The organism is Alteromonas sp. BMJM2 (genome assembly GCF_027257845.1).
Classification (GTDB): Bacteria; Pseudomonadota; Gammaproteobacteria; order Enterobacterales; family Alteromonadaceae; genus Alteromonas.
The window spans coordinates 1-57,671 of record NZ_JAPVOT010000012.1; the positions used below are offsets into that span (position 1 = coordinate 1).

The following is a 57,671-nucleotide window of genomic DNA, read 5'->3' on the forward strand; positions in this document are numbered from 1 at the left end:
GAGGTGCGCATTATACGCTGGAAGTTTTCGCTGTCAACACTTTTTGAAAATTTATTTTCTAAAGCGTTTCTTCTTAACTCCCGTCTTTACTGGCCTATAAAGGTAGTAGAGACTTACTTCAGGAGGGATGCTGTTTTGCTTTTCCCCCGAAGCGGATGCGCATTGTACTTATCTGTAACCTGTCGTCAACACCCTTAGTAAAATAAAAAGCAAAAAAGCGACCAAGTGGTCGCTTTTTAATCTTTTTGACTATTTATTGTCAATAACGGTAACCGTTCATATGTGTTTAACTCAAACCGTGTCATTTAACGGCTGTTAATGAGCCTAACACATCGCCCGTCTATGTAACCTTATCGTCATCGTTAGACTGAGTATTCGTATTGCTAGATTCATTTTTAAAGTCCGCATCCTCTTCATGGTCGCCAACAACATCATCTAGAGTAACTTTATCTACTGTTCTAAATGTATTAATTGGACCAGCGAGTGCATAAAGTGCAAACACGATAAAAAGAACCAAAGCTGGCTCTGTTGCTACCACGACAAATATAAGCAGCACTAACAATAAAGCAACGAAAGGCACCTTGCCGTGCCAATTTACTTCTTTGAACGAGTTATATTTGAAATTACTCACCATTAGTAGCCCAGCTAAACCGGTAACGGCAGCGACGACAAAACCATAGTCTGTACCCACTACATCGTATTCAACGCCAACCCATACTAAGCCCGATACTACCGCAGCCGCTGCTGGACTAGCTAAACCTTGGAAAAAACGCTTGTCTGCAATACCCACCTGCGTATTGAACCGCGCTAGCCTTAATGCAGCACCAGCTACATAGACAAATGCAGCAAGCCAACCTAGTTTTCCTAATTCAGTTAACCCCCAATTGTAAGCAACTAATGCAGGCGCCATACCGAATGACACCATATCGGCCATAGAGTCGTATTCAGCACCAAAATCGCTTTGCGTGTTTGTCATCCTTGCTACCCGACCATCTAAGCCGTCAAATATCATGGCGATAAAGATAGCCACCGCTGCTGCTTCGAATCGACCATTCATAGATGATACAACTGCAAAGAAGCCCGAAAACAGACCCGCAGTAGTAAGTAAATTGGGAAGTAAATATATTCCTTTACGCTTTTGTTCAGACATATGTCCTCATAGCTCTACATACATAATGTATCAATTATTTCATAGATATTGGTTTACGCATAGTAAAGTAGAGAATGTTGCTATCTACAAAAATGCTTATTAAGCGCGATGATGTTCTGCAAACTAAGTATTTATTGTGCTGCTTTTGTTCTTTTCACCGACATTTCGATTTTATGAGATGTGTCTTTCTGTTAGATGGTGAAGCACACTTCAATAACTAAGTATCAACGTTCATACTAAACTCTCGCGGTCGTTTATATATTATGAAAGCCTAAGGGATTGTTTCTCAACTGACCGTCAGTTGCTTTGAAGCTTTCATCCCCATTCAAATTATTTAAATTGGGTTTAAGGAGAATATAGATGTATAGACATAGCCGCCTTCTATCGTGTCGAGTGCTGTTGGCTATACCGGTGTTATTTGCACTTGTTGTATCGGTTTCTCCAGCCCACGCTAAGAATGACAAAAATTCCTATAAAAATTGCAAATCAAAAAATGCTAAACACGCTTGCAACTCTTCGTTAGGTGAAAGTGTTTATGACACCAGCCTCAACAATACATATAACCTAGTAGACGATGGCGTTTCCCATGGAACTAATGCCCTGAACTCTAGCGTAGTAGTCAATGGGGTGAACATTTCAATAGCGGCTTTTGCAGATACCAAAAATGTTTACAACGAAGCGGTTGTTGGCGCTAATTTAGAAAAAATATCTGACCAGTGGGCATATGGCGTTACGAACAACGATGAAGCCAATTACTACGGATGGTCAGATCATGCAATAGACAACTTGAATCACTACAGCCCAGGCAGCGATAATGCTTATTATAGTGGTATGACGAATGTTGAGCGCGATTATGATTTTGTTTTGTTATCTTTCGATAACGCAGTCACACTTACGGGCGCTGGATTTTCATGGATTGCAGATACAACCGATACACAAGTTTCCGTTGCGGCTCTGAGTGGAGTTTCAACACTCACTTCTGGCGTAAGTTCGTGGAGTGATATCGTGGCCGATGCATTAACTACGGCTTCGTTTGACATAGAGAGCTCTGAAAATTCAGGTTATGACGCCGATTTTACTTTTAAAGAAGCCGCTAATTATTGGCTGGTTGGTGCTTATAATACTGTTTTCGGCAATATTGGTGGATATGTTGGGAATGATGCGTTTAAATTATCAGCTATTGATTTTTCGACTTCTCAAGGTTCAGAACTGAACGCAAACATTGAAGTTTCAGCTCCAAAAACTCTAGGTACCATGTTGGCGTGTTGTATACTTTTTATAATTCGTAGGAAAAATCAGGCTTTTCAACTATAGTCGTATGCCCAACTTTCAAGGTGTCAATTAAATTTACAATTAGATATATGAGCTACAAAAAAAGCATAACAATCAATCGATTAAAAAATGGCCCACAATTTGCTAACTAGGCTCAGTAGCAGTCTTTTTCGCAGTGGACAATTTATGAAATATTTTAAAAGTGTTGCGTTTTGCGCCGTATCACTATTTAGCAGCACCGCATTTGCAACCGATAGTAGTCTTAATGAGCAAACGTATTCGCTGGGTTCTAGTACTTACATCGATGAGTCACTAAACCCCATCTCTAATAACGTGATTAATATCAATGGGAAAGATATTTACGTTGGTATCACAGGTTGGGCTGATACTGGCGGTGGATCAGATGATTTAAAATTAGAACAGGGCGACATTAAGGGTTGGAAAAATAGTCATGGAGTTTGGGGGTATGGGCTTTTTAACAACGATTTTCGACATAACAGTGAGCACGACACCTTCGACACACATGCTCTAGATAACTACACTAATGAAGGAACCAACGATTTTGATATGTTTCTTGTTTCGTTTAGTGAAGCGGTTACGTTGACCGGTGCTGCTTTTAGTTACAAGAACGGTGGTGACGGAGAGAGAGAGATTACAGTAGCGGGCCTTCACAATATTAATGCCTTTCAAGAAAATACACATTCTACATGGAGCAGTGTTTACAGCACTGTTAAAGAAAATACCTTAGGCCATTTTAGCCTTGGAAATAAATCCGAAGGGGTTTTCGAGTCAGATTTCACTGACACTATTGCAGGAACTGCTCAATATTGGTTAGTAGGCGCGTATAATACGGTATTTGACGACAATAACAGCACCCACCATGGAGTTGGCCTGAAGTTATCTTCACTAGATATCGCAATTCAAAATACACAACAAAACACAGACGTCAGCGAACCAGGTGCTCTTGCATTAATGAGCCTAGGTCTTGGTTTAGTGCTTTACAGACGCAAACGTCGCGCTTAATTGTTTTAAAACGGTTAAAAAACACGTATCTTTAAAAGGTGGCTTAGGCCACCTTTTTTTATGCTATTTTTATGCTTGAATAAGGCAAACGCAAAGGTAACTATGAACTTGTTTAATAATAAAAAGCGCTTTGTAAAACGCGCTCTCTTCTCTGTCATCGCCACCTCTTTTTTCACAATGAACGGTTTTGCCACAACATCAGAAGATTATGAAAAGGCGTTAACTGCGTTTAATCAAAGTGAATACGACGAAGCCTATATACACCTTAAAAATAGCCTGCAAAAAGACCCTGAAAATTTAGCTGCTAAAATTCTGATGGGAGAAATTCTCCTCATAAATGGTTACCTTACTGCAGCAGAAATAGAGTTTGTAGAAGCGCTAGAAATGGGTGCTGATATCAATTTAGTCGCCGAGCCTTTAGGGAATACTTGGCTATTTTTAAACAAATACCAAGATATCGTCGATTTTAGCGAACTTGATAAGCTATCTGGTGACTCCGAGCAGGAATGGCTGCTTATTCGCGCCACTGCATGCATTCGTTTGGAAGATGAAGCCTGTGCATTTAAAGATTACAACTTACTGTTATCTCGCGCCCCCAACTTTGTACCTGCAATTAACGGCTTAGCCTCTATTGCCCTTCAAAACGAGGACTTAACAAAGGCGTCGACTCTCATCAACAGGGCCATGGATGCGGAGCCAGAAAACGCAATAACGTGGAGATTGAAAGGCCAACTTGCTTATCGTCAGGGCGATAAAGATGCAGCAACTAAACACTTACAAAAAGCGTTATCCTTTAACCGTGATGATCCAATTGCTCTGCGTAATCTCGTAGATCTTTATTTAGAAGCTAAAGATTACGACACCGCTAAACTATTTGTTGACGAGATTATCGAAGATACCCCAAATGATCCGCTTGCCATTCTACTGAATAGCTGGTTACAAAGTAGAGACAACGAACAGGCAATTGATAATGAAAAACTAAAAGAACTCAATGAGTTTATGGCGCAGTTAGACCCAGACCTTATTACCTCACAGCCAATGCTGTTGTATATCAGTGGGCTGACAAATTTTTTCAATAACAATATGGAAACCGCAGCTAAGGATTTCACCACTTATCTGCAAAAAGAGCCTGAAGACCTCCAAGCAGTGTTGATGCTGAGTCAAGTTTATATGGCCACGCAGCAGGATAAGCAAGCGCTATTGCTTCTTGAACGCCATCAAGAAGCGCTTATGGAAGACCCCGATTCAGCGCTTATGCTTGGCAATCTATTTATTAGCCAAAACAAAGCGTTTAAAGCTGAACGTTTACTGCAAAACTTAGAATATAAATACCCTAACGAAGGCAAGTTACAGCTTTTCAAAATCAAACTGATGGCCGCAAGGGGGAAGCGAGAAGAAGCGCTTTCTATATTAGAAGACAATCTACCCGCGTACCGTGAAAACGCGGGCTTCTTATTTACCTACTCACTAATGAACTTACAAGCCGAAAAATTCGAGAAAGCTCTTAGTGGCGCAGAACTCCTTGGTACTCTATTTCCGGATGAAGCGGAAGTGTATAACTTGAAGGCCGGCATTTTAATACGTCAGGGGCTTTTGGAAGAAGCAAAGACTAATATTGAAAAAGCGCTGGAACAAAACCCTACGTTATTCCCAGCGAAATTCAATCTAGCCGCCACTCAAAGTAGATTGGGCAACGTTGAAAAGTCTAACGAGCTTATCGAAGAGCTATTAACACTATCCCCTCAACACAACGAAACATTGATGCTAAAGGCATTTAACCTGTCAAAAGAAGGTGAACTAGGTAGCGCTAAACAAATTTATCTCGATATTCTTACGCTATCACCATCGAACATGTCGGCAAGAGAGCGAGTTTCATCTTTATACCAACAGCAAGGCGACACCAAAAGTGCGTTGTATCATTTAGATCTTCTGCTAAAAGACGACTTTGATAATGCAGACTACCTTCTTCGCAAGTCAGCCTTACAAATACAAACCAACGAACGAGCTAACGCAGAGAAAACACTGAGTATTGTCCGCAACTTTATCAACGACGATGCTGGTAAGTTAATCACTTATATGGAGCAGGCTCGCGCTATTGGTAACAACGAGGCAGCAGAGGCTGCTATGGCAAGAGCCTACGAAATTGCCAACAGCAATACATTTGTGACCTTACGCTACGCTAGCTTATTGTTAGATTTGCAAAACAATGAAAAAGCGAAAGCGTTGCTTAAGAATATCTCAAAAGAACAGCAACAGAGTCCGGTCTATCATTTCTTAACGGGTAGGCTTAATGCTAACCTGGGCAAAAGCGAGTCCGCAGTTAACGCCTATAAGCGCGCATTAGCAATTGATCCAAGTTTTGCCCAAGCGTTTATCGCTATTTATAACTATGCTCTCAACGAACAATTTGTCGATGTTTTTCTAAACACGGCTCGTAAGATGGTCGAAGAAAATGCTAAAAATCTACTGGCCAAAAATTTATTAGCTCAGTATCTATTTTTCATTCGTGATTTTGAAGAATCAACGGCTCTCTATGAAGAACTCGTCAAAGAGCCTAATCTTTTAAATCCGGCTGAAGCTTACAATCGATTAGCAATAATGAGTATAGAAGCGTCGCTGGTGACCGCGAGAAACTATGCGCAAAAAGCCTATGAACTACAACCAAACTCAGCAAGTATTTTAAATACCTACGGCCATATAAAAGCACTGCGCGGTGAGTATGAGCAAAGCTTGCAAATGTTGCGTGACGCTTTTGCTAGAGACGCAAAAGATCCAAACATTCGCTATCACCTTGGGTATACCCTTGCCAAATTAGGTCGTATCGATGAAGCGAAAAAAGAGTTGGAATACGCCGTAAGTGTAGAGCGGCCATTTTTCAAGCGCCCTAATGCAAAGGCGCTGTTAGAGAGCTTATAAATTTGTATAGCAAACGCTACCCGCAACATGCGCAGTTACGGGCGTGTTTGACCATTTTGCCAATCCCTGGGTTAAACGTATTGGTGGGGTCTAATTCTTGATAAAAGCGTTGTAATGTAGCCTCTGCATCATATAGATGCCCCACATTATGCTCAGCTGGGTACTTTGCTCCGCGATTATCGAGCAGCGCTAGCATGTCAGCCTTAACCTGCTTAGCATCGGCCCCCTTTTTCAGTACATAGTCTTGGTGGAAGACGTGGCAAAAAAAGTGGCCGTAGTATAAGGCTTTATCGATATGCCGACTTATATGCTCAGGTAAGCTTTCTAGCCAGCTTTCATCGTTGCGCCTAAGTGCAATATCAAGGGCTAATACTTCTCCTACGTTATCTTCATTAAGAGTTTGATAACGCATGGCTGCGCCTGCAGCAGCAAATCGCAACAAGAAAGCTTTCGACGCTTCCTCTTTATTGCAAATAATAAATGCGCCTTCTCTCTTCTCTGTAGCAAAAAGATTACCTAAGTACCGCTTCGCTTCCTCTATTCCTTGATTACTCATTTTAAGAATAAGATGGTGTTCGTACTGGTTTCGAAATTGGGTCAAAGAGTTAGGTAAAAACCGAGGAAAAAGACCACCCGCCAGCTGCATCGCTTTGTCGGTTAAATGGTTAGGAAACACTGTTGAACGACGAAGAAACGCATCTATACGGCCTTTAGCGGCAAATAATTTGGGAAGTGCTGCTGTACCTAAGTGATGAATACACAGGCAGGTGTCTTTTCCATACTTTTCTGCAATGTTGAACATGTCTCTATGCAAATACTCCCCTACTTCGGGAAGTTGCGACAATTGAGACAGCATATCTCGTCTGATTTGCGTTAACACCGCAGGATCATTGGTACCAATATAGAAGGTTTGCTCTTCTTGAGGTACTTCAAAAGTATCAACAACAACAGCGAAAATGGCTATTTTACCAGCGCAGCCGCTAGCTTCAAATAAACGAGACGGGTCTGCGTTAAAGCGGCTGGGCGTATCGGCGCTAGTATTTCGTACAATTTCTTCGTAATCACTGGCCGATGCTTTTTTGTCCGTCTGTATTTTATCTTTCGCAAAATTGCCCGATGAAAGGTTTGCAATTATGTCTTCTGGGGTATCACCTAATTCAATGCCTAAATGATTGACCAGCGCTAATTTACCACTGTTATCCACACGAGCGTAAAGCGATAGTTCAGTATACGCAGGGCCCCGTTTTACCAGTGCTCCGCCTGAATTATTCGCAATACCTCCAACTATTGAGGCGCCTAAACATGAAGAGCCGATTACAGAATGTGGTGCCCTTCCCACTGGCTCCAATTTCTTTTCAAGATTATGCAGAGTTGCACCGGGGAAACTGATAGCTTGTTTGCCATTATTGATGAGAACAATATCATTCATCGCTAATGTGTTGATGACGACCACCGGCCTGTCGTAGTCACTGCCATTCGGAGTAGAGCCTTCGGTGAGCCCAGTATTTGCCGCTTGCATGATAATAATGCATTTTTCGGCAACACAAATTGAAAGGGCTTCCCAATATTCCATAAGCGTTTTAGGGAAAAGAACAGCGATAGCATCACCACCACCCGAGCGCCACCCCGTTCGATAGTGCTCTGTACTTTTGATGTTGATAGAAACGCCACCATCACCTAACACATCTTGAAACTGTTCAATAATACTGTTTGTTTTCACTGCAGCTCTTTTTGTACTTTCATCAACATTTTTTCCTATACTACCGCCTCGACACAAAGATGCCCATTAAATACAGGCACAAAAAAGCGGGTGTCTTTCCAACACCCGCTCGCTGTTTTTCTTTAAAGCTTGGCTGTATTTAAATATCTTACCCTAAAATATTCAGCTATCTATTCGTTAACAATAAACAATTTATCATCGTCGGCATCTATCTTAACCGTAGACTCTGGCGCCAAGTCACCAGAAAGCAATTGCTGGGCTAATGGGTTTTCTATTTGAATTTGAATCGCCCGTTTAAGTGGTCTAGCCCCAAAAATAGGGTCGAAACCAGCCTCTGCTAGTTTGTCCATCGCACGACCAGTTAGCGTGAGTTTGTATCCTTTCTCTGTCAGCCTCGCTCTTAATGATGCAAGCTGTATTTTTGCAATCGCTTTTATCTGCTCTTTGCCTAGAGGATGGAACACAACAATATCGTCAACACGGTTTATAAATTCAGGGCGGAAGTGCTGGCCCACCACATTCATCACCATCGACTTCATTTCATCGTACTGGCTTTCATCGTGCTTATCTTGAATGACATCTGAGCCAAGATTAGACGTCATGATTACTACGGTATTTTTAAAATCTACCGTGCGACCTTGACCGTCTGTTAGTCGACCGTCATCAAGCACCTGAAGCAGAATATTAAATACGTCTGGATGCGCTTTTTCCACTTCATCTAGAAGTATGACTGAATAAGGCTTACGACGAACTGCTTCGGTTAAATACCCACCTTCTTCATACCCCACATAACCAGGAGGGGCGCCAACAAGGCGAGAAACCGAATGCTTTTCCATAAACTCAGACATATCTATTCTGATCATGGCGTCTTCGGTATCAAACATAAAGCCAGCCAGCGTTTTACAGAGCTCTGTTTTACCCACCCCCGTAGGTCCTAAAAATAGAAATGAACCGATGGGACGGTTGGGGTCAGCTAGTCCTGCTCGAGAGCGACGAATTGCATTAGACACCGAGTGCACAGCCTCTTCTTGCCCTACCACTCGCTTGTGCAGTACATCTTCCATTCGCAGTAACTTGTCCCGCTCACCTTCCAACATTTTAGATACCGGAATGCCGGTCCACCGAGACAGTACATCTGCTATTTCGTTATCCGTCACTTTATTTTTAACAAGCTTAGTTTCACGAGTCTCGCTTTCGGCAGCGTGCTCTAATTTAGCTTCAAGTTCTGGAATTCGCCCATATTGAAGCTCAGACATACGGTTGAGATCTGATGCTCTGCGGGCAATCTCTAAATCTAACTTAGCTTGCTCGAGCTCGGACTTTATTGTCTGCGTGCCCTGCATAGCATCTTTTTCATCAAGCCATACTTTTTCGAAAGCAGCATATTTAGTTTCCGCCTGCTCTCGTTCAAGCTCTATCATTTCTAAGCGCTTATGACTGGCATCGTCCGTCTCTTTAGCCAACGCTTGTTCTTCTAGCTTCAACTGAATGATTCGACGCTCAAGCCTGTCCATATCTTCAGGCTTTGAATCTATTTGAAGTCGAATACTTGATGCGGCTTCGTCAATTAAATCAATGGCTTTATCAGGTAGCTGTCTGTCGCTTATATAACGATGAGACAGACTTGCAGCCGCTACGATAGCAGGGTCGGTAATATCAACAGAGTGGTGGAGCTCGTAACGCTCTTTAAGGCCGCGCAATATAGCAATAGTGTCTTCAACGCTTGGCTCTTCCACTAATACCTTTTGGAATCTGCGCTCTAATGCAGCATCTTTTTCTATGTATTGACGATACTCATTAAGAGTGGTCGCTCCTACACAATGAAGTTCCCCGCGAGCGAGCGCTGGTTTAAGCATATTACCTGCATCCATGGCGCCATCACCTTTACCGGCTCCAACCATGGTGTGAAGCTCGTCAATAAAGAGAATAACTCGTCCCTCTTCCTTCGACAGTTCATTAAGAACCGCTTTTAAACGTTCTTCAAATTCACCGCGGTATTTAGCACCAGCAATTAGTGCCCCCATGTCTAAAGACAGAACTCGCTTATTCTTAAGCCCTTCGGGAACTTCGCCGTTAATTATTCGCTGTGCTAGGCCTTCGACAATTGCCGTTTTACCCACACCTGGCTCACCAATTAATACCGGATTATTCTTTGTACGGCGCTGCAACACTTGAACAGTGCGGCGAATTTCATCGTCTCTGCCGATGACTGGGTCAAGTTTGCCCTGCTCCGCTCGTTCGGTAAGGTCAGTAGTATATTTTTCTAATGCCTGACGCACATCTTCAGCATTCGGGTCGGTAACCGTTTGACCACCGCGCATATCATCAATTGCTGCCTCTACGATGTCTTTGGTCACGTTGAGGCTTCTTAAAATTTCACCGAGTCGACCTTTATCGTCTATGGCGGCAACAACGAAAATTTCAGAAGTGATGTAGTCGTCTTTACGCTGCTGTGCAATCTTGTCACACATATTAAGTAAGATAACGCTATCTTTACCTAACTGAACTTCACCGCCAATTCCCTCAATACGAGGTAACCTCTCTATCGCTTGGCTTAATGCCGAACGCAGCGCATTAACGTTAATTTTTGCTTGGTCAAGTAATGGTCGCACCGAACCGCCCTGCTGGTTGAGCATGGCCGTCATTAAGTGGACAGGTTCTATGTATTGATGGTCTCGACCCAATGCAAGTGATTGAGCATCGGATATAGCGAGCTGAAATTTACTGGTAAATCTGTCTAATCTCATAACCTCAACCTTAAAATGAAAATTTCTTTATATTGTATTTATGGGAGCTTATGAATGATGATTCAAGTCAGTTATGTTAAAGATGATGAAAAACTTGATTCAGCGCAACATTATCTAAAACCAATGACACTGACAATTCTGCCTGTGGCACCGTAATTATCGTGGGTCGCTTTTCGATGGGAATAAAACAAGTCATTTTGGCAGTAAGTACACAAATTGCTTTGCGTTATATGTTGAATACCAAGACGAGCTAGCTGCAAATTTGCTATGTTTGGCAAGTTGAGTAGATACTTACCCGTCTCTTTTTTTTGCTTCACGCTGTTTTTATAGTGAGAAAACTTATCGGCTAACGACGCATCAACTTCGTAACACTCTCCGCAAATGGCTGGGCCAACCCAGGCAACAAGTTGTGAAGGTTTACTTGAGAAATGCGCAACTGCGTTAGCAATAATGTTAGCTTCAAGCCCTTTCCATCCTGCATGGATAGCCGACACCTCTTTCCCTCGCCTATCGCTTAACAACACAGGAACACAATCTGCGGTCATCACTGCACAAAAATGTGCTGCATTAGAAGAGAATGAGGCATCGGCAACAATGGACGACGCAGGTAACGTGACCACTGTCTCGCCATGCACCTGCTCTAACCACGTTATCTTATCGCTGCAAGGCAATCGCGCGCGATTGTCGCTGACATTTTTAATGTCATCGCCAACATGCGCTCCTATGTTGAACCCTACATAGTCATTTCCGCTGTCATTTTCTTGAGCGATGCTATTTACCAGAGCGTTGCTCTCTACCGTAGCTTTTCCGCTAACGCCTGAGCAGCGTGTGGATGTGTAAGCCACTACGTTATCGGGAAAGCATTCTGGAGTAATGAAACGCTCACTTAACGACATATATCTAAATCATATCTTCCGGGTTTTCTTTGGTGTCTTGTCTAACCGCTTCTAACAAAGACTGCATGTCGTTAGGCAAAGGGGCTTTCCACGTCATCCACTCTTCACTTTCTGGATGGAAAAACGAAAGTTGTGCTGCGTGAAGAGCCTGTCGCTGAAAACCTCTCAATGCATCGATAAAACTTTCAGATGCGCCTTTAGGTAACCGAGGGCGTCCACCATAAGTTTGATCGCCTAGCAAAGGATGCTTCAAATGCGCCATATGTACTCGAATTTGATGTGTTCTACCTGTTTCAAGCTTTAAGCGAATATGTGTGTAGGCTCGAAACTTTTCAATCACTCTAAAGTGAGTAATTGCAGGTTTACCGTCTTCTCTTACGGCCATGAGCGTGCGCTTGGTTGCATGACGACCGATAGGTTCATCCACTACACCACCAGCAACCATGGTACCCATTGCAATTGCTTCGTATTCCCTGCTCATCTCTCGACGCTGAAGCTGATCAACTAAATGGGTTTGCGCTGGTACGGTCTTCGCTACAACCATCAGGCCTGTTGTGTCCTTATCAAGGCGGTGAACAATACCTGCACGAGGAACGCGATCGATGTCGGGCACGTGGTTAAGCAGCGCGTTAAGCACGGTACCGCTTGGATTTCCGGCTCCCGGATGAACGACTAAGTCTGCAGGTTTATTTATCACCATAATATGCTCATCTTCAAAAACGATGTTCAGAGCGATATCTTGAGCGACACTTGTTACCTGAACATCCATTTCTGCGCGAACGGTAATAACTTCGTCTATTTGCATTTTATGGCGTGGAACCGTGATAACCTCGCCATTTACTGCAACGTTGCCATCCTGAATCCAAGTTTTTAACTTTGAACGTGAATATTCAGGGAACAAATCGGCCAAAGCCTGATCTAAACGTAAACCAAAATGGGCGGCTTGTGTTGAAGCCTCTAATTGAATTGTGTTTGGCACTTGCGTCATAACACCTAACATTGCGTGTAAAAAGGGTATTATAACAAGTATTCACCCTGTACACTGCGTTGTTTGCGAATTTGTATGGTTTTTCTCATCGTTAGTACGTTAGAATGCGGGCAACGTGTTGTTGTTTAACACATGAGCGTAGACAGCGAAGTATTAAAACTGTTTAGCAGGAATATAGAATTATTATGAAATCATTTCGTCTTTTAGCGCCAGTTTTCCTAGGTGCTATGGTGACCTTAACAGGTTGCAGCTCTTCAGAATCTGAAGAGGAAAAAATTGTACTTGCAAACATGGGTGCACAACAACTTTACGACAGAGCTTCTGAAAGCATGGAAGTGGGCAATTTCAGCGCCGCTGCGCAAACGCTTAGCGCACTAGATTCTCGCTATCCTTTTGGCCCATTGTCTCACCAGGTTCAACTCGATCTTATCTACAGTTACTACAAGTCGGGTAAAATTGACGAAACATTGGCTACAGTTGACCGCTTTATTCGCCTTAACCCTAATCATTCAGATGTAGATTACGCGTACTATATGCGTGGGTTAACGAATATGGAATCAGACAGCAATCTTTTTCAAGAGCTGCTGACAATAGACCGCTCTGACAGAGACCCATCAAAATCTCGTCAAGCGTTTGAAGATTTCAGACGGCTAATTGAGCAATACCCAAACAGTAAATACGCCCCTGATGCTAAAAAGCGTATGCTGCATATTAAAGACAGACTAGCCAGATATGAAATTGCTATTGCTCGTTTCTACATGCGCCGCCAGGCTTACGTAGCTGCAGCGAATCGCGGTCGGTATGTCATTGAACACTTTCCTGATACAACGCAGGTGAGGGACGCCCTTGAGATAATGGTGTCGAGTTATGAACAACTTGGATTGGATGACTTGCGTTTAAACGCTATGAAGACGTTAAAACTGAACTTCCCAGAAAGCGACTTTATCAGCTGATAAGGTTGCTGCTAACATCCACTAGCTCAAAGCAAAAAAAACGCACCTTCGGTGCGTTTTTTATTTATTGGAGCTTTTTCTAGCCTATCTGAAGAACAGATGACTGAACGGGTTGAGCAATCGAGCTAAACCTGACGTGAAGTGTAATGGCTGATCCACAATACTGAAAACCAAACACCCTTCCTTCGTATCCGACTTAGGGGTGTGGGTCTTGTTACCATCCATAAAAATGAAATCGCCAGTATCGTAATTAGCTAAACCATCACTGAATTCACCGTCGATAACCAACGTATACTCAGTACCTCTGTGGGTATGCTCAGGAACACTTCCGCCACTGCCCATAAAGATAAAGTTCGCCACACCTTGATTACCTAAATCAACAGGTGCTTGCCAGAGCTTTCCGACCAAACTAGACCAGTTGCCCGTTTTGTCGATATAGCGATGCAATGTACGTGGTAGTTTAAAGGCACGACCATCTAGCTCAATCGTTACCGACTTCTCCTTGAAGCTGCTCGTCTCTTTAGACGTTCTAGCATCAGACTCTATTGACGACGGTGCCTGCGTTATTTGAGACAACATATCGCCAAACTGAGCAGACTCGTCAAAACTCTCTTCTATTTCTAACACCATGTCAGCCGCTAGGCTTTCAGTTTCGCTTTCAATTCGCATTTGACACTGCTCACACATGTCACAGTGTGCAGATACCAATAGCGATACAGCTGGCGTAAGACTGCCCACAACGAATTCTGTAATCTGTTGAGGACTTGGGTGAAACTTAATCATTGTCGTTCAGCATACCTTTTAAACGTTGAAGTGCTAGTCGAGTTCTCGACTTCACTGTACCTAATGGGATAGATAGTTCGTTTGCAACTTCTTGCTGAGATTTGCCATCTATATAGATAGCTTCAATTACTGCTTTTTGTTTAACCGGTAACGCTTCAAACATATACCCAATTTGCTCGAGCGTAACTTGCTCGTCAAGGGGCGCTTCGTTTAAATCTGCTGTTTGTTCGCACAATACTGGCCACAAGTCATCAGAGCATACGTCTTCTTTTCTGTTTTGTAGCTTGCGCAGCATATCGAAACGTATGTTTCGTGCAATTGTGAATATCCATGTAGATGGCGACCCCTTTTCAGCATTGAAAAGGTGGGCTTTTTGCCACACATTAGACATTGTGTCTTGTACTAGCTCCATCGCTAAAGCTTCATTACCCATTTGTTTTAATGCGTAGGAGCGAAGGCGAGGTGCAAAATAATTGAAAACTCGAGAAAATGAGCGTTTACAGCGAGCGTCAGCAACCGCTACAAGGTATTCAGACATTTCGGTAGCACATTCTTTTGGTTTGATTGTGCTATTGCTTTGTTCCAATGGAATTCCAACTAACATAATATTCGTCCGCTTTTCCGTTTTGGTTGCATCATACTACGGCTTTTTGACTTAAAACGTTCGGAGAAATCGCACTTTGCGCGTTACGATTTTGTAATGAAGCTGTCATGTTGTTCAAATGACGCATTAACCTATTAACGTAGACAGATACTTTAGCAAGTAAGTGCATTCTCGTTGTTCGAGAAAATGCTGCTTTTGCGAACCGTCTACTGGTAATAGTTCTAGCCATCTATTTAATACCCAGTTCGGACTATCAAATTTCGGCTCATCGTATAACGATGCTAACTCTTCATAATTCCCGAATATTTCTTTAAGTCGCTCGTCCATAGGCGCTATTTGTTGAGTTGATAGGTCACAATTCCATGAATCGATGGGATTACACACCCCCGTTCTCAATTCATCTTTTTCGACAAGAATGTCTTCGACCTCAACTAGGTGTGAACCAGCAACCTTTATGCCAAGCAAGCCATCGTCAAGCATATCAAAGTCGACCACTGTGGCGTACGTGCCTATTTTATGTATGTGCTCGTTCGCCGATTTATCGCCGTTAGCATTTAACATACACATTACAAACCCTTTGTTTTCGGCGCATGCCTCTTTAACCATGCGCACATATCTGGGTTCAAAAATTCGTAACGCCATCCTCCCCTCTGGTAACAGATGGGCAGACAATGGGAATAAAGGAAAACGATTATTACTCATACACCACACTTCCAAGAATACATAAAGAGTTACGGAAGTGGGTACGAATTGGATCCATATGAGAAATATTTTCACACCGCCTTTTTTACACTTGATCTAATCTCTAGCAAAAGCGGTAATGTTGTTAAGTTCATCGACGTTATATTAGAAAGAGTTAATTAAATTCAAGTGCTTGTGTCATCTTTTATAACGAGCCATTCTTTGGAATCAGAAAACACACGAACACAGTAGCGCTGAACCTTGCGCACTAATAGCACACTAATACTGGTACACGCGCTGTATAAGATAAGTCATATATTGATTTAGTTATTCAGAACCTATTACCTGAGAAGTAGACATGCCAAGGCGTGCAGAGGATTTAGTATGGAAGTCATTCAACGATTTTGTAAAATTTACACAGACATTTGTAAAATATCCACCGAGGATCTTAATGAGATTTATTCACAAAATATCGTATTCATAGATCCTATCACCACCCATCGAGGTCTTGATGCGGTGAAGTCATATTTCAGCAACCTTCTTGAGCAAGCCGACACCTGTAAATTCAATATCGCTGACATACTAGAATGTGCGCCCTCAAAGTGTAACGTTACACATATTGCAAATTGGACAATGACCTTAACCTTAAAAGGAAGCGATAAGGTTATTACTTTAGATGGAACCACTCAACTAGGAGTGAAAGACGACATCATTGTTTATCACAAGGATTATTACGATTTGGGCGAAATGGTCTATGAACACGTACCTTTATTAGGTTTCGTGATTAAAAAGATAAAAGGAAGACTCGCCAAATGACAACATTGCTAATTACCGGAGCAACATCGGGGATCGGAAAAGCACTTGCTGAGCATGCAGCCCAAAAGGGTTACGACGTAATTGCGTGCGGCAGAAATGAAGAAGCGCTAAGTGAATTAGCACGCCATGAGAACATCACTTCATGTCAATTTGACGTGTCATCACTTGATGATACTAAAAATGCGCTAAAAGATATTCAGTTTGATATCGCGATTTTAAATGCGGGTACTTGTGAGTACGTCGATATTGATCAATTTGAATCCGATATGTTTCGCAGAGTATTCGAACCTAACTTTTTCGGTGTAGTTAATTGCGTAGATGCATTCATCCATAACCTTAAAGCGGGTAAGACCTTAGTTATTGTAGATAGTATGGCTAGATTACTTCCCTTTACTCGTTCACAAGCCTATGGCGCAAGTAAAGCAGCACTGCACTACTTTACGAAAAGTCTCGAAGTAGACTTGCACGACAGAGGCGTTAAGGTACAAGCAGTATCGCCTGGTTTTGTAGAAACGCCGTTAACAGAAAAGAATGATTTTGATATGCCAATGAAAATAACTGCTCAAGAAGCGGCCGAAAGTATGTTGAAAGGGATTGAAAGCGATAAACGTACGATATTTTTCCCGAAAATGTTTGGCTATATATTAAGGTTAATGAATGTATTACCATCTGGTCTGCAAAAGCGATTGTCCCTGTCCATGCGCAACGACAAATGAGTAGTTTAAGAGAAATATAATAATGACTAGAAAAGTAGCAATTGTGGGTACAGGTATCGCAGGTTTAACATGTGCTCACCTTTTAAATAAGAAAAACGACATCACTGTTTATGAAGCAAATGATTATATTGGCGGCCACACAGCAACAAAGACAATTGTGGACGAAGGTGAAACCCACAACATCGATACCGGTTTTATTGTTTTCAATGATTGGACGTATCCAAACTTTATTAAATTGATGACCACCCTTGGCGTAGAGTGTCAGCCTACTGAAATGAGCTTTTCTGTAACCAGCAAAAAAGCCAACCTTGAATATAACGGCAACACAATTAATAGTCTTTTCGCGCAGCGGAGAAATATTCTTCGGCCTAAATTCTGGCGCATTGTACGAGATATTCTCAAGTTCAATAAAGCCTGTAAGTCAATGGTGGCAGAAAAGAGAGATACATCAGCCCTTACGCTACAAGACATTATTGACGAGTTAGGATTGAGTGATGATTTCGCTCGTTATTATATTTTGCCAATGTGCGCCGCTATTTGGTCGAGCAGCCTTGAGCAAACGCGCCGCTTTCCCCTGACTTTTTTCCTGCAGTTTTTTAACAACCACGGTCTACTCAACATTACCGACAGACCACAGTGGTACACCATCGTTGGTGGCTCTAGTCAGTATATTGCTCCGTTAATCGCTCCTTTTGAATCGAAGATAAAGCTGTCTTGTGGTGTAAACAAAGTGACTAAAGACGGCGAGCGATGGTCTGTTACCGATGCAAAAGGCGGCGTGGCACATTTTGACGACGTGATATTTGCCTGTCACAGCGATCAAGCATTAGCCATGCTGGAAAATGCAACGGCCTCACACAAAGATATTTTGGGCAACATACCGTACGGCGAGAATGACGTGGTTATGCACAAAGATATTGGGCAGTTGCCAAAGCGGAAATTAGCATGGGCTAGCTGGAATTATCGCCTTAAAGAAGACGCTACAGAAGAAATGCGCCCCGCGTCTGTTACTTACGACATGAATATTCTTCAGCGCCTAACTGCTAAAAACACCTATTCTGTCACGTTGAATAACACGAGCGAAATAGATAGAAGCAAAATTCTTGGGCTATATCGATACTCTCATCCCCAATACAGCGCTGACATGGTTAACGCACAACAACGCCGTTCTGAAATTTGTGGCGTTGATAATTTACATTTTTGCGGTGCGTATTGGTACAACGGCTTTCATGAGGACGGTGTAGTTAGCGCCTTAGACGTATGTAAGCGTTTCGGTGAGACACTGTGACGGCAATGCATATAGAAAGTGCAATATACAAAGGCAGTGTTTACCACGAACGCTTTAAGCCAACGAAGCACAAATTTGTTTACGACATTTATTTATTCTGGTTGAAGCTAGACGAGTCAGAACTCAACACGTTATCCGAAAATTTAACACATTTTTCAATTCGCAATTGGGCGAGAGCGCGGTTTAAACGCAGTGATTACCTAAGCGATGATGGGAAACCTTTAAAAGACGCAGTGCTTGAGAAGATGACATCATTAAACGGCGAGACCGCGCTAGATGGCGACGTATTTATGTTGGGACAATTGCGCATGTGGGGGCTGTACTTTAGCCCTGTGAATTTTTACTATCTCAGGCAGAGTGACGGCTCTTTTAGCCACATGCTTGCGGAAGTTAGTAATACACCGTGGAATGAAAGGCACTATTATTTAGTCGATTTATCGACACAAGAAGATACGCCTAAAGCCTTCCATGTTTCGCCATTTAACCCAATGGACATGACCTATCAATGGCGCATAACGCAACCTTCAGATAAGCTATCATTAGTAATGGATTGCGTTAGAGCAGACAAAGAATTCTGTGCGGGAATAAATTTAAACAAATTTACTTTAGATAATGCGAATCTAACTAAAGTAATGAGACGTATACCTAGTATGACAATGAAAACTGTATTGGGAATATATTGGCAAGCACTTATGCTATTTATAAAAAAGACGCCTCTATATACACACCCAGAAAAGAGTCAGGAAAAATAAAAAATGTCTTTTGGTGAATCTGTATTACTCTCTACATCAGAGGTTTCGTTTGTAGACAAAACCTGTAGAACGCTGTTTCTTAAATGTTTGAAGCACCTTCCCCTTGGTAACCTTACTATTCAAGAAAACGGCGACACTATTGCAACGTTTGGCAACGAGCAGGATGAATTATCCGCCGTTGTAAATATTAAAGATGTAAAAGCTTATCGCAGCCTTTTGCTTGGTGGCAGTGTTGGTGCCGGCGAAGCCTACATGGATGGTCACTGGGACAGTAACGACGTGACCGCTGTGGTGCAGGTGTTCGCACGTAACCTGCCCACGCTCGATGAGTGGGAGAATAAATTTAAGTGGCTAACCATGCCCGTGATGAAGTTACAGCACTTTGCACGCCGCAACACCACTAGCCAAGCAAAAAAGAATATTGAAGCCCACTACGACTTAGGTAACAAACTCTATACCCGCTTTCTCGATGGTACAATGATGTACTCATCTGCAGTTTATCCAGATCCAAACGCCTCGTTAAACGAAGCGCAGAATCATAAGCTTAAAACCATATGCGACAAACTTAAGCTTAATGAAAATGACCATCTTTTAGAGATTGGCACAGGCTGGGGTGGACTAGCAGTATACGCAGCGAAGCATTACGGTTGTAAAGTCACTACTACCACAATATCTGAAGAGCAATATGCGTGGGCACAAGAGTGGATAGCGAAGGAGCAGTTGCAAGATAAAATCACACTCCTTAAGAAAGACTATCGGTTATTAGAAGGCAAATACGACAAACTCGTGTCGATTGAAATGATAGAAGCAGTGGGCCGTTCGTTTTTAGGAAATTTCTTTGAAAAATGCTCTTCGCTGCTAAAAGAAAATGGCCTTATGCTTTTACAGTCAATTACCATTGATGATAGGCGCTATGAAAGTTATTCGAACAGCGTAGACTTTATTCAGAAATACATTTTCCCAGGTGGCTTTTTACCTTCTCAGTATCAACTGAATGCCCATCTTAAAAAGCATTCCGACATGATGATCAGAGATTTGCACGATATCGGTATCGATTATGCAAAAACATTGAATCACTGGTATGAAGCATTTATAGCGGCAAAAGACGACCTACTGCAAGACGGATATGATGAACGTTTTGTTCGCATGTGGACCTACTATCTCAAGTATTGCGAAGGCGGCTTTCTTGAGAGAACTATTAGTACGGTACAGCTTGTTATTTCAAAGCCTCAATACAGAGACTTATTGGCCCGCGGAAATTAATTAAAATTAGAGTGAGGCCGAATTTACAGGCCTGGCAAACAAAAAACGACGCAATTGCGTCGTTTTTTTGTCTTTTTCTCAACGGATTTTTTCTGACTTTTACCATCTGGCCTTTATCACCTGGCTTATATCAACTGGCTTTTATCGATTGAACAATCAAACGGTGAGTATCAGTCTTATTTGGCAGTCTTAATTGAAAGGCCTAATTGAAAGGCTCAATTGAAAAGCTTATTTGAGAGCCTTCTCTGTCATCAGTCACCCTAGTCATCGATGACGGAGATAGGTTTTGAAATCATAGGCTCGCCTTGGTTTATATTAATCTCAACCCGTCTATTTCTTGCCCTATCGGATGCTGATGTGGCATTTTCCACAATAGGATTGGTATCGGCCATCCCTACTACCGACATGCGGCTTTCGTCGAAGCCAGGCGCAGTTCGCATGGCCTCAGCAACTGCAACGGCTCGCTGAGCAGACAGGTCCCAATTGGAGCGATAGAGCTCGTTAGCAATATGCTGGCCGTCGCTGTGACCCGATATGGCTATTTCCCCTGGCACGTCAGCTAACAATGCACCAATCTTACGAATAACCGGCTGAAACTGTGGCTGTAAAAACGCAGAGCCCGCTGAAAATGAACCGTTTTCACGTATACGAATGGTAAGCTGTTGACCTAACGACTCCATTTCAACAGAACCGTCGAGAATTTGTTTTTGAAGCTGCTGGGCCACTTTTTTCATTAACTCAGCCGTTTGAGACTCCTCTGAGCTTTGCGATGCAGAGGAGGACGAGTCTGTTGCAGTTTGCTGCGCTTGGCCGCCTCGTTGCTCGCCGCGTTGTTTCTGCCTGCCTCCAGCGGAATCTTCATCACCCGCTTGAAACTCCAACATCTGCTGCGTCATTTCGATGGTTTGCTGCTGAATGGTTTCGATTGGCGTAGGATCTGGCTTTCCCGGTCTAAATTCCATCGCAATAACGCTGGTGCCTTTTGGAATATCTTTCACTTCTATCTTGTTTTGCACACCAAACGCAAAACTCATAGAGCCTGCTATTTGCTTAAACTTAAGAACATCCATTTCTGAAAATGAAAGAAGCAGTACAAAGAAGCACATCAGCAACGACATTAAATCGGCAAATGTCCCCATCCACGCTGGGAGGCCTTCGGGTGGGCACTTAGGACATTCTTCTTCAGCCATTACTCTTCCTCACCTGTGCTGCGCTTACTCGCCGCTAGGTAATTTTTCAAGATGCCATCGATAACGCGAGGGTTTTGGCCATCGGCTATACCCACAATACCGTCTAAAATAAGGCTTTGATTCAGCTTTTCTTCAAGTGCCCGGTTAGATAACTTAACCGCGATAGGTAAACATATAATGTTGGCAAAGAAGGCACCGTAGAGAGTGGTAAGTAGTGCAACCGCCATGGCCGGGCCGATTGATTTAGGGTCGTCCATGTTAGAGAGCATGGCTACCAAACCAATGAGCGTTCCAATCATTCCCATAGCAGGTGCAACGTCCCCCATACCTTTAAAGATAGTTGCGCCAAACTCATGCCGGTCTGTTGTCATCTTGATGTCTTTTGATAGCGTTTCTCTTACTACCTCTATGTCGTGACCGTCAACGAGCATGTCGACGCCTTTTTGCATAAATTCGTTGCTTATTTCTGCCTCTTCTAGTGCTAAAAAGCCACCTTTACGAGCTGCATCAGCCATTTCTACAATCTTCTCGATAAGCTCTTCTGGCGTATCGATTTTAAACATAAAGGCTTTACCAGCAACCTTACCTGCACCAAAGAACTGACCCAACGTAAATTGGGATAAAACAACAAATAAGCTCCCACCGAATACGATAAGCAATGAGGGTACGTTGATAAACATACTCATGGTACCGCCCATCAACATCGCCATTACGATAAAGCCGATGGCTCCCAACATGCCTATTACGGTTGCTAAATCCACTCACTCTTCCTCTTAATATGCAGCTAGTACTAGTGATATACATTGATTCTATCGGCAAAGTATAGAAAATCTATAACAACATTGTTGAAAAATATCACAAATATCTGCCGTGTTTTACGTAATAGTAAATTTTTAATGGCGTTGATGATAGCAATCGGTATCCAGGTCGCGAATAGTATGTATAGCCTGATTTCATCTTGTGTAGCGTCAGTATGAACTCGTAAAATCATAGAATAGCGCTAAATTAACTATTCTTTACTGCTCCTCGAATATTCGGTTAGATGTTCGATATTGGGACAAACCATTTGACCCACCTGCAACCGTCCGTTAATGTGCGCCCTATGGTAATTTTGCCCATTATCGAGCACTTTTATGACAAAAAAAACGGATACCGCAACGTTTGAAGAAACCCTTGCTGAATTGGAATCGATCGTCGATGAAATGGAAAACGGTGATTTGCCGCTCAATAAAGCACTAGAAAAGTTTGAGCGCGGTATAGCACTCTCTAGACAAGGCCAAAAATCCCTTGAAAATGCTGAGCAAAAAGTACAAATTCTGCTCAACGAACAAGGCCAAGAAACACTACAATCGCTTCCTGAGAGTGAGCATCCCTAACCTGCACACTTTTTAACTACAGGTAATTTAATGAACTTCTCTGCTCTTCATCAGCAAGTTAAGCAGCAAACTGATGCGTCTTTATTGCAGCTAATCGAAGAACTCCCCGATTATGCCCCCCAACTGAAGGCCGCCATGCGCCATGCCCTTCTGGCAGGCGGCAAGCGCATGCGTCCACTGCTCGTGCATGTGGTAGGCAACACTCTTGATGTACCACAGAAAGATCAAATAGCCATCAGCATGGCGATAGAGTGCGTACACGCCTATTCACTGGTACACGATGATTTGCCCGCCATGGACGATGACGACTTGCGACGCGGCATGCCTACTTGTCATATTGCATTTGACGAGGCAACAGCCATTCTTGCAGGCGACGCACTTCAGACACTTGGCTTTAGTATACTCGCCGACGCTGAGCTTAGCGATTTTGGAGATACTAAGCGTGCAAAACTGCTTAGCATACTTGCAAAATGTGCGGGCTATCACGGTATGTGCGGTGGCCAAGCCATCGATTTAGCAAGCACTGGGCAAACTATAGACATTGATGCATTAAACATGTTGCACAGGCTAAAAACCGGTGCCCTACTTCGTGCTTGCGTTGAGATGATTACCACCGTTTGCGACCGTTTAGATGAACAATCCAAAGCCGATCTGCTGCTGTTCGCCAGTAATATTGGCCTAGCATTTCAAGTCCAAGACGATATTTTGGACGTAGAAGGTAATGATGAAACTTTAGGGAAACCGGCAGGCTCCGATGAAGCTCAGGGAAAAAACACCTTCCCTGCTAAGCTTGGACTGGAAGGTGCAAAAGAGGAATTGGCCGTGCTGCATCAAAAGGCACTACAACCCTTAACCCGATTACCTTACAATACAGACAGTTTAATTGCGTTTAGCGAGCTTTTGGTAAAACGTAACCACTAGCCACGCGCCATGTTGAAAAAGATAATAAATTAATGAGTTTAGACCTCCAACATTACCCCACGCTTGCCCTTGCGCAGACGCCGGACAAATTAAGGCAGTTACCTCAAGAGAAACTGCGCGAACTTGCCGATGAACTTCGCGAGTACCTTCTGACTTGTGTAAGCCAAAGCAGCGGACATTTTGCTTCCGGCTTGGGCACTGTCGAACTAACCGTGGCCCTTCATTATATTTATAATACGCCATTCGACCGTTTAATTTGGGATGTAGGCCACCAAGCTTATCCCCACAAAATAATAACCGGTCGCGCAGATCGTATGTCAACAATTAGACAAAAAGACGGTCTCCATCCTTTTCCTTGGCCAAGTGAAAGCGATTACGACACCTTTGCAGTTGGACATTCTTCTACATCAATCAGTGCAGCTTTAGGCATGGCTGTCGCTGCAGAGAAAGAAGCGAAGGGTAGAAAAGTGGTATCGGTAATTGGCGACGGCGCCATGACCGCAGGTATGGCGTTTGAAGCGCTTAATCATGCGGGCGATATAAAGAAAGACATGGTTGTTATCCTCAATGATAACGAGATGTCTATTTCTGAGAATGTAGGTGCACTTAACAGCCACCTAGCGCGCTTATTAACAGGTAGCCTATTTAATTCTATACGCGACGGCGGAAAGAAGCTATTAAGCAATGTCCCACCCATTAAAGAGTTTGCCAGCAGAGCTGAAGAGCATTTAAAGGGAATGGTGGTTCCGGGCACAATCTTTGAAGAGCTTGGCTTTAACTACATTGGTCCCATAGATGGGCACGATGTAAACGCAGTGGTCGATACCTTGCGCAACATGCGTAAATTTGAAGGCCCACAGCTGCTTCACGTGGTAACCAAAAAAGGGAAAGGCTACGCGGTTGCCGAAGAAGATCCCATTAAATTCCATGCGGTGCCCAAGTTTAACCCTGCCGATAACGCGTTGCCAAAAGCAAAAGCAAGTGCGCCCACCTACTCCGCGATATTTGGCGAGTGGCTGTGTGATATGGCGGCCAAAGATCCTAAACTCATGGCGGTAACGCCAGCTATGCGTGAAGGCTCGGGGATGGTGGCATTTTCTCAGCAATATCCCAAGCAATACTTTGACGTTGCCATTGCAGAACAGCACGCCGTGACCTTTGGTGCAGGTTTAGCCAAAGAGGGCCTCAATGCAGTTGTGGCTATTTACTCTACGTTTCTTCAGCGAGCTTACGACCAGCTAATTCACGATGTAGCCATACAGAATTTACCGGTACTGTTTGCGATAGATAGAGCGGGCATTGTAGGAGCTGACGGGCCTACTCATCAGGGCGCGTTTGATATCGCCTTTTTACGCTGTATACCAAATTTAATTGTAATGGCCCCTTCAGACGAAAATGAATGCCGCCAAATGTTGTACACAGGGCACTTAGCTAACCAACCAGTTGCCGTACGCTACCCTCGTGGCTCAGGCATGGGCGTAACGCCCGACAAAGCCATGACAGCACTAGAGATAGGAAAGTCACGCACTTGTCGAGAGAGTAAGGCCAAGGAAACCCAGCGCATCGCCATTCTTAACTTTGGCTGCTTGCTCCCAAATGCACTTGAAGCGGCAGAGGCCATCGATGCGACTGTTATAGATATGCGCTTTATCAAGCCCCTAGATGGCGATGCTGTTTTAAAGGCTGCACAAGAGCATGATGTACTGCTTACACTCGAAGACGGTTGTATCATGGGCGGTGCTGGTAGCGCTGTACTCGAACACCTTCAGCAGCACGGTGTAATGAAGCGAGTCAAGATGCTTGGTCTCCCTGACAGCTTCATTTTGCAAGGTACTCAGCAAGAAATGTACGAAGAGCACGGAATGGATGCGAATGGCATTGTAGCTAGCGCTACCCAGTTATTGTCTCAGTAATTGAGAACAGATTAAAAAGCCCGCGATAATGCGGGCTTTTTAATGCGTCTCGTTAACTAGCGATTGTCAGACCTTAACAAAACATATGATCTATCAAAGCAGTGTGAGTATAGCAGGATAAACGGTGACACAAATATGCAAGCAGACGCATGCCATTGCACCAGCAAGCAGGTCATCAAGCATTATTCCCGTACCGCCATGTAATCGTTTATCGATAACACCAATAGGCCAAGGCTTAAGAATATCGAATAGTCTAAATAACACAAACCCCAAGACGAGTGTTGATGCCGTTAGCGGTAAAAATAAAAACGTAACAAACATGCCTGCAATTTCGTCCCACACGATAGAGCCGTGGTCGTGTACCTGCATATCATCAGCAGTTTTACCGCACAAATAAATGCCCACGACTGAAGCAATAAGCGTAATGGCAATAAAGGAAGGAGTAGATAGGCTCATACACAACAAAAGCAGTGGGATAGCGGCGAGGGAGCCAAAGGTTCCCGGCATAACGGGTACCAAACCACTGCCAAACCCAAGCGCTAAGAAGTGCACTGGGTTTTTCATACTTACTCTAGCGCGAAACTCAGCCTGCATGTTAAATGTCCATATTAAAAGGTATGCTCGTAGCCTGTAGACTGCTTTGGCGTGTACTTTTCGTCATTTTTAAACAGCGCTAGCTTATCAGTGTGGCCAGTAAGCTGACCAATACACGTTGCCTTCACGTTTGTACTCGCGATAGAGGTTTCAAGGCTGCCGCGCTGCTCTTCCGATACGGTAAAAATAAGTTCGTAGTCGTCACCTGCAGAAAGCGCATATTCTATGGCTTCATCCTGTGATACCGCACTTGTAAGTGCTCTGGATAACGGCAGACGATCTACGTGAACATTAGCACCACAGCCAGATGCACTTAGAATATGCTTTAAATCGGAGATTACGCCATCAGACACGTCGATACAAGAAGATGCAATACGCCGTATCGCAGTTCCTACCGCAACGCGAGGGGTTGGGAAATAATGTCTGTTTATGAGCACATCTTTCGCTTCGCCTGCCACATCTAGCTTACCCTGTAGAATATCTAAACCGGCACCAGCATCGCCCAGAGTACCGGTAACATACACCCAGTCACCGGGCTTCGCACCACTACGGGTCAGTTCTGAACCTGGAGGGATAAAGCCTTGTGCAGTGATAGTCATGGCCATAGGACCTTTAACCGTATCACCACCAATTAGCTGTACAGAGTAATATTGGGTAAGCTCGTAAAGGCCAGCAACAAAGTCACTTAGCCATGCTTCCTTAACCTCAGGTAGGGACAGGGACAGGCTGATCCAAGCTGGCTCTGCACCCATAGCAGCTAAGTCACTCAAGTTAGCTGCTACGGCTTTGTACGCCACCGATTTAGCGGGTGCATCTCGTAAAAAATGAACATCTGCTACAAGCGTATCGGTAGTTACTGCGAGTTGCTGATTTTCAGGCACCATAGTAACGGCACAATCGTCACCAATACCAATAACTACGTCTCGTCTTTTATGACCGCCAGCAGAAAAGTAGCGGCCGATAAGGTCGAATTCTTTCACGGTAATTTAGAAACCTTAAGTAACGTCCAGTGTCACTGAAATAGGTTAGTCGCGCTCGTCTTTTCGCAGCGTTTTCACTGCTTTGTCGAGTGCACCATTGATGAATTTGTGGCTGTCTTCAGCGCCGAATGATTTAGCTAGTTCAATAGCTTCATTAATGATGACGCGATATGGCACATCGATGCGCTCAGTCAGTTCCAGCGTAGCTATACGAAGAATCGCCTTTTCAATGGCGTCTAACTCTTCTGGCAATCGGCCAAGGTAAGGCTTAATCGTCGCATCCAAATTACTTGCGTTGTGTGCCACCCCTTTTAGGAGCGCTTGGAAATATGCCATATCCACTTTCTGCATATCATTACTGGTAGCTAACGCCAGTTCAATCTGCTGAATATCGTTATGACTCATTTGCCATGAATAAATGCCTTGCAAGGCTAATTCACGGGCTTTACGACGTGCTGAAACTTTCACTAAATAATTACCTTAAAGCTTTTCAACAGCATCGATAACGTTAACCATTTCCAGCGCGCCAAGTGCAGCTTCTGCACCTTTGTTGCCCGCTTTGGTTCCTGAACGTTCGATAGCCTGTTCAATTGAATCTGTTGTGATAACGCCAAATGACAAAGGTATGCCGTATTCTAACGACACTTGCGCTAAACCTTTATTACACTCACCCGCTACAAAATCGAAGTGCGGTGTACCGCCACGAATAACTGCGCCAAGTGCAATGATGCCGTCAAATGACTTTTTCTCGGCAAGTTTTTTAGCCACGATAGGTAGCTCATAGGCACCCGGAACACGTACTACAGTGATGTCGTCTCCACTTACTTCGCCATGACGCTCTAGCGTATCAAGCGCGCCTTCTAATAGGCTTTCAACAACAAAGCTGTTGAAGCGTGAAACAACAATAGCGAATTTTTTACCCGTAGCGCGGATGTTACCTTCAATTACTTGCATGTTTTCATTCCTCGAGAAAAAGCGGCGCGAAGTATACCATAATTACGCCTAAACTGAATCGATTGTTTTTTTACCCAACGACTTTGTTCGCCGCAGCGCAGAATCGTTGAAACTAGGTCGTTGAAACTAGGTCGTTGAAACTAGGTCTTTGAAACCTGGGTAAATAGACAAAAAGTGCGCATCAGCACACTTTTTGTTTCTTATATAACGGTCATGTCGCCAACGTGTTTATGTAATAATTAAAATTAAAAAAACACGTAATTTCTACAATGACCTGTTAGTCGTGAACGTATTCTACAACTTCCAAACCATACCCCGATAGAGCATGGTACTTTATGGGTTTACTCAATAAACGCATCTTATGTACGCCCATCGATGCCAATATTTGACTGCCCACACCAATTGTGCGCGAAGAGCCCTGCCAATCAGCACCGGCTGGCTGCTCGCCTCTATCTTCAGCAGCGAAACGTCGAACTTGGTTTTCTATTTGTTCATCTTTACCAAGGAGAACCAACACGCCGCCCTCGTCTGCAATTTTTTTCATCCCTTGAGATAGCGTCATTGAGCGGTTAATACCCCTTGTAGACCCAAGCAGATCACTAAAGGTATTGTGCAGATGAACACGCACCAAGGTTGGTGATGTTTCAGATATCTCACCTTTCTTAAGAGCGTAATGGAGTTGGTTGTCGATACTGTCTTTAAATGTATGCAGTTCAAAATCGCCGTACTCAGTAGGAATATTGCACTGGGCCACTTTCTCAATGGTCGTCTCATTCAAGTTTCGGTACTCGATAAGATCGGCAATGGTGCCAATTTTCAAATCGTGCTTCGCTGCAAACGTTTCTAGCTCTGGTCGACGCGCCATTGTGCCGTCTTCATTCAGAATTTCAACGATAACACCTGCAGGCTCAAGTCCAGCCAAACGAGGCAAGTCGACGCCCGCCTCAGTGTGACCTGCACGATTTAACACACCACCCTCTTTAGCGATAAGCGGGAAAATATGCCCTGGCTGAACAATATCCGTCGCCTTAGCATCTTTGCCAACTGCAGCCCTAATTGTTGTTGCCCGGTCTGCCGCTGAAATACCAGTAGTAACGCCAGTAGCCGCTTCTATAGAGACAGTGAAATTAGTAGAAAACTGAGCTTCGTTTTTGTCTACCATAAGAGGAAGATTCAGTCGGCGACAGCGGTCCGGCGTCATAGGAAGACAAACAAGGCCTCTTGCATGCGTAACCATAAAATTTATGGCTTCTGGCGTTACATGTTCTGCCGCCATAATAAGATCGCCTTCATTTTCGCGGTCTTCATCATCCATCAAGATAACCATCTTACCCTGACGGATATCTTCTATTATTTCTTCTGATGTATTAAATGCCATGTTTTACACTTCTTGTAGGGTTATTTTTTTAAAAATCCGTTCTCGGCTAAAAACGCCATATCAATGCCTTTCTTAGTAGGCTCAGCGGCTTTATTGCCTAGCATCAGGCGCTCTAGGTATCTGGCGATTACATCAACTTCCAAGTTAACTTCAGTACCAACCTTATAAGTGCCTAACACCGTTTCTTTCAATGTGTGGGGAATTATCCACAGCATAAACTCTGCACCATTGACTTCGTTCACCGTCAAACTCACACCATCTACGGTAATACTACCTTTATGCGCAATATACTTAGCGATAGCGTCGGGCGCTTTTACCCAGATTTCAACGTAATCAGTGTGCTTAATGATTTGACTCACTTCACCTACACCATCAACGTGACCAGAAACAATGTGACCGCCGAAGCGATCTGTAGGACGCATTGCCTTTTCTAAGTTTACGGTAGAGCCTGCCCGGTAATGCTTAAACCCAGTCAGTTTTATGGTTTCAGTAGATACATCTGCGCAATAGTAGTCATCGCCAAAGTCAGTTACTGTCAAGCATACACCATTTGTGGCAATACTATCGCCAAGGGCTACATCAGACATATCCAGATGCTTAGATGATACCGTTAAACGTATATCTTTACCCCGGTTATCTAGCTTTTGAATTGTGCCTAGTGCCTGAATAATACCAGTAAACATAGCTGTCCTCGTTGCCGCGCTTAACTGCGCGAACTAGTAGTGTCTGGGCGGTACGTAAGTTTAATATCGTTACCAACCTGACGATTTTCAATAAGAGAGAGCGAAATAGATTGCTCAATGGCGGTAAAACAAGGCAAAGTCACCATGCTTCTTCCTTTGTTACCAAGCAAAATCGGCGCTTGATAACAAATTAATTCATCCACCAGCCCAGCATTAAGAAGCGCACCAGCAAGACCTGGTCCGGCTTCCACCCATACTTCATTGTACTGCTTATCACCTAAAGCCTGCATTAGCGCGTGCAAATCAACTTGCCCCTGACTTTCCTTGAGCGAAAGATAATGCAATGCATCGGTATCAACGTGAGTTTCGCATGTAGCAATGAGCGTTGTGTGACCATCGTTCAAGCATTGATATTCGCCATTGATTATACCCTTACTGTCAACAACAACACGAGCAGGCTGCCTGATTTCGTCCAGCGGATAGTCACTCAATTGCGCCTCAGATGGCCTAACCAGTAAACTAGGATCATCAGCTAAGACAGTGCCAGAACCTGTGAGCACGCAGCAGCTTTGTGCGCGATAACGCTGAACATCACGTCTAGCCTGAGGCCCCGTAATCCATTGACTCACGCCGTTTTCTAGCGCGATTTTTCCGTCTAAACTAATGCCTAATTTCAGCCTTAAAAATGGTGTTCCTGTGAGCATTCGCTTCACAAAACCTGGGTTTAGTGCAGCGGCCTCTGCAGCCATTACATCACTCACCACTTCTATGCCTGCTTCCTGCAGTTTGCGAATACCATTGCCACTTACATTAGGATTGGGATCTGTCATCGCAATCACTACCCTTGCAACGTTTGCATTGATAAGCGCTTCAGCACAGGGAGGAGTACGACCATAGTGACTGCAAGGTTCAAGAGTGACGTAGGCAGTGGCGGCTGATAGCGATCTTTCGTGTGACTGTCGAGCTTGGTGTAGCGCGTGAACTTCGGCGTGGGGAGTGCCAGCTTTTACGTGATACCCTTGGCCAATACAGTGGTTGTGTTCATCGACAATAACGCAACCGACTCTCGGGTTAGGCGACGTGGTGTAACGGCCTTTTTTTGCAAGTTTGATGGCTTTGGCCATCCAATAATAATCAGATTTAACGGTGTTTTGCTGCACGTGGTGTCCTGTGGTCAGTCTCCAAGCCTCGCAATTTCCTCACCAAATTCTCTTATATCTTCAAAGGATCGATAAACGGAGGCAAAGCGCACGTAGGCAACTTTGTCTAATTCCTTCAATGCTTTCATAATGAGAGTGCCAAGGAATTCGCTTTCAACCTCTCTTTCGCCGGTCGCACGAAGTTCGGATTTGAGGGATATTATACATTGTTCAACTTTTTCTGTGCTTACTGGGCGCTTTTCTAGCGCTCGCTGCAGCCCAGCTCGTAGCTTGTCTTCGTTGAACGGTTCGCGGGAGCCGTCTCGCTTTATAACACGAGGCATTACTAATTCAGCCCCCTCAAACGTAGTAAAACGTTCGTGGCACTGAGCACATTCTCTACGTCTTCGTACCTGATACCCTTCTGCAACTAAGCGAGAATCAATAACTTTCGTTTCTTGCGCTGAACAAAAAGGGCAAAACATAGAATATCCTTTATAATTGCGTACTTAGGCTGATGTAAATTGCAGAGATGCAAGAGTGCATTAGTACCAAAGTACGCAATAAAAGACAAACCTATTTACTTACGAGTAAACAGGGAACTTTGAGCATAGTTCGACTACTTCACCTTGCACGCGCTTGATGACAGACTCATCGCCCATGTTGTCAAGTACGTCACAAATCCAAGTAGCAACTTGCTGGGCTTGTTCTTCTTTAAACCCTCTGCGAGTGATTGCAGGGCTGCCAATGCGAAGGCCACTCGTTACAAACGGTGAACGCGGGTCGTTAGGCACTGAGTTTTTGTTAACAGTAATGTTAGCTGAGCCTAATGCAGCGTCAGCGTCTTTACCAGTGATGTCTTTATCGATTAAATCAAGAAGGAACAAGTGGTTATCTGTGCCACCAGAGACGATGTTGTAACCGCGCTCTTGCATCACTTTAACCATTGCTTTCGCATTTGCCACTACTTGCTGCTGGTACACTTTAAATTCAGGCTCTAGCGCTTCTTTAAAGGCAACTGCTTTGGCGGCAATAACGTGACATAGCGGGCCACCTTGGTTGCCTGGGAAGACTGAGCTATTGAATTTCTTGTATAGCGTTTCGTCGCCACATGACGAAAGAATAAGACCACTGCGGGGACCTGCCAATGTTTTATGAGTCGTTGTGGTAACAACGTGAGCATGTGGAAGTGGGTTCGGATAAACGCCAGCGGCAACTAATCCAGCAACGTGAGCCATATCCACGAGCAAGTAGGCGCCAACACTGTCTGCAATTTCGCGGAATTTAGCCCAATCAACAACGCCTGAGTAGGCTGAGAAACCGCCAATGATCATCTTTGGTTTGTGCTCTTTCGCTAGCGCTTCAACTTGCGCGTAGTCGATTTCACCCGTTTCTTTGTTAAGCCCATACTGCACCGCGTTATATGTTTTGCCTGAAAAGTTAACGTGAGAACCGTGGGTAAGGTGACCGCCTTCAGACAAGCTCATGCCCAATACGGTATCGCCTGCATCAAGCAGCGCCATGAAAACAGCTGTGTTCGCCTGTGAGCCAGCATGAGGCTGAACGTTAGCGTATTCAGCACCAAACAGTTGCTTCGCTCTATCGATAGCAAGTTGTTCTACAACGTCAACATGCTCACAACCGCCGTAGTAGCGCTTGCCAGGATAACCCTCAGCATATTTATTGGTCAATTGAGAACCCTGAGCTTCCATCACACGTGGACTACAGTAGTTTTCAGAGGCTATCAGCTCAATGTGATGTTCTTGACGCTGAACTTCATTGGCCATTGCTGTGGCTAATTCTGGATCAAAGTCAGCTATGTTCATTTCGCGAGAAAACATGGGGGCTCCTTAACTGCGATTATTTATGGCACGGTAAACAATGTTGCGCAAAAAGTGCAATCCTCAACCAAATGAGTCTTGCTCAGACAGCATAATTTTGGAGCCATATTCTAGTCATTTTCGATCACTTGTATACCGCTTTATGGCGAAATTAATTTAAATGACCTAGGTTTAACGTAAATCCTTGGCTACAAGCACATCAGACCTGTTTTTCTAGCGCTTTTACACGGTCAAACAGGCTCCCTATCTTCTGAAGTCTTACGGTGTTTTTACGCCATTCAAGATTGGTTTGGGCAGGCTGGCCTGAAGAATAAACCCCAGGGGAAGTAATATCTTGCACCACCATTGTGAACCCAGTAATTTGCACATTATCACAGATGCTTATATGGCCATTTACTCCACAGCCACCCGCTATAATAACGTGCTTACCGATGTTGCAACTTCCTGCAATACCTGTTGAGCCACAGATGCAAGAATGATCGCCAATGATACAGTTATGGCCAATTTGCACCTGATTATCAACAATTACGTTATCACCAATTATTGTGTCGTCAAGGGCACCGCGGTCAATACTGGTGCTTGCTCCAATTTGACTGTCGTCGCCTATGCGCACCGAACCCAACTGAGGAATAGGTAACCATACGCCTTTATCATTGGCATAACCGAAGCCCGATGATCCAATCACAGTTTGGCTGTGAATAGTCACTCGCTTTCCTATTACCACATCATGGTAAATTGTCACATTAGGGTAAAGCGTACTCCCTTGGCCTATGTGAGTGCCCTTACGTATTACACTGTTGGCACCAATACTCACGCCGTCACCGAGTACAACATTATCCTCGATAATCACGTTCTCGCCTAAAGAGACACCGCTACCAAGTCGAGCGGAAGACGCAATAATGGCGCTTTGAGCAATGTTTGATGCTACCGCTGGCGTGGTGTCAAAGAGCTGAGCAATAAGCGCAAAGGCGACATGAGGATTGTCTACAATAAGTGCAGCACACTTTACATCGTCTTTTACCTTATCGTGCACTATTACTGCACCAGCGTGTGTTTCTGCCAACTGGGACTTGTATTTAGGGTTGGTCAAAAATGAAATCTGATGACTTTTGGCGCCTGCTAAAGTGGCAACCGAGGAAATAGGCGTAGTGCTATCTCCTTGCACAACCCCATCAACATGGCGGGCAAGCTCGGCTAAACTATAAGTACCTTTATCAATGGCTGTCATACACTTAATTACCTGTTAACAATTTCATAGTGAGATGCACACTATGAAAGATGAGTGACTAGCTTTCTTTCAATTCAAAAGCCTTGCCCACGAATTTTGTACGCTCTTTTATATGGGCTAATGTTTACGCTTTTTGCACATACTTTTGTTCGAGTATCATTTACGTATCGTTCTTTGATGCGTCGCTCACTACGAAGGTCTTATCTAAAAAACATTTGAGTTATTAGAGCCCTAGTAAGCTTTTTCAAATCTGCTGCTAAGTTTACCCTAAATAAAGGGGCGCTCCGATTCAATTTTCTCTACTTTTAACCTGAACGCCTAAAAAAGCATCAAGCGCTTACTTCCATGGCGTTACAGACTAGCGCACGCTATAGTGTTGCGAGTACACTATTACCCAATTTATCACCAAATTATAATCAACTGATTATTCACCGCGTTTAAGCGAGGTTAGAGCATGGCTCAATACGTATACAGTATGCATCGCGTTGGCAAAATTGTGCCACCGAATAAACAAATTCTTAAAAATATCTCTCTCAGTTTTTTCCCAGGCGCAAAAATTGGCGTACTTGGTCTAAACGGAGCTGGTAAATCAACACTTTTGCGTATCATGGCAGGTATCGACACCGATATTGAAGGTGAAGCACGTCCCCAGCCAGGATTGAAAATAGGTTATCTATCGCAAGAGCCTCGTCTTGATGAAACCAAAGACGTTCGCGGCAATATTGAAGAGGCCGTAGCGGATGTTAAGCATGCTCTCACACGGCTTGATGAAGTGTACGCTGCCTATGCAGATGCCGATGCCGACTTTGATGCATTAGCCAAAGAGCAAGGTGAACTTGAAGCGGTCATAGCCACCAAAGATGGGCACAACCTTGAAAACGTGCTTGAGCGTGCTGCCGATGCGTTAAGGCTTCCTGCGTGGGATGCTGATGTTAGCAAGCTATCAGGTGGTGAACGTCGTCGGGTTGCATTGTGTCGCCTACTACTTGAAAAACCAGAAATGCTGCTTTTGGACGAACCCACTAACCATTTGGATGCGGAATCCGTAGCATGGCTAGAGCGCTTCTTACACGACTACGAAGGCACCGTGGTAGCCATCACCCATGATAGGTACTTCTTAGATAATGTAGCAGGATGGATTTTAGAACTTGACCGCGGTGAAGGTATTCCATGGGAAGGTAACTACTCATCTTGGCTTGAACAAAAAGAAAGCAGATTGGAGCAGGAAGAGAGAACAGAGACCGCCCGTCAAAAGAGTATTAAACAAGAACTTGAATGGGTGCGCTCAAATCCGAAAGGGCGTCATGCTAAGAGTAAAGCGCGTATGGCTCGGTTTGAAGAGCTTTCTACGAGTGACTATCAAAAGAGAAACGAAACGAACGAGTTATTCATTCCACCAGGCGAGCGTTTGGGCGATAAAGTTATTGATGTATCAAACCTTAAAAAGTCATATGGCGAACGCGTGCTTATCGACGATTTATCATTTAGCGTTCCAAAAGGTGCCATCGTTGGGATTGTCGGTCCAAATGGTGCCGGTAAGTCTACCCTATTTAGAATGCTAACTGGCGCAGAGCAGCCTGATTCAGGAAATATCGAACTTGGTGATACGGTAAACATTGCAGCGGTTGAGCAGTTCCGCGATCACATGAATGAAAACAACACCGTATGGAAGGAAATTTCGGATGACCAAGACATTATCCGAATTGGTAACTTCGAAATTGCCAGTAGAGCCTATTGCAGCAGATTTAACTTTAAAGGTAACGACCAACAAAAGTTTATCAAAGACTTGTCAGGTGGTGAACGTAACCGAGTGCATTTAGCTAAGCTGTTAAAAGCCGGCGGAAACGTGTTGCTACTGGATGAGCCTACCAATGACTTGGATGTTGAAACGCTCCGTGCACTTGAAAATGCCTTGTTGGAGTTCCCTGGTTGCGCGATGGTTATTTCCCACGATAGATGGTTCCTAGACAGAGTAGCGACTCACATTATGGATTACCGTGACGAAGGCAATATTAACTTCTTTGAGGGTAACTATGCCGACTATGAAACATGGCTCAAGCAAGAGTTTGGTAAAGATATTGTGGAACCTCACCGCTTGAAGTACAAGCGCATGTCTAAGTAGTTAATAACGTCGTTGTGAACAACGCTGATAAACGTAACGGTGCGTTAATAGCACGCTGACAACGCAGCTATTAACTCATTAGCATCAGTAAACAGCATTAAGTAACGATAAGGCCCTCTTCAAACAGAGGGCCTTTTTGCGTTACGACACACCTACTAGCTGCCAAAATGAACAGCATCTCGCAAATTATTATTTCTTTACGTTGATAACCCGCCGTTATTCGCTAATACTGGGGTTAATAGGACTTAAAGAGATAAGAGAGCATGACAGACAAGCGTCAATTTCAAAGGGTTGCATTAAATGTTCCGGGAAAGCTTGCCCACAACGATAGCGAAATAGATGTCATTGTTCATGATGTATCCCTACAAGGGATTAAACTACTCGCTACTGAGACTGAACTGGCTAAATTGCCTTTTGATAGTCATGACCCATACGTGGCTAACTTTAGGGCCAACGAGGATAGCCCTCTCATCACTTTATATATAGAGCAGCTTTATCGACATTCAGATAGCCGCAAGTCGAAGGTGTCATTGGGATGTAAGGTGTCACAAATGGATATAAATTGCGTCAGTGCCCTGCGACGCTTAATTAGTTTAAATAGCCCAGATGACAGCATTGATGAAAAAGATCTCAATGCGTTGGTCAATGCTGTCTATGAACACGGTAATTAACACTTACTTTCAGGTAGACCTTATTCTACTGTTCCAACGCATCTAGTGCTTCTGACAAACGGGCTACCGGTATTACCCTCATACTCTGCATGGCTTGCTTCGGCATATTAGCTTTTGGCACTATCGCACGTTTAAATCCGTGCTTTGCAGCTTCAATGATGCGTTCGGTGCCATTGGGAACAGGCCTAATTTCACCAGCTAGCCCTACTTCACCAAAGACAATAAGGTCATTAGGCAGCGAGCGATTTCTAAAGCTAGAAATCATTGCCAGTAGTAACGCCAAATCAGCACCAGTCTCGGTTACCCTTACACCACCCACTACATTCACAAACACATCTTGATCGTTCATTTGAACATTGCCGTGGCGATGAAGTACGGCTAGCAGCATCGAAAGCCTGTTTTGATCAAGGCCCACCGCGATACGTCTTGGATTAGACATTTGTGAGTAATCTACCAACGCCTGAATTTCAACAAGCAGTGGCCGCGTTCCCTCCCAAATAACCATAACGCTGGAGCCTGGAGTTTCATTTTCGTCACGACTTAAAAATATGGCAGACGGATTTTTGACCTCTTTCAAGCCTTTTTCAGTCATCGCAAAAACGCCCAGCTCATTGACCGCACCAAAGCGGTTTTTATGACTGCGCAAGGTGCGATAACGACCATCGCTTTCCCCTTCCAGCATCATTGAGCTATCTATACAGTGTTCTAGCACCTTCGGCCCGGCAAGGTTGCCATCTTTCGTCACGTGGCCGACAATGAACATAGCGATATGATTTTGCTTGGCAAAGCGCGTTAGATAGGCAGCACCTTCACGAACCTGAGACACACTACCAGGTGCAGACTGGACGTCGGCAACATGCATGACTTGGATTGAATCAATAACCATTATTTTTGGTTTTTCAGTCATTGCTAAATCGCAAATGGTTTCGACGTTGGTTTCAGCGAGCATCATTAAGTTGTCATCCGGTAACGATAATCGTTTTGCGCGCATCGCCACTTGCTGTAGCGACTCCTCACCGGTAACGTAAAGCGCCTTCTCAGTCTTTGCCATTTGGCACATCACTTGAAGCAAAAGCGTACTTTTTCCCGCGCCAGGCGATCCACCGATTAGCATTGCAGCGCCTGGAACAATCCCGCCGCCAAGAACGCGATCCAACTCTTTAAAGCCCGAAGAAAAACGAGGCAGCGCTTCTAGGTCAATGGCGTTTAATTTCTCGATTTTGGCCGCTGTCTGCCCTGCATATCCTGCGTTAACTTGACGCGTATTTTCTTTGGCGCTTGCCACTACAAACTCGCTAATGGTATTCCATTGTTTACATTCAGTGCATTGTCCTTGCCAACGAGGAAATTCTGCACCACAGTCAGAACACACATAAGCAGTTTTACGTTTTGCCATTTTCCAGTTTTATCCACAACTTAAAAAGAGTATTCTATCATTAAACGGCTTTGGAATAAGTACAAGGCTTCTTGAATTTGAAGATGAAAGCAGGCTTACCAGAGAAATTCAAAGGTTAAGGTCTTTTCTTCCACTGCCGATAAAAACTAAAATGAATAATGTAAACAACAAAGTTGCGCATAGATGAGTCAAGACTTAGCACAGTACGCTGACATAATCGATCAGTTAAAACCAATGGTTAACGAGCCCGAGTTCAACCAAGTTTTACAGCAAGTTGCGTCTGACATTCCAAAGGAAAAGCGCTTCTTAATTAAAATGGAAGTAAAGCGCCTTGCAAAACCTTGCATGCGCACGATTGACCTACGTGGAAACGTAGACGGTAAGTGTAAGAAATATCCCCATGAAGGCAGAAACCACTACATGGACGATATTGCCGTTGACAAATTTGAAGAGCAACTGCGAATATTTGGCCGCTACACCTACGGCGTATACGAGGCGGTTCAAAGCACAGAAAATAACTTTCGTTTAATGCAAGAGCGCGAGGTTGCACAAGAGCGCGTAGAAATGGCGCGACCAGAATTAAAGAAACGGTCAGCAGTGCTAGAGCAGTTCAAAGTCCCCACAGTAAACTTATTAGACTATAGACAGCGCAATACTGAGCGTATGAACTTTGCGGTGGCGGTAGAAATATTTAATAAGTATAACGAATCAATGCGTGGCCTCAGTGTGGATATTTCTCTTGAGGGACTGCAAGTGAAGTTATCGAAAGACACCATCTTTGAAAAAGGCGATCTGCTTTTTATCTACTTCAGAGGGCTTGAGAATGAGTTCACGATGGATAAGAAAAATGGTATCGCTTACAAGTTAGTAAAAATTTCCACGAAAAACGATGTGAAATACCTCGCCCTACAACGGGATCCCGAACATCCAAACAAAAGCTTTGATCAATTTTTAGAGAGTTTTATTCACGGTAACAAACGTCGCTATAAAGTTAACATGAATAACACGATCGAAGCGATAACCAGTAAAACGTCTGAACAATATTTCTCACCCCGCAGTCCAACTCTGCCGGTTTACATCGACGTTGTGAATCAAACGTTGGTGCCACGCTTTGCTATGATGAACGAAGTAAATCGAGAAACATTGCAATACTGGCAGGATGAAGAAGACAACTGCCGTTTGAATTTTCTGCTCACTCAAGAGCGGCTCAAGCGCTTGCTGCAAAAGTCTGAAGAAGTTAGAGAATGTTTTGTTTATAGCTTTACCCATTTGCAAAACAGTAAAGTTTACTTCTATTCGGCCTCATTTGAAGAACTCGCGCAAAAAGACCTGCTTAAACAAGTATTTTTAGGCTTTGGTTCCAAAAAAGCGAGCTGGAGGGTGTATAAGATAGCGCTGACCAGTATGGTTCCTGAACAGGCACACATTCCGCTTTCTATTCCTGATTCTGTCGGTAGTAAAGTGAAGAAGCTCAACACGCCGCTTTCTGCCAGACTTATGTCGAAGCTTAAAAACTTGCGCTACCTTGCCCACATTACCGATGTCACATCAATAACGGGCCAAGAAACCTACAATGAATTTGCGTTTAATCGGGATAATCTTTCGCACTTGCGTAACTTTGGTCATCCCCGCAATCGTCCACCAGCTGATATTCAAGTTGTACGATTCAAAAACGAAGAATTAAGAATAGAGAGTCGCTATCGACTACGCACGCACATTGAAGCGCGTTTCAATGGTGACGAGAACGTTCACAAAGGTGTGAGCGAAGATATCTCAGTACATGGTTTGGGCCTTCGAGTAGAGTTAACAAAGGAATATGTCGGCAGTCTAGAGGGCCGTGTCGAAGTCGCATTTCCTCGCCTTCAGGCCATTACTACAACGTTTGACGTTATGCAATTACAGTATGAAATCATTTATCACAATGTCGAAAAGAACATACTGCATTTAAAAGCAGCTCCAGGCGATGAGGGTAAAACGGCGCGAAGTTTTTTTGAAGAACTAATAAAGAAAAACAAAGCAAACCTGCATGCGGAGTCTGACGAAGAAGAGATCCCAGGTATGGGACAAGCTCTTCGCTGTATAAATGCTAGAAATGCTACCTCTCTTTCTTTTCTTATGAGCAAGGAGGGCGTTAGGTATACCCCGCAAGCGGGCATCATTGGTAAACAAGATGAACGGATAACGTTACTTACTACCCAGTATGCCGAGCGAGGAAAAGTAAATTTGGAATTCTTGTTTCGAGATCGAAAGCAAGACTCGCCATTTGTCCAAAGCGGTGTGAAGACAGTAAAGCTAGAAAATATGCCGTTGCGACAAGAGTTATTTGTCTCTTTTGACAATAGTCAAAAAGATTCACGAATGGCTATTATCCCTCGCTATTCTCACAAGTTTGAAAATAATACACAACGACAGAATTTTATTAAAGAAGCAATGACCCGAGGTCAGTTTATTGCAATACATGTCATGCTTACCACCACGGGTAAACCCGACCTATCTATGCTGCAAACAGAGATAAATTACGTGACCATGTATGCCATGCACCGAGCAAGAGAGCTTGAGAAAAAAATGTGGAGTATTGCTGCCTGCGCTCACCTTGTTGATGTAACCGATGAAGTATTAGTGCGTTATGGTTTTAGCACTGCAGAAATTGCGCAAAACCGAACACTTGAGGGTATGACGCGAAGCCAAACCTCAAACCGCCCACTCCTCGGCAATACGGATAGCTCGAATAATTCAGAAAGCGAAGGCAATCCATCACATAAACCCGCCGCTGAAAACTTATAAGACATCTAAAAGAGGGAGAGCCTCCCTCTTTCCTATTCCTGTAGAAAATAAAGCAAACTGTGAAGGCTTCCTACACGTATGGCAACATCAGCCTTCTCGTTTACTACAGGCTTACCGTGGCAAGCTACACCCATTGCTGATTCAGCCATCATGACCAGATCGTTAGCTCCATCTCCCATTGCCACAGTCTGTGTATCTGGGATATTCCAGGTTGTTGCTAGTTCTTTAACCGTTTTGGCCTTAACATCGGCATTAACTATCTCGCCATTCACTTTTCCGGTAAGAAGTCCATTTTCAATCACTAATGTGTTGGACCTGGCGTAATCTAGTCCTAATCTACGTTTTAAATGATCAGCAAAATAAGTAAAACCACCCGATGCAATTGCTAGCTTCCAGTTGTGTTTTTTCAACTCGTTAATCAATGCTTGTATACCAGGCATGATGGGGACGCTATCTCTAATCTGGCGCAGGTGTTCAACGGGTACCCCCTTAAGGCAAGCAACCCGATGGTGGAGACTTTCGTTAAACGCTATTTCTCCTCGCATGGCTTTTTCTGTCACTTTTGCGACTTCTTCACCTACGTCTGCCAGCTTGGCAATTTCATCGATGCACTCTATACCTATTACCGTGCTGTCCATATCCATAACCAACAAACCGCCTTTAGAAAGAGAAGGTTGTGTCTGTTGTAAACCGATATCAACGTTAAAGGTTTCTGATAAAGCACCAAGGAGGGCTCTCAAGCTCGCTAAGTCGTCGTCGAGAAGATTTCCCTTTATCACCACTACATCATCACCGAATTGTTGATGTAAATGATGGAACGCTAAACTTACCGTATCGAATTGTGATTGGGTGTCAGTCAGTATATTGCCGACAATATAGGGAGTGAGTGCCTGGCCTATGATGGTCATTGACGCGTGAAAGGACACATCGCGTTGCTGCATGGCTATAAGACCAGCTAGTGCTGCAGAGCAATGCATGTCATCTGCAGCGTTATCACCTAACAACTGCTTAAAAGTGTCGAGCACAGGAATATCCTAAAAAATAGTTATAGGTACATGCTACCGAATTGGCGAGTGTAATAAAATATCCGCTTTCAAAATAGTAAGATTTATCCTACTGTTACACTCATAGTCATCCCTGAACGGAATTCCATGTTGGCAAAGGCTGAAACCAACTTATTGACCTCGTCAACAAGTCACTCTCATTCGTTGTATACCGTTGTTAAAAGGCTGCTACACACGTTGTTAGCGAGCCTTGTGATCGGTTTGCTTGTTGCGCTGTTACTCCTGCTTCAGCGTTATCAGGAAGAATGGCTGCTTACGCAAACCGAGTATTCAGGCAGCAGTGCAGCTAGGCAGTATGCAAAACTTGTTTCACCTATTTTGGACACTGAAAACGACACTGCAAAAGCGCTAGCGCTTAAAAACATCGCTGTTGTTTTAACTCAAGAGCCTCACGTTCTCGGCATTGCGATATTTGACGAAAGAGGCCAGTACATCGCTCCTCTACCAAAAACGGAAAGTGTCGTTACCTTGAGTCAATCTCAAGAAATACGACCTCTCACTTTTGTTGAGTCGGTTGTAAACGACAGCGACAACGTGATTGGGTACGTCCATATTCACATGAATACAAAGGTAGTCTTAGCAGACCCGCTGGCTCTTAGAACACAGCTAATACTCATTGGGGTTATTGTCTTGTTTTTAGCATTGGTGATAGGGATATACCTTACCCGTGGATTCTACAAATTTAGACCTTGGGTGATAAACAAAATTGCACAACTAGGAAACGTTCAATCAAAATAACTAAACTAAGCGGTGGTAGTTTTTAACTCACCAGCAATTGATGACGTTGAAAGGAATTTCCTCCAAAAGAGGTTAAGCTAAAAGGGCTTTGGCCTAAACAGGCGTTCGTAGTTGGCAGATGTTAATGCCTCAATTTCACTGGGCTCTATGTCAGAAATGTCGGCAAGGGCTGTAACCACATCTTTTAGATAATGCGGCATATTAGGTTGACCTTGTCTGCCGGCCATTGGCATGTCCGGTGCATCTGTCTCCAGTAAAATACTGTCTGTATGGTTACGAAGTAAATGAGCTACGGTATCTCTTGTCTTCTTAGCACGTTCGTAGGTGATCGTGCCGCCAATTCCTAAGTAGAACCCTCTTTCAATGTATCGCTCAGCAATATCTATACTGCCTGAAAATGCGTGGACTACCCCCCTTCCAGAAAAAGAAGTCGCTTTCAATGATTCGAATAACAAATGATGAGATTTACGATGATGCAAAATAACGGGAAGATCGTAAGCATCCGCGAGAGCGATGTGAGCGTGAAAAACCTGCTTTTGAATATTTATATCAACCGATATGTGGCCGTCTAACCCCGTCTCTCCAATGGCGCAGAAACGGCCTTGAGCCGTAGGTTGACAGCCTTGAGCGGTAGGTGAACAGCCCTGAGCGGTAGGTGAACAGCCTTGAGCGCTGCGTAGCCCTCCCTTAGCATCTGCCACAGCGCGAGCAACGGCTTCTTCAAGCTTCTTAATCAAAGTGGGAATGGCGCCGATGTCACTGGGTAAAAAGTAAGGATGGAGCCCAATGGCGGTGTCGACAGGAAGAATATCACTGTATTGCTGTTTGGTGTATTGTCTAAGCACCTCCCATGACTCAGGTGTAATGCCCGGTACCATTATTCGCTCTATGCCATTTTGCTTAGCTAGCTGCAGAGCCTCTGTAATATTAGTACCCAAGGGAGCCAAATTAAGATGACAATGACTGTCTATCATGTCGCCTTCCCCTTAAATTAAACTCTTCTTTAAACGCTCTGCTTGGTCTTATGACACTGGATGCTCGTGCAAAAAATTATGGCATCAATCGTTGAGTGTTCCAGTTTCCAGCTGCATCCATGTTGTATTCAATACGATCGTGAAGTCTATCTTCCCCCCCCTGCCAAAACTCAATTTGATGAGGAACTATTCGAAATCCTCCCCAAAAATCGGGCACAGGAAGCTCTTTATTCGCAAACTTGTCTTTTAGCTGCTTAAACTGGGTGAGCAAAAGCGCCTTACTACTAATTGGTTTACTTTGCTTAGAGGCATAAGCAGCAAGTTGACTGTCTTTCGGACGTGAGAAAAAGTACGACGCATTTTCACTGGTCGATAGCTTTTCTACTGTGCCGCAGACACGTACCTGCCTCTCCATAAAAAACCAAGGGAAATGACAGGAGACTTTTGGATTCAGTGCGAGCTCTTGGGCTTTTCTACTTCCTAGGTTGGTGAAGAAAACGAAGCCATTTTTGTTTACATCTTTCAGCAGCACAATACGCTGTGAAGGCTGACCGCTAGCATCCACCGTTGCCACAGTCATGGCTGTGGGATCTGGAATGTTCGCATCGATGGCATCTTGCAACCACTTATCAAACAATTGAAAAGGTGTATGGGTAATGTCTGACTCGCTCAATGTTCCTTTTGAGTACTGTCTGCGCATATCTGAAATAGTCATCAACTTCTCCTGCCCAATGCTTTTCCAACGTTGAGAATAACTTTTATTAAGACCAGCCCTTAATTAAGAGCCATACTTTGATGTTAAAACATTGCGCTTAAACAAATACAAATTCGACATTAAAAACGAACAATCATCGGGATGAGATCACACCAATTACACAGCCATAAACACGCTATTAGAAATTGCTGTCATCGCCGTATCCAAGAGAGCGTAACGCTCGCTCATCATCAGCCCAACCCTGCTTTACCTTTACCCAAAGCTCTAAGAACACTTTATTGTCAAACAGGTTTTCCATGTCTTTACGAGCATGCTCACCAATTGTTTTAAGGTGTTTTCCACCCTTGCCAATAATCATGCGCTTTTGGGTTTCACGCTCTACCAAAATAAGACCACTTATGCGATAAACACCATTTTCAGCCATTTTAAACTGCTCAATTTCCACCGTCGTTGAGTAAGGAAGCTCGTCACCGGTGAAACGCATCAGTTTTTCACGAATAATTTCTGCGGCCATAAATCGGCTAGAACGATCGGTTATGTAATCTTCCGGGAAAAAGAAATCGCTCGGCGGAAGCGACTTGGCAACTAACTCGCGGATATCATCTACCATTTTGTCTTGTTTAGCGCTAATTGGAACAATATGCTCAAATGTGTGTTTCTCACCCAGTTTGCGCAAATGCGTAACGAAACCTTCTCGGTCTTCTACTTTGTCCATTTTATTGACAATAAGGTAACAAGGTAGCTTAGATTGCTTCACCTTTGTCATTACCATTTCGTCATCCGCATTCCAACGATCGCCCTCAATCACGAATAATATCAGGCCAACTTCGGCGAGCGAACTAGATGCTGCACGGTTCATGTACCGGTTGATTGCACGCTTCTCATCTTGATGGAGCCCAGGTGTGTCAACATAAATAGCCTGATAGTCACCGTCGGTGTCAATACCCAGTATGCGATGTCGCGTCGTTTGAGGTTTTCTCGAGGTAATACTGACCTTTTGCCCTAACAAACGGTTGAGCAAGGTAGATTTACCTACATTTGGGCGGCCAACGATGGCCACTAAACCACAGCGTGTCTGCGGTTGTGAATAATGTATTTCGTTGTCATTATTAGTCATCAAGCTTCTCCAGCGTTAAACGGGCAGCTTCTTGTTCAGCTTTACGACGGCTATTTCCTGTTGCTTTTACAGGTTCAGCTAAATTTTCAACCGTACAGCTCACTTGAAAAACTTGTGCGTGGTCTTTCCCAGAAATAGACATCACTTCGTACGTGGGCAGAGGTAATTTTCGACCCTGCAAAAATTCCTGCAAGCGAGTTTTATTGTCTTTAGGGTGGGCGTGTGGATCTAACTTATTAATACGCGTTTCCCAAAGCCGATCTATTACGTGGCGCACCTCTTCCATACCTGAGTCGAGATAAATGGCGCCCAATAACGCTTCTACTGCATCCGCAAGAATAGAACTGCGACGATGCCCGCCGCTTTTCAGCTCGCCTGGGCCTAAGTGAAGTAACTCACCCATACTGGCCTCACGAGCTAGCTCTGCTAACGTGTCGCCTTTCACAAGGGTTGAGCGCATACGAGTTAACTTGCCCTCGGGTACATCTGGAAAGCGCTTGTATAACGTCTCGCCTATAATCATTCCCAGTATGGCATCGCCTAGGAACTCAAGGCGTTCATTGTGCTGTTTTGCCGCGCTTCTGTGGGTAAAAGCTTGATCGAGTAAAGCGATGTCATTGAACGTATAGTCTATCGCCTTGTAAAGGCGACGGTATTTATCTATGCCCTGCATTAACGAATGCCACCTGTACGTTCGAATCGAACGCCTGTGGGGACCCACGTGGGTAACATATCTTGAGGTTTGCGCTCGAACTCAAACGAAATCCAGATAGCCACCGCTTTGCCAACTAAGTTTTCATCGGGTACGAACCCCCAAAAACGACTATCACGGCTATTATCGCGGTTATCACCTAACACAAAATAATTATTTTCAGGCACAATCCATTCATTGCGGCGTGTACCTGGTTGCGTATAAAAATTAGCAGGTGATATATCGCGCAGCGGATGGCGTAATATATCATGTTCTATGTCGCCTAGTGATTCGGTGTAACGCATTAGCTGCGCCATATCCTGGACAAACTCACCACGTTCCTGGAAAGAGAGCGGCACGGCTTCCAGTGCTGGGCAGTTTTCGCTTTCAACACATTTGGGCTTTATGTACACCTGCTTATTTTGATAAACCACAGTGTCGCCAGGCATTCCTATTACGCGTTTGATGTAATCGATGCCGGTATCCTCTGGGTACTTAAATACGACCACATCGCCTCGTTCTGGCGCTCCGGTTTCAATGAGCTTACTGCGAAACACAGGGTCTTTTACACCATACGCAAACTTTTCAACCAATATAAAGTCGCCAACAAGCAGTGTGGGCATCATAGAGCCAGAAGGTATTTGAAAAGGCTCGTAGATGAACGAGCGCAATACGAGTACGAAGGCAATAACAGGGAAAATTTGCTGCGATGTATCCACTAAGTACGGTAATTGTGGATCTTCACCGTAACTTGCATTCTCAGCTACTGCTGACGCCTGCAGACGCGCTTTGCGCTTTGGTGCAAACACCAGGCTATCTACTAGCCATATAAGCCCTGTAATTAGCGTCAAACCAACTAAGATGAGAGAAAAATAATTTGCCATTATTTACCCACCTTCAATACAGCAAGGAAGGCATCTTGCGGCAGCTCAACATTACCTATCTGCTTCATGCGTTTTTTACCTTCTTTCTGCTTTTGCAGTAGCTTCTTCTTACGACTAATATCGCCGCCATAACATTTAGCAATAACGTTTTTGCGCAACTGTTTGACCGTACTACGAGCAACAATATGATTACCAATGGCAGCCTGAATAGCAATGTCAAACATCTGGCGAGGAATAAGCTCGCGCAGCTTTTCAACGAGTTCTCTACCGCGACCCTGAGAGTTTTCTCTGTGAGTGATGACTGCTAGCGCGTCTACTCTTTCGCCGTTAATCAGTATATCCACTCGCACCATATCTGACGTTAGGAAGCGCTTGAAGTTGTAATCTAGTGACGCAAAGCCCCGACTTGTCGATTTTAAACGGTCAAAGAAATCAAGCACTACCTCTGCCATGGGCAGTTCGTAAGTTACGGCAACCTGCTTACCGTGGTAAGTCATGTTGGTCTGCATACCGCGCTTTTCAACGCATAAGGTTATTACGTTTCCAAGGTATTCTTGGGGTACCAAAATGTTGGCTTCAACTAGCGGCTCACGAATTTCTGCAATGTCGTTTACTGGAGGTAATTTTGCAGGACTATCAACGGTGAGAATTTCGCCCTTAGTCGTTTCAACCTCATAAATTACAGTTGGTGCTGTGGTGATTAAACCAAGATCATACTCTCGCTCAAGACGCTCTTGGATAATTTCCATATGAAGCATACCAAGAAAGCCGATTCTAAACCCAAACCCTAGCGCAGCAGAACTCTCTGGCTCGTAAAATAGAGACGCGTCATTTAAGCTTAGCTTAGCTAGCGCATCACGAAAGTCTTCATAATCGTCAGAACTAATGGGGAAGATACCCGCATAAACTTGGGGCTTAATCTTTTTGAAACCAGGCAGCATTTCAGTGGCAGGTGCTTTTGCAAGTGTAATGGTATCGCCCACTGGCGCACCCTGGATATCTTTTATTCCCGCAATAATGAAACCAACCTCACCGGCACGAAGAATCCCTGTATCTAGCGCTTTAGGCGTAAATACACCAATTTTATCCACTTGGTGAATTTGGCCGTTAGACATAATTTGAATTTTGTCTTTCTTATTGAGTTGCCCCTCAACAATGCGTACTAGTGAAACAACGCCTTGATAGTTGTCAAACCACGAATCGATAATCAGTGCTTTAAGCGGTGCTTCTCTATCGCCACCTGGAGGAGGGATCTTATTGACGATAACTTCGAGTACGTCTTCAATACCAATGCCAGTTTTCGCTGAACAGCGGACCGCTTCTAACGCATCGATACCAACAATATCTTCAATCTCTTCTGCCACACGGTCTGGATCAGCTTGAGGTAAGTCGATTTTATTTAAGATAGGCACAACTTCCATATCCATCTCAATGGCGGTGTAGCAGTTTGCTAAGGTCTGTGCTTCCACGCCCTGACCCGCATCAACCACAAGTAGCGCACCTTCACAAGCAGCTAGTGATCGGGATACCTCGTAGGTAAAGTCAACGTGCCCTGGAGTATCAATGAAATTAAGCTGATAGGTTTCACCGTTTTGGGCGCTGTACTCTAGTGTTACGCTCTGCGCTTTGATTGTAATTCCACGCTCTTTTTCTAAATCCATGGAATCTAGAACTTGCTCAGCCATTTCGCGAGATGAGAGCCCGCCACAATGTTGAATAAGACGGTCCGACAATGTCGATTTACCGTGGTCGATATGGGCGATAATACTGAAGTTACGAATGTGCGATTGTTGCATAATGCTGGAATTTACCTGCAGAAAAATTCATTAAACGAAAAAATACTGCGCGCTATACGTTAAGACGTAAACGCAACGCGTGCGGATTTTACCCATTTATGGGCGGAAAAGCGAATTAGCAGCGAGTATATTTTGCTAAACAGTACAAGCCATGAGACGAGACAGTGAAATTTAGCCTTAAATGGGCATTTTACTTACGATCTAGGGGTTCTGCTTTTAGCAGGACGGGTCGATACTTTGCAGACTCTACCCGCTGTAATTTCTTCGCCGTGTATCGATACACTAACACCGTTGCAATAATGCTTGGGAGTATTCCCCATAATTCATGAGTCAAACTGATCGTAGGAAGAAGGTAAGAGGCTAGCGAGAAGCAGCCGATAAACATAAATAAAGGAAGTAGATAGAGCCATGCCGAGGCACTTAGCACGCCGCTTTCTGGAACACCAATTGTCACATTTTGGCCGACAGAAACCGTCATTGGTGTAGACACCGTTAGGCGCTGCATCTTCGGTGCGAGTGCACGTGATATAGCACCAGTACCGCAATCGCTTTGTGCCTGACAACTGCTGCATGTCGATTTTATTGCTGACTCAACAGTGACATTGTCACCGTCGATAGCCACCACCTTAGCCGACTCTTCAATCATTGCTGTTATTTACCGCACTAATTGAAGTGGCAATCGCTTTTGCCGTTTGAAGTGGAATTTCACCTAACACCGTCACCTGCGCTTTACCCGCCTTTAACGTGAGAAAAGTACTGACTTCATTGCGCAACGCAATATCGCCGCCCAAAGCATCTTCAATAGGTTGAACATACACAGATACATCTACTAAACCGTCGCTATACATTTTATACTCTACTACCTGGCCGGTTAACGCTAAACGTCGCGTATCTCTTTTCACTTCCTGCATACCTACCGGGAGGTAGTTAACTTCCCAGCCATGAGCGCGGGATTGGCTACTTGCCATCATAATCGGTTCGGGCAAAGACGATGGATTAATACGGGCAAAATAAGGCGAAGGTGATGCCGTTACGGAAAATGTACTTATTTGTATTTGTTCTAGTAATGCGCCTTGTAAATCTAGCATGTTCAACTTTAATAGCATGCCCGACTCTTCATCAAGCCAAAGTTGATAACCAAAACGGGTATTATCTCTACTCACAATTCTAATTTGTTGTGCAGGTCGCCCAGCGACTCTAGCTCGACCAACCAGCACAAATTCATAACTTTCCAGCAACTTCTGAGGGTTATGAAGAAGAATATTGGGAATAGGACCATTGATAAACCGAGAGCGAATGCTGTAGGGCTGCGTATCGGGCTCAAACACACTCACGATACCGTCAACACGAATAAGCTCACGGCCTGGCCCGTTTTGCAAATTCAGATGCTCTACTTCTGTGCCATCATCAAGCACGCCGTGACGCCATAAATACGGTACTGTTTCTTTTCCAACGGTGGTTTGGACAAACGATACCTGGTAATTGGCAGAAGAGATGAGTGATTGAAGACGCTGTAACCACTGTACCGGTGTTTGCAGTGCGTTAGTTTCTCTCTCTAACGCCGGCTCTGTTTGTTTTACTGTATCTGTTTTTGACTCACTTTCTGTTGCGCTTTCTGTTGCGCCTTTTGCTTGGTTATTTGGCTCAAGGCTAGTTGGAAGAGACGAATCGCTTGATTGCGCATGAACACAGAGAGGCGTGAAAATTGATAAAGCCCCGGTGATGAGGAGAACAAATTGGTTACAGCGCATTTTCCTTGCCTTTAAAACAGACATACCAGCACGTGCAAGTGCTGGTATGCGAAGTTACTAATAATAAATACTAGTTGAAATAGTGGCGTTGCCGCAATCGCCTATGGGCGATTAGTATCGTCAGAGGCTTTTTCTTCCTCTTCGGCCTGCACCTGTTTCAATTTTATTTGTTGCTCATGGTCGGCGATAAGCGCGTTAATTTTACGCTTCTTCTCAAGCACTTCATTCATGTCGTTGCGTGGCAACGTCCGAGTTTGCTCAAGACTTACCGGCGCTAAACCACCTTGAGGACCCGCAGTGGGTGCCGTCATAAATGGCTGTGAAGGTGCAGGCTGGTTCAGGTGCTGAACACCTAGAATAACAGCTAAAGCTACCGACGCTGCAACGGCAAACTGACCAGATTGAGTTGCAAATGGAACCACATTCCCAATGATTGGGATTGAGCGCCAGCGAGACTCTTTTGGTGCAACAATCGCAGGTTCATCTGCCAAGGCCGCAGCAATGCTAGCCGTAATATCCATTTCTGGCGCTACGCTTGCTTCTTTGCGCATGGTACCACGGATGACATGATATCGCTGCCATTTGGCTTGGAGCTCTGCATCATGCTTAATCGCGTCGATGATTTTATCATCTTCTGCTTCGCCATCCATGAATGCGGACAATTTTTCTTGCTGTTGCATCATATATTCATATCCAGATCATTTAGATCGTTAACTACCCTAACACAGCAGTTAGTCATCCCAAAAAAAAGAAAGTTCATCTTTTTTTAAGTTTATTTAAATTAATTTTCTAACAGCGGCTGAATGACTTTATCTATTGCTTCTCTAGCCCTGAATATACGCGATCTTACGGTACCTACAGGGCAAGACATCACGCTAGCAATTTCCTCATAGCTCAACCCTTCAATCTCACGCAATGTAATTGCCATTCGCAGATCGTCAGGTAATTTTTCAACCACTTTAAACAACGTTTCTTCAAGCTCATCTGACAGCAAACTGCGTTCGGGAGTTGATTGCTCCTTGAGCGCATCGCTGCCCTCGTAGTAGTCGGCCTCTTCAGCATCAACATCGCTCGCCGGGGGCTTTCTGCCCTGCGAAACAAGATAATTTTTAGCGCTGTTTACCGCTATACGATATAACCAGGTGTAAAAGGCGCTGTCTCCGCGAAAATTAGGAAGCGCTCTGTATGCTTTGATAAAGGCTTCTTGCGTTACATCAGCAACATCGCCCGTATTTTTAACGTACCGAGACACTAAATGCATTACTTTATGCTGATAACGGGTTACCAACAAATTAAATGCGTTTTTATCTCCACGTTGTACTCTTTCCACCAGTTGCTGGTCGGTTACTTGCTCGCTCATTCGAGCCATTACTCCCTACTTCTCATACACAATAGCTCTCTTTAGCCTGTGTGTAGACGTATTCTCTTTAAAAAAGTTCTGTTAAAGCATTAATTATTTTAAATAATACCATGTACACGCCATAAGAATTATTGTGTTTTGCCACTCATCCATTAGACTTGCTGAACCTTCGCTCGTATATATTGATATAAAAATACATGAAATCAGGATTGTCTTCACTAACTTCCACATCAAATGCCATAGAACATCGCTGTGACGTGCTAATTATCGGAAGCGGTGCTGCTGGGCTCAGCCTGGCATTAAAGCTCGCAGATCACTGCCAAGTTATAGTGTTGAGTAAAAGCGACCGAAATGAAGGGTCTACTCGTTATGCACAAGGGGGTATTGCCGCTGTTTTCGATGAACAAGACTCTATCGATGCACACGTCAACGACACGTTAAAAGCCGGTGGTGGTTTGTGTGAAGAACCTGCAGTTCGTTTTACCACTGAGCGAGCAAAAGCGGCGTTGGAGTGGCTAATCAGTTACGGCGTACCCTTTGACAGAGAAAAAAGCGAATCAGGTGAAGAGAAATTTCACTTAACGCGGGAAGGTGGCCATAGTCACCGCAGAATATTACACGCTGCAGATGCCACCGGCGAAGCACTACAGATAACGCTAAACGATGCGGTCTCCACTCACCCAAACATTCATTTTTTCGAGCGATACAATGCTATCGACCTTATCCCGTCGAAGACTGAAAAAAATAAAAGTGTTGGTGCGTATGTGTGGAATCGTCAGCAAGAGCATGTCGAAGTTATTCGCGCTCCATTTATTGCCTTAGCCACCGGCGGCGGCAGCAAAGTGTACCAATATACATCAAACCCTGATGTATCAAGCGGTGATGGTATTGCGATGGCGTGGCGCGCGGGATGTAGAGTGGCAAATATGGAGTTTAACCAGTTCCACCCTACCTGCCTGTTCCACCCTCAAGCGCGTAACTTTCTTATTACCGAAGCGTTGCGCGGTGAAGGCGCCAATCTGTGTCATGCTGATGGCACTCGCTTTATGCAAAAGTTTGATGAGCGTGGCGACTTGGCGCCTCGTGATGTGGTTGCAAGAGCGATAGATTACGAAATGAAGCGACTGGGCGCAGATTGCATGTATTTGGACATCAGTCATAAGCCTGCAGACTTTATCGTTAAACACTTCCCTAACATATATCGAAAGTGTCGTTCTTTAGGTATTGATATTACTCGCGAGCCAATTCCGGTGGTGCCCGCAGCGCATTATAGCTGTGGTGGGGTCATTACCGACTTTAATGCAAAAACTGATTTAGATAACGTTTACGCTATTGGTGAAGTTGCCTATACCGGTTTACACGGCGCCAATCGAATGGCTTCAAATTCCTTATTAGAGTGTGTTGTGTTTGCCAGTTCAGCTGCCGAGCACATTATTAGCTGCCTTCCTACCAAAGACAGCGACGAAACGATTGCCCCTTGGGACGAAAGCCAAGTATCAAACTCGGACGAAGAAGTGATTATCCAACACAATTGGCACGAGTTGAGACTCTTTATGTGGGATTATGTTGGGATTGTTCGTACCGATAAGCGACTAGAACGTGCTATGCGACGCATAAAGTTATTAGAACAAGAAATCACTGAATATTACTCTCACTTTCGCGTAAGCAATAACTTACTTGAGTTGAGAAACTTAGTAACAGTGGCTGAGTTGATCGTGCGATGTGCGATGGAAAGAAAAGAAAGCAGAGGGCTTCATTTTAATCTCGATCACCCAGAACAATTAAGTGACACCAAACCAACTGTGCTGATACCTAATAATCAGCTGTCTGGAGAAAGTGTCGGGGCTCTGATTACTGAAGGGAGCTTCAGCGGTGTGCGGTAAAACGTAACACATGTAAAAAGCATAAAGGAGAGCCTAACGTGTTATGCTCTCTTTTTTAAATAGCTTATTCCTAGATAGCTTTTACTTAAGCGCTTTTACTTAAGCGCTTTTACGTAAGCGCTCTGCAGCGTCATTTTCTCGTTAAAGCCCTTCTAGCCTAAAGAAGGGCTATATTTCTATATGCCACTCACAAGCCATCAGCTTTAGAGGCCGCGCTAACTAATCACAACGTTTAATAGTACACAACCGTGTTTAGGTGCGTTATCGAGTCTTTTGCACTCATGACTTCTAGTTCAGCATAATCTTGCCCAGAGACCACTGATTTGGCGCTTGTTTTCTCATTAGCATTTGGTATTTCATCTACATGGTCATTTAAGCCTTCAGAACGTGATGCGCTCAAGGTATAGATATTTAATTCATTCGGTAAAAATACGGGCTGCTTAAATTGACATTCCACTTTCTTGATATCGCCGTTACATACGCGGTTATTTTTGTCTAACCCCTGTTGTATCGCTGAATTCTCTGTGGAGACTGTACTTTCCGTACTTTCTGCTTTTGCTTCGCTTGCTACACTCGCTTCAGGTCCTGCCGCTTCCACAAATTGGGAAATAACACGGGATAACGTCCACATGCCGTGAGCTATGGCATTTTTAAAGCCAAACGCTTTTGCAGAAACCGTCGATAAATGAATAGGGTTGTAATCTCCCGAAATAGCAGCATAGCGCCTGCCCGTATCCGCGGTGGCAGAAAGACTGGAGAGGAAATCTCGTTGTTTACTCTCGGTATTTTCAGCGTTTCTCCCAGCGTTTTTTGACTGAGTACCTCTAGGGGCGACATGTACCGCTTTTACTTTCACCAAGTAGCTACTCACTGCTTTGTAAACACGCTTTGAGCTTTGAAATGCTTCAAGTAAAACATCAATCTCCCAGCCCCTTGAATGGGGTCGAACGTCACTAAACCGAACTCGGCATTCAATAGACTCAGAAAGATTACAATGCTCAAAAATCTCCACCGCATTGGCACAATGGATTAAGCCCAACAGCGGAAAAGGGCTCTGTTTGTCTAATAGGCAGCGCATTTGCAATGGAAGAGAAAGCATTTGCAAGTACAGTGGATGCACATGCTCACTGACTGGCCAAGCGACTTCTTGGCAAAATTTACTATAGTGTTTATTGTCTATGCTAAGGGTTTTGGTATAAATCCGTTGCGGCAACCGAGGAGGTTTGAACTGCATCAACTGTCGCTTGTCAACACGCTTGAATAGCGATTTAGTATATTCACGAAACATTCATTGTGTCCCTAAGTCCATATCCTTTTCTGACATAAATTACCGCTCTACATAATCTGCGGTAATCACGCTCAGAACATTCGTTTTTAAGTACCCAGCAAAAGTGAGCATATCCTCTGTCGGACCATTTCCGTTTTGCTTGAGTCATTTCCAAAGAAATTCCCCAAGGGTAAAGCTGAGAGGCACCGTGAAGTTGAAACGCATCATTAGTGCGAGAGGAAATGACCCCGTATCTTATGAGTGTGGTAAACGAGTCACTTGAAACACCATCTACAATATTAACAACGCCTTCGTTTGACAACATCAAATTCAATTCATTTGAAATCAAGCCGTTCCGTGACTTACTTTGAAAAGATAAGCACATCCATAAAAGAAGCGGGAAAAGAAAAAGCGTAGTAAGAGTGGTTTCGTTTACCCACGTCAATAGATTAGGTGGCAAACATTGCAATATCAATAACAATAGAACACAGAGTGTGACGCGATTGAACGCCACTCTCCAAGATGAATACATTATGTGTATTCTATACTTTGACACGATTGACGACGGTTGAAATCATCGCAGCAAGCTCTGGATCGTCACACTTTTGATGGCCCATTATCCACGCGAACAAATCAGGATCGTCGCTTGTTAGTAAACGCTCGAAGGTGACTTTTTCTTCGTAGCTTAATTCGTCAAACGCTTGCTCTACAAAAGGCAGTAATAATACATCTAGTTCAAGCATGCCACGGCGGCATGCCCACTTTAATCTCGCTAATCGTTTGGGTTCAAACATATATTCTTTAACCTCAATTGTTATCATTAAATAATACCACGCGCATCATAGTAGGATCACTGCTCTTTTGGTCTGATAAGCAAACTAACACTAACTTATACCAGTCCGCATAGATAATTACCCGCCCAACGAGACTTAAAATGCTCGTAATCGCGGCGTGTTACCGCAGGTGCAGTAGTTCTACATCAAGGTGACACCACAAAGAGTACGGACATTTTAAACTCGCCCTTCGCGAAGGTCTGCCAAGTTCTGAGTGGGTAATTATCTATGCGGACAGGTATTAACGTAAAGAATTTACGACTGGTGGCCACCTCCCCCTTGATAAATCGCCGTTTTGCCATACTTTGACACTATACGTTTTTTAAAAAGAGCTCGGTTATGTCTTTAACAACGCTAGATGCACTACCACAACATTATGCCGTAACGCTTGGCAGCACTATGGTCATATCATTAGAAGGCGAGCAAGCAGACAGCTATCTGCAGGGGCAACTCACTGTTAACATCAACAAATTAGATGACAAAACAGTACGTCACTACGCCCACTGTGATAACAAGGGCAAAACATGGTCAACAGGTTATCTTGCTCGGTTTGGCTCAAAAATACTGCTACTGACTAATGAAGACGCTGGTGCACGTACCCTGGCTGAGCTCAATAAGTACGGCGTATTTTCAAAAGTAGACATCGTTGATAGCAGCAGCGATTTCAATGCTTTTTTTGTTTCAGGCAATGAGGCGGTAGCCCTTTTAGGTAAACATTTCTCTGACGTGTCTTTAGATGAAGCCGATAGCGACGGTTCTCTTATTAGCTATCAAAGCGAATATGGGCTTTGCTTTAAAACCGATACCGCGCAACAGGGTTACTTCGCAGTTCTGCACCAACAAGCTAGCGACGACGTTAA

General features: G+C 44.1%; 53 protein-coding genes (1 of these 53 running past the window's edge). 18 read left to right on the top strand and 35 right to left on the bottom strand.

Annotated features, from left to right (window positions below; translation table 11 throughout):
- Nucleotides 1–340: 340 nt before the first annotated feature.
- Nucleotides 341–1,150, bottom strand: a complete 810-nt coding sequence (pssA, locus tag O9X84_RS13065) for a CDP-diacylglycerol--serine O-phosphatidyltransferase (protein WP_269520169.1) — start codon at nucleotides 1,148–1,150, stop codon at nucleotides 341–343.
- Between the two features lie 360 nt (nucleotides 1,151–1,510).
- Here pssA and xdp1 (O9X84_RS13070) point away from each other — a divergent pair, with 360 nt between their 5' ends.
- From xdp1 (O9X84_RS13070) to prsT, 3 genes are all read left to right on the top strand, one after another.
- Nucleotides 1,511–2,464 carry an exosortase-dependent surface protein XDP1 gene (gene xdp1, locus O9X84_RS13070; RefSeq protein WP_442864540.1) on the top strand — a complete coding sequence of 318 codons (954 nt, stop codon included), beginning with the start codon at nucleotides 1,511–1,513 and terminating at the stop codon, nucleotides 2,462–2,464.
- A gap of 144 nt (nucleotides 2,465–2,608) precedes the next feature.
- Nucleotides 2,609–3,445: an exosortase-dependent surface protein XDP1 gene (gene xdp1 / locus O9X84_RS13075; protein ID WP_269520171.1), complete on the top strand. Its 837-nt coding sequence runs from the start codon at nucleotides 2,609–2,611 to the stop codon at nucleotides 3,443–3,445.
- A gap of 102 nt (nucleotides 3,446–3,547) precedes the next feature.
- Nucleotides 3,548–6,361, top strand: a complete 2,814-nt coding sequence (gene prsT, locus O9X84_RS13080) for an XrtA/PEP-CTERM system TPR-repeat protein PrsT (RefSeq protein WP_269520172.1) — start codon at nucleotides 3,548–3,550, stop codon at nucleotides 6,359–6,361.
- A 16-nt stretch (nucleotides 6,362–6,377) separates the two neighbouring features.
- Here prsT and dld read toward each other — a convergent pair whose 3' ends face one another.
- The 4 genes from dld to rluD all read right to left on the bottom strand — a co-directional run bounded on the left by dld (nucleotide 6,378) and on the right by rluD (nucleotide 12,712).
- The gene (gene dld, locus O9X84_RS13085; RefSeq protein ID WP_269520173.1) at nucleotides 6,378–8,081 is read right to left on the bottom strand and encodes a D-lactate dehydrogenase; all 1,704 of its coding nucleotides are present in this window, start codon (nucleotides 8,079–8,081) and stop codon (nucleotides 6,378–6,380) included.
- 170 nt (nucleotides 8,082–8,251) lie between these two features.
- Entirely contained in the window at nucleotides 8,252–10,828 is a 2,577-nt protein-coding gene (gene clpB, locus O9X84_RS13090; protein ID WP_269520174.1) for an ATP-dependent chaperone ClpB, read from the bottom strand.
- A gap of 110 nt (nucleotides 10,829–10,938) precedes the next feature.
- On the bottom strand, nucleotides 10,939–11,724 hold the full coding sequence (pgeF, locus tag O9X84_RS13095) for a peptidoglycan editing factor PgeF (protein WP_269520175.1): 786 nt from the start codon (nucleotides 11,722–11,724) through the stop codon (nucleotides 10,939–10,941).
- A gap of 4 nt (nucleotides 11,725–11,728) precedes the next feature.
- On the bottom strand, nucleotides 11,729–12,712 hold the full coding sequence (rluD, locus tag O9X84_RS13100) for a 23S rRNA pseudouridine(1911/1915/1917) synthase RluD (protein WP_269520176.1): 984 nt from the start codon (nucleotides 12,710–12,712) through the stop codon (nucleotides 11,729–11,731).
- Between the two features lie 185 nt (nucleotides 12,713–12,897).
- Between rluD and O9X84_RS13105 the strand changes: the two genes are divergently transcribed.
- A complete protein-coding gene (locus O9X84_RS13105) occupies nucleotides 12,898–13,665 on the top strand; it encodes an outer membrane protein assembly factor BamD (RefSeq protein WP_269520177.1) in 768 nt (255 codons plus the stop codon).
- 84 nt (nucleotides 13,666–13,749) lie between these two features.
- Here the strand turns inward: O9X84_RS13105 and O9X84_RS13110 are convergent, their stop codons facing one another.
- The 3 genes from O9X84_RS13110 to O9X84_RS13120 all read right to left on the bottom strand — a co-directional run bounded on the left by O9X84_RS13110 (nucleotide 13,750) and on the right by O9X84_RS13120 (nucleotide 15,754).
- A complete protein-coding gene (locus O9X84_RS13110) occupies nucleotides 13,750–14,448 on the bottom strand; it encodes a ChrR family anti-sigma-E factor (RefSeq protein WP_269520178.1) in 699 nt (232 codons plus the stop codon).
- The gene (locus tag O9X84_RS13115; protein WP_032096937.1) at nucleotides 14,441–15,052 is read right to left on the bottom strand and encodes a sigma-70 family RNA polymerase sigma factor; all 612 of its coding nucleotides are present in this window, start codon (nucleotides 15,050–15,052) and stop codon (nucleotides 14,441–14,443) included. Before O9X84_RS13115 ends, O9X84_RS13110 begins: the two co-directional genes overlap by 8 nt.
- Nucleotides 15,053–15,178: 126 nt before the next feature.
- Nucleotides 15,179–15,754 carry an LON peptidase substrate-binding domain-containing protein gene (locus tag O9X84_RS13120; protein ID WP_269520179.1) on the bottom strand — a complete coding sequence of 192 codons (576 nt, stop codon included), beginning with the start codon at nucleotides 15,752–15,754 and terminating at the stop codon, nucleotides 15,179–15,181.
- A gap of 363 nt (nucleotides 15,755–16,117) precedes the next feature.
- On the opposite strand from O9X84_RS13120, the gene O9X84_RS13125 reads away from it, so the two are divergent.
- The 5 genes from O9X84_RS13125 to O9X84_RS13145 are packed head-to-tail and all read left to right on the top strand — an operon-like array spanning nucleotide 16,118 to nucleotide 20,568.
- The gene (locus O9X84_RS13125; RefSeq protein ID WP_269520180.1) at nucleotides 16,118–16,549 is read left to right on the top strand and encodes a nuclear transport factor 2 family protein; all 432 of its coding nucleotides are present in this window, start codon (nucleotides 16,118–16,120) and stop codon (nucleotides 16,547–16,549) included.
- Nucleotides 16,546–17,265: an SDR family NAD(P)-dependent oxidoreductase gene (locus O9X84_RS13130; RefSeq protein WP_269520181.1), complete on the top strand. Its 720-nt coding sequence runs from the start codon at nucleotides 16,546–16,548 to the stop codon at nucleotides 17,263–17,265. The genes O9X84_RS13125 and O9X84_RS13130 overlap by 4 nt, the downstream gene beginning before the upstream one ends.
- Nucleotides 17,266–17,287: 22 nt before the next feature.
- Nucleotides 17,288–18,553, top strand: a complete 1,266-nt coding sequence (locus O9X84_RS13135) for an NAD(P)/FAD-dependent oxidoreductase (RefSeq protein WP_269520182.1) — start codon at nucleotides 17,288–17,290, stop codon at nucleotides 18,551–18,553.
- A gap of 5 nt (nucleotides 18,554–18,558) precedes the next feature.
- The gene (locus tag O9X84_RS13140; protein ID WP_269520267.1) at nucleotides 18,559–19,305 is read left to right on the top strand and encodes a DUF1365 domain-containing protein; all 747 of its coding nucleotides are present in this window, start codon (nucleotides 18,559–18,561) and stop codon (nucleotides 19,303–19,305) included.
- A gap of 3 nt (nucleotides 19,306–19,308) precedes the next feature.
- Entirely contained in the window at nucleotides 19,309–20,568 is a 1,260-nt protein-coding gene (locus O9X84_RS13145; protein WP_269520183.1) for an SAM-dependent methyltransferase, read from the top strand.
- A gap of 260 nt (nucleotides 20,569–20,828) precedes the next feature.
- Here O9X84_RS13145 and O9X84_RS13150 read toward each other — a convergent pair whose 3' ends face one another.
- Both O9X84_RS13150 and pomA read right to left on the bottom strand, forming a co-directional pair.
- A complete protein-coding gene (locus O9X84_RS13150; RefSeq protein ID WP_269520184.1) occupies nucleotides 20,829–21,758 on the bottom strand; it encodes a flagellar motor protein MotB in 930 nt (309 codons plus the stop codon).
- The gene (gene pomA / locus O9X84_RS13155; RefSeq protein ID WP_032096930.1) at nucleotides 21,758–22,519 is read right to left on the bottom strand and encodes a flagellar motor protein PomA; all 762 of its coding nucleotides are present in this window, start codon (nucleotides 22,517–22,519) and stop codon (nucleotides 21,758–21,760) included. The genes O9X84_RS13150 and pomA overlap by 1 nt, the downstream gene beginning before the upstream one ends.
- Before the next feature lie 372 nt (nucleotides 22,520–22,891).
- On the opposite strand from pomA, the gene xseB reads away from it, so the two are divergent.
- The 3 genes from xseB to dxs are packed head-to-tail and all read left to right on the top strand — an operon-like array spanning nucleotide 22,892 to nucleotide 25,968.
- Nucleotides 22,892–23,134: an exodeoxyribonuclease VII small subunit gene (gene xseB / locus O9X84_RS13160; protein ID WP_269520185.1), complete on the top strand. Its 243-nt coding sequence runs from the start codon at nucleotides 22,892–22,894 to the stop codon at nucleotides 23,132–23,134.
- A 30-nt stretch (nucleotides 23,135–23,164) separates the two neighbouring features.
- On the top strand, nucleotides 23,165–24,055 hold the full coding sequence (locus O9X84_RS13165) for a farnesyl diphosphate synthase (protein ID WP_269520186.1): 891 nt from the start codon (nucleotides 23,165–23,167) through the stop codon (nucleotides 24,053–24,055).
- A 32-nt stretch (nucleotides 24,056–24,087) separates the two neighbouring features.
- A complete protein-coding gene (gene dxs, locus O9X84_RS13170; RefSeq protein WP_269520187.1) occupies nucleotides 24,088–25,968 on the top strand; it encodes a 1-deoxy-D-xylulose-5-phosphate synthase in 1,881 nt (626 codons plus the stop codon).
- A gap of 93 nt (nucleotides 25,969–26,061) precedes the next feature.
- Here dxs and O9X84_RS13175 read toward each other — a convergent pair whose 3' ends face one another.
- The 10 genes from O9X84_RS13175 to lpxD all read right to left on the bottom strand — a co-directional run bounded on the left by O9X84_RS13175 (nucleotide 26,062) and on the right by lpxD (nucleotide 34,765).
- Nucleotides 26,062–26,562, bottom strand: coding sequence for a phosphatidylglycerophosphatase A family protein (locus O9X84_RS13175; RefSeq protein ID WP_269520188.1), 501 nt, complete (start codon nucleotides 26,560–26,562; stop codon nucleotides 26,062–26,064).
- 14 nt (nucleotides 26,563–26,576) lie between these two features.
- Nucleotides 26,577–27,542, bottom strand: a complete 966-nt coding sequence (gene thiL / locus O9X84_RS13180) for a thiamine-phosphate kinase (protein ID WP_269520189.1) — start codon at nucleotides 27,540–27,542, stop codon at nucleotides 26,577–26,579.
- 45 nt (nucleotides 27,543–27,587) lie between these two features.
- A complete protein-coding gene (gene nusB, locus O9X84_RS13185) occupies nucleotides 27,588–28,010 on the bottom strand; it encodes a transcription antitermination factor NusB (RefSeq protein WP_032096924.1) in 423 nt (140 codons plus the stop codon).
- 12 nt (nucleotides 28,011–28,022) lie between these two features.
- Nucleotides 28,023–28,496 carry a 6,7-dimethyl-8-ribityllumazine synthase gene (gene ribH, locus O9X84_RS13190; RefSeq protein WP_269520190.1) on the bottom strand — a complete coding sequence of 158 codons (474 nt, stop codon included), beginning with the start codon at nucleotides 28,494–28,496 and terminating at the stop codon, nucleotides 28,023–28,025.
- A 277-nt stretch (nucleotides 28,497–28,773) separates the two neighbouring features.
- Nucleotides 28,774–29,874, bottom strand: coding sequence for a bifunctional 3,4-dihydroxy-2-butanone-4-phosphate synthase/GTP cyclohydrolase II (gene ribBA / locus O9X84_RS13195; RefSeq protein ID WP_269520191.1), 1,101 nt, complete (start codon nucleotides 29,872–29,874; stop codon nucleotides 28,774–28,776).
- Between the two features lie 20 nt (nucleotides 29,875–29,894).
- Nucleotides 29,895–30,557 carry a riboflavin synthase gene (locus tag O9X84_RS13200; protein WP_269520192.1) on the bottom strand — a complete coding sequence of 221 codons (663 nt, stop codon included), beginning with the start codon at nucleotides 30,555–30,557 and terminating at the stop codon, nucleotides 29,895–29,897.
- Nucleotides 30,558–30,577: 20 nt separating this feature from the next.
- Complete coding sequence (gene ribD / locus O9X84_RS13205; RefSeq protein ID WP_269520193.1) at nucleotides 30,578–31,717, bottom strand: bifunctional diaminohydroxyphosphoribosylaminopyrimidine deaminase/5-amino-6-(5-phosphoribosylamino)uracil reductase RibD; 1,140 nt, start codon at nucleotides 31,715–31,717, stop codon at nucleotides 30,578–30,580.
- A gap of 14 nt (nucleotides 31,718–31,731) precedes the next feature.
- On the bottom strand, nucleotides 31,732–32,181 hold the full coding sequence (gene nrdR / locus O9X84_RS13210) for a transcriptional regulator NrdR (RefSeq protein WP_269520194.1): 450 nt from the start codon (nucleotides 32,179–32,181) through the stop codon (nucleotides 31,732–31,734).
- 99 nt (nucleotides 32,182–32,280) lie between these two features.
- Complete coding sequence (gene glyA / locus O9X84_RS13215) at nucleotides 32,281–33,537, bottom strand: serine hydroxymethyltransferase (RefSeq protein WP_269520195.1); 1,257 nt, start codon at nucleotides 33,535–33,537, stop codon at nucleotides 32,281–32,283.
- A 199-nt stretch (nucleotides 33,538–33,736) separates the two neighbouring features.
- Nucleotides 33,737–34,765: a UDP-3-O-(3-hydroxymyristoyl)glucosamine N-acyltransferase gene (gene lpxD / locus O9X84_RS13220; RefSeq protein ID WP_269520196.1), complete on the bottom strand. Its 1,029-nt coding sequence runs from the start codon at nucleotides 34,763–34,765 to the stop codon at nucleotides 33,737–33,739.
- Between the two features lie 454 nt (nucleotides 34,766–35,219).
- Here lpxD and ettA point away from each other — a divergent pair, with 454 nt between their 5' ends.
- Complete coding sequence (gene ettA / locus O9X84_RS13225; protein ID WP_269520197.1) at nucleotides 35,220–36,887, top strand: energy-dependent translational throttle protein EttA; 1,668 nt, start codon at nucleotides 35,220–35,222, stop codon at nucleotides 36,885–36,887.
- 263 nt (nucleotides 36,888–37,150) lie between these two features.
- Complete coding sequence (locus O9X84_RS13230; RefSeq protein WP_269520198.1) at nucleotides 37,151–37,558, top strand: PilZ domain-containing protein; 408 nt, start codon at nucleotides 37,151–37,153, stop codon at nucleotides 37,556–37,558.
- Nucleotides 37,559–37,583: 25 nt separating this feature from the next.
- On the opposite strand, the gene radA is transcribed toward O9X84_RS13230, so the two are convergent.
- On the bottom strand, nucleotides 37,584–38,954 hold the full coding sequence (gene radA, locus O9X84_RS13235; RefSeq protein WP_269520199.1) for a DNA repair protein RadA: 1,371 nt from the start codon (nucleotides 38,952–38,954) through the stop codon (nucleotides 37,584–37,586).
- Between the two features lie 183 nt (nucleotides 38,955–39,137).
- Here radA and O9X84_RS13240 point away from each other — a divergent pair, with 183 nt between their 5' ends.
- A complete protein-coding gene (locus O9X84_RS13240) occupies nucleotides 39,138–41,738 on the top strand; it encodes a PilZ domain-containing protein (RefSeq protein WP_269520200.1) in 2,601 nt (866 codons plus the stop codon).
- Between the two features lie 32 nt (nucleotides 41,739–41,770).
- Here O9X84_RS13240 and serB read toward each other — a convergent pair whose 3' ends face one another.
- The gene (serB, locus tag O9X84_RS13245) at nucleotides 41,771–42,715 is read right to left on the bottom strand and encodes a phosphoserine phosphatase SerB (protein WP_269520268.1); all 945 of its coding nucleotides are present in this window, start codon (nucleotides 42,713–42,715) and stop codon (nucleotides 41,771–41,773) included.
- Between the two features lie 174 nt (nucleotides 42,716–42,889).
- Here serB and O9X84_RS13250 point away from each other — a divergent pair, with 174 nt between their 5' ends.
- Nucleotides 42,890–43,540: an AhpA/YtjB family protein gene (locus O9X84_RS13250; protein WP_269520201.1), complete on the top strand. Its 651-nt coding sequence runs from the start codon at nucleotides 42,890–42,892 to the stop codon at nucleotides 43,538–43,540.
- Nucleotides 43,541–43,617: 77 nt separating this feature from the next.
- Here O9X84_RS13250 and O9X84_RS13255 read toward each other — a convergent pair whose 3' ends face one another.
- The 10 genes from O9X84_RS13255 to rpoE all read right to left on the bottom strand — a co-directional run bounded on the left by O9X84_RS13255 (nucleotide 43,618) and on the right by rpoE (nucleotide 52,828).
- Nucleotides 43,618–44,514, bottom strand: a complete 897-nt coding sequence (locus tag O9X84_RS13255) for a TatD family hydrolase (RefSeq protein WP_269520202.1) — start codon at nucleotides 44,512–44,514, stop codon at nucleotides 43,618–43,620.
- Between the two features lie 76 nt (nucleotides 44,515–44,590).
- Nucleotides 44,591–45,229 carry a pyridoxamine 5'-phosphate oxidase gene (gene pdxH / locus O9X84_RS13260; RefSeq protein WP_269520203.1) on the bottom strand — a complete coding sequence of 213 codons (639 nt, stop codon included), beginning with the start codon at nucleotides 45,227–45,229 and terminating at the stop codon, nucleotides 44,591–44,593.
- A 178-nt stretch (nucleotides 45,230–45,407) separates the two neighbouring features.
- The gene (gene era / locus O9X84_RS13265) at nucleotides 45,408–46,346 is read right to left on the bottom strand and encodes a GTPase Era (protein ID WP_269520204.1); all 939 of its coding nucleotides are present in this window, start codon (nucleotides 46,344–46,346) and stop codon (nucleotides 45,408–45,410) included.
- On the bottom strand, nucleotides 46,339–47,019 hold the full coding sequence (gene rnc, locus O9X84_RS13270; RefSeq protein ID WP_269520205.1) for a ribonuclease III: 681 nt from the start codon (nucleotides 47,017–47,019) through the stop codon (nucleotides 46,339–46,341). Before rnc ends, era begins: the two co-directional genes overlap by 8 nt.
- The gene (gene lepB / locus O9X84_RS13275; RefSeq protein WP_269520206.1) at nucleotides 47,019–47,921 is read right to left on the bottom strand and encodes a signal peptidase I; all 903 of its coding nucleotides are present in this window, start codon (nucleotides 47,919–47,921) and stop codon (nucleotides 47,019–47,021) included. Before lepB ends, rnc begins: the two co-directional genes overlap by 1 nt.
- Nucleotides 47,921–49,717 (bottom strand): translation elongation factor 4, encoded by a 1,797-nt coding sequence (lepA, locus tag O9X84_RS13280; protein WP_269520207.1) that lies wholly within the window; start codon nucleotides 49,715–49,717, stop codon nucleotides 47,921–47,923. Before lepA ends, lepB begins: the two co-directional genes overlap by 1 nt.
- A gap of 190 nt (nucleotides 49,718–49,907) precedes the next feature.
- The gene (locus O9X84_RS13285) at nucleotides 49,908–50,363 is read right to left on the bottom strand and encodes a SoxR reducing system RseC family protein (protein ID WP_269520208.1); all 456 of its coding nucleotides are present in this window, start codon (nucleotides 50,361–50,363) and stop codon (nucleotides 49,908–49,910) included.
- A complete protein-coding gene (locus O9X84_RS13290; protein WP_269520209.1) occupies nucleotides 50,356–51,492 on the bottom strand; it encodes a MucB/RseB C-terminal domain-containing protein in 1,137 nt (378 codons plus the stop codon). The genes O9X84_RS13285 and O9X84_RS13290 overlap by 8 nt, the downstream gene beginning before the upstream one ends.
- Before the next feature lie 77 nt (nucleotides 51,493–51,569).
- Complete coding sequence (locus O9X84_RS13295; RefSeq protein ID WP_269520210.1) at nucleotides 51,570–52,151, bottom strand: sigma-E factor negative regulatory protein; 582 nt, start codon at nucleotides 52,149–52,151, stop codon at nucleotides 51,570–51,572.
- Nucleotides 52,152–52,249: 98 nt separating this feature from the next.
- A complete protein-coding gene (rpoE, locus tag O9X84_RS13300; protein WP_032096904.1) occupies nucleotides 52,250–52,828 on the bottom strand; it encodes an RNA polymerase sigma factor RpoE in 579 nt (192 codons plus the stop codon).
- Between the two features lie 197 nt (nucleotides 52,829–53,025).
- Between rpoE and nadB the strand changes: the two genes are divergently transcribed.
- Nucleotides 53,026–54,711, top strand: a complete 1,686-nt coding sequence (gene nadB, locus O9X84_RS13305) for an L-aspartate oxidase (RefSeq protein WP_269520211.1) — start codon at nucleotides 53,026–53,028, stop codon at nucleotides 54,709–54,711.
- A gap of 232 nt (nucleotides 54,712–54,943) precedes the next feature.
- On the opposite strand, the gene O9X84_RS13310 is transcribed toward nadB, so the two are convergent.
- Genes O9X84_RS13310 through O9X84_RS13315 form a run of 3 tightly spaced genes read right to left on the bottom strand, consistent with a single transcriptional unit; the run spans nucleotide 54,944 to nucleotide 56,799 of the window.
- Nucleotides 54,944–55,999 carry a MaoC family dehydratase gene (locus O9X84_RS13310; RefSeq protein ID WP_269520212.1) on the bottom strand — a complete coding sequence of 352 codons (1,056 nt, stop codon included), beginning with the start codon at nucleotides 55,997–55,999 and terminating at the stop codon, nucleotides 54,944–54,946.
- Complete coding sequence (locus tag O9X84_RS19660) at nucleotides 55,989–56,510, bottom strand: protein YgfX (RefSeq protein ID WP_442864541.1); 522 nt, start codon at nucleotides 56,508–56,510, stop codon at nucleotides 55,989–55,991. The genes O9X84_RS13310 and O9X84_RS19660 overlap by 11 nt, the downstream gene beginning before the upstream one ends.
- Nucleotides 56,511–56,520: 10 nt before the next feature.
- A complete protein-coding gene (locus O9X84_RS13315) occupies nucleotides 56,521–56,799 on the bottom strand; it encodes an FAD assembly factor SdhE (RefSeq protein ID WP_200883152.1) in 279 nt (92 codons plus the stop codon).
- 351 nt (nucleotides 56,800–57,150) lie between these two features.
- On the opposite strand from O9X84_RS13315, the gene ygfZ reads away from it, so the two are divergent.
- Nucleotides 57,151–57,671: the 5' portion of a CAF17-like 4Fe-4S cluster assembly/insertion protein YgfZ gene (ygfZ, locus tag O9X84_RS13320; protein ID WP_269520213.1), read on the top strand. It continues 493 nt past the right edge of the window; the window shows 521 of its 1,014 coding nt (coding positions 1–521); the start codon lies at nucleotides 57,151–57,153; the stop codon falls past the right edge of the window.

Excerpts from the sequence above, each read along its gene's own strand:
- O9X84_RS13255 (WP_269520202.1), bottom strand. The coding sequence starts at position 44,514 with ATGATAGACAGTCATTGTCATCTTAATTTGGCTCCCTTGGGTACTAAT.
- lpxD (WP_269520196.1), bottom strand. The coding sequence starts at position 34,765 with ATGACAGCCATTGATAAAGGTACTTATAGTTTAGCCGAGCTTGCCCGC.
- radA (WP_269520199.1), bottom strand. The coding sequence starts at position 38,954 with ATGGCAAAACGTAAAACTGCTTATGTGTGTTCTGACTGTGGTGCAGAA.
- xdp1 (WP_442864540.1), top strand. The coding sequence starts at position 1,511 with ATGTATAGACATAGCCGCCTTCTATCGTGTCGAGTGCTGTTGGCTATA.
- O9X84_RS13240 (WP_269520200.1), top strand. The coding sequence starts at position 39,138 with ATGAGTCAAGACTTAGCACAGTACGCTGACATAATCGATCAGTTAAAA.
- O9X84_RS13125 (WP_269520180.1), top strand. The coding sequence starts at position 16,118 with ATGGAAGTCATTCAACGATTTTGTAAAATTTACACAGACATTTGTAAA.
- O9X84_RS13120 (WP_269520179.1), bottom strand. The coding sequence starts at position 15,754 with ATGAGTAATAATCGTTTTCCTTTATTCCCATTGTCTGCCCATCTGTTA.
- pssA (WP_269520169.1), bottom strand. The coding sequence starts at position 1,150 with ATGTCTGAACAAAAGCGTAAAGGAATATATTTACTTCCCAATTTACTT.
- O9X84_RS13135 (WP_269520182.1), top strand. The coding sequence starts at position 17,288 with ATGACTAGAAAAGTAGCAATTGTGGGTACAGGTATCGCAGGTTTAACA.
- rnc (WP_269520205.1), bottom strand. The coding sequence starts at position 47,019 with ATGCAGGGCATAGATAAATACCGTCGCCTTTACAAGGCGATAGACTAT.
- pgeF (WP_269520175.1), bottom strand. The coding sequence starts at position 11,724 with ATGTCGTTAAGTGAGCGTTTCATTACTCCAGAATGCTTTCCCGATAAC.
- ribBA (WP_269520191.1), bottom strand. The coding sequence starts at position 29,874 with ATGGCATTTAATACATCAGAAGAAATAATAGAAGATATCCGTCAGGGT.
- lepA (WP_269520207.1), bottom strand. The coding sequence starts at position 49,717 with ATGCAACAATCGCACATTCGTAACTTCAGTATTATCGCCCATATCGAC.
- O9X84_RS13175 (WP_269520188.1), bottom strand. The coding sequence starts at position 26,562 with ATGCAGGCTGAGTTTCGCGCTAGAGTAAGTATGAAAAACCCAGTGCAC.
- nrdR (WP_269520194.1), bottom strand. The coding sequence starts at position 32,181 with ATGTTTTGCCCTTTTTGTTCAGCGCAAGAAACGAAAGTTATTGATTCT.
- pdxH (WP_269520203.1), bottom strand. The coding sequence starts at position 45,229 with ATGACTATTTCAGATATGCGCAGACAGTACTCAAAAGGAACATTGAGC.
- O9X84_RS13110 (WP_269520178.1), bottom strand. The coding sequence starts at position 14,448 with ATGATTAAGTTTCACCCAAGTCCTCAACAGATTACAGAATTCGTTGTG.
- prsT (WP_269520172.1), top strand. The coding sequence starts at position 3,548 with ATGAACTTGTTTAATAATAAAAAGCGCTTTGTAAAACGCGCTCTCTTC.
- lepB (WP_269520206.1), bottom strand. The coding sequence starts at position 47,921 with ATGGCAAATTATTTTTCTCTCATCTTAGTTGGTTTGACGCTAATTACA.
- O9X84_RS19660 (WP_442864541.1), bottom strand. The coding sequence starts at position 56,510 with ATGTATTCATCTTGGAGAGTGGCGTTCAATCGCGTCACACTCTGTGTT.
- era (WP_269520204.1), bottom strand. The coding sequence starts at position 46,346 with ATGACTAATAATGACAACGAAATACATTATTCACAACCGCAGACACGC.
- O9X84_RS13140 (WP_269520267.1), top strand. The coding sequence starts at position 18,559 with ATGCATATAGAAAGTGCAATATACAAAGGCAGTGTTTACCACGAACGC.
- O9X84_RS13200 (WP_269520192.1), bottom strand. The coding sequence starts at position 30,557 with ATGTTTACTGGTATTATTCAGGCACTAGGCACAATTCAAAAGCTAGAT.
- O9X84_RS13290 (WP_269520209.1), bottom strand. The coding sequence starts at position 51,492 with ATGTCTGTTTTAAAGGCAAGGAAAATGCGCTGTAACCAATTTGTTCTC.
- O9X84_RS13145 (WP_269520183.1), top strand. The coding sequence starts at position 19,309 with ATGTCTTTTGGTGAATCTGTATTACTCTCTACATCAGAGGTTTCGTTT.
- O9X84_RS13115 (WP_032096937.1), bottom strand. The coding sequence starts at position 15,052 with ATGTTAGTTGGAATTCCATTGGAACAAAGCAATAGCACAATCAAACCA.
- O9X84_RS13105 (WP_269520177.1), top strand. The coding sequence starts at position 12,898 with ATGAAATCATTTCGTCTTTTAGCGCCAGTTTTCCTAGGTGCTATGGTG.
- xdp1 (WP_269520171.1), top strand. The coding sequence starts at position 2,609 with ATGAAATATTTTAAAAGTGTTGCGTTTTGCGCCGTATCACTATTTAGC.
- dxs (WP_269520187.1), top strand. The coding sequence starts at position 24,088 with ATGAGTTTAGACCTCCAACATTACCCCACGCTTGCCCTTGCGCAGACG.
- glyA (WP_269520195.1), bottom strand. The coding sequence starts at position 33,537 with ATGTTTTCTCGCGAAATGAACATAGCTGACTTTGATCCAGAATTAGCC.
- serB (WP_269520268.1), bottom strand. The coding sequence starts at position 42,715 with ATGCATTGCTCTGCAGCACTAGCTGGTCTTATAGCCATGCAGCAACGC.
- O9X84_RS13285 (WP_269520208.1), bottom strand. The coding sequence starts at position 50,363 with ATGATTGAAGAGTCGGCTAAGGTGGTGGCTATCGACGGTGACAATGTC.
- rluD (WP_269520176.1), bottom strand. The coding sequence starts at position 12,712 with ATGACGCAAGTGCCAAACACAATTCAATTAGAGGCTTCAACACAAGCC.
- nadB (WP_269520211.1), top strand. The coding sequence starts at position 53,026 with ATGAAATCAGGATTGTCTTCACTAACTTCCACATCAAATGCCATAGAA.
- O9X84_RS13295 (WP_269520210.1), bottom strand. The coding sequence starts at position 52,151 with ATGATGCAACAGCAAGAAAAATTGTCCGCATTCATGGATGGCGAAGCA.
- O9X84_RS13230 (WP_269520198.1), top strand. The coding sequence starts at position 37,151 with ATGACAGACAAGCGTCAATTTCAAAGGGTTGCATTAAATGTTCCGGGA.
- clpB (WP_269520174.1), bottom strand. The coding sequence starts at position 10,828 with ATGAGATTAGACAGATTTACCAGTAAATTTCAGCTCGCTATATCCGAT.
- O9X84_RS13165 (WP_269520186.1), top strand. The coding sequence starts at position 23,165 with ATGAACTTCTCTGCTCTTCATCAGCAAGTTAAGCAGCAAACTGATGCG.
- ettA (WP_269520197.1), top strand. The coding sequence starts at position 35,220 with ATGGCTCAATACGTATACAGTATGCATCGCGTTGGCAAAATTGTGCCA.
- O9X84_RS13310 (WP_269520212.1), bottom strand. The coding sequence starts at position 55,999 with ATGTTTCGTGAATATACTAAATCGCTATTCAAGCGTGTTGACAAGCGA.
- O9X84_RS13315 (WP_200883152.1), bottom strand. The coding sequence starts at position 56,799 with ATGATAACAATTGAGGTTAAAGAATATATGTTTGAACCCAAACGATTA.
- xseB (WP_269520185.1), top strand. The coding sequence starts at position 22,892 with ATGACAAAAAAAACGGATACCGCAACGTTTGAAGAAACCCTTGCTGAA.
- rpoE (WP_032096904.1), bottom strand. The coding sequence starts at position 52,828 with ATGAGCGAGCAAGTAACCGACCAGCAACTGGTGGAAAGAGTACAACGT.
- O9X84_RS13150 (WP_269520184.1), bottom strand. The coding sequence starts at position 21,758 with ATGGCTGAAGAAGAATGTCCTAAGTGCCCACCCGAAGGCCTCCCAGCG.
- O9X84_RS13130 (WP_269520181.1), top strand. The coding sequence starts at position 16,546 with ATGACAACATTGCTAATTACCGGAGCAACATCGGGGATCGGAAAAGCA.
- ribH (WP_269520190.1), bottom strand. The coding sequence starts at position 28,496 with ATGCAAGTAATTGAAGGTAACATCCGCGCTACGGGTAAAAAATTCGCT.
- O9X84_RS13250 (WP_269520201.1), top strand. The coding sequence starts at position 42,890 with ATGTTGGCAAAGGCTGAAACCAACTTATTGACCTCGTCAACAAGTCAC.